The sequence below is a fragment of the Pseudomonas sp. F-14 TE3482 genome (assembly GCF_053629455.1).
In genome coordinates, this window is sequence record NZ_JBRJII010000001.1 from 87,501 (window position 1) to 145,171 (window position 57,671).

At 58.9% G+C, this 57,671-nt stretch carries 52 protein-coding genes (2 of these 52 cut by a window edge); 28 read left to right on the forward strand and 24 right to left on the reverse strand.

Going from position 1 to position 57,671, the window contains the following annotated elements:
• Nucleotides 1-1,293: the 3' portion of an alkaline phosphatase D family protein gene (locus AB7M26_RS00405; protein ID WP_123501075.1), read on the forward strand. It extends 645 nt beyond the left edge of the window; the window shows 1,293 of its 1,938 coding nt (coding positions 646-1,938); the start codon falls outside the window, past its left edge; it ends in the stop codon at nt 1,291-1,293.
• A gap of 16 nt (nt 1,294-1,309) precedes the next feature.
• A complete protein-coding gene (locus AB7M26_RS00410) occupies nt 1,310-1,837 on the forward strand; it encodes a P-loop NTPase family protein (protein WP_123501073.1) in 528 nt (175 codons plus the stop codon).
• A gap of 64 nt (nt 1,838-1,901) precedes the next feature.
• On the opposite strand, the gene AB7M26_RS00415 is transcribed toward AB7M26_RS00410, so the two are convergent.
• Nucleotides 1,902-3,077: an acetylornithine transaminase gene (locus tag AB7M26_RS00415; RefSeq protein ID WP_123501071.1), complete on the reverse strand. Its 1,176-nt coding sequence runs from the start codon at nt 3,075-3,077 to the stop codon at nt 1,902-1,904.
• 102 nt (nt 3,078-3,179) lie between these two features.
• Here AB7M26_RS00415 and AB7M26_RS00420 point away from each other — a divergent pair, with 102 nt between their 5' ends.
• From AB7M26_RS00420 to AB7M26_RS00430, 3 genes are all read left to right on the forward strand, one after another.
• Nucleotides 3,180-4,085 (forward strand): LysR family transcriptional regulator, encoded by a 906-nt coding sequence (locus tag AB7M26_RS00420; RefSeq protein ID WP_123501069.1) that lies wholly within the window; start codon nt 3,180-3,182, stop codon nt 4,083-4,085.
• Between the two features lie 117 nt (nt 4,086-4,202).
• Nucleotides 4,203-5,216: a sensor domain-containing diguanylate cyclase gene (locus tag AB7M26_RS00425; RefSeq protein ID WP_123501067.1), complete on the forward strand. Its 1,014-nt coding sequence runs from the start codon at nt 4,203-4,205 to the stop codon at nt 5,214-5,216.
• Nucleotides 5,217-5,239: 23 nt separating this feature from the next.
• Nucleotides 5,240-5,617 (forward strand): GNAT family N-acetyltransferase, encoded by a 378-nt coding sequence (locus AB7M26_RS00430; RefSeq protein ID WP_429378248.1) that lies wholly within the window; start codon nt 5,240-5,242, stop codon nt 5,615-5,617.
• 8 nt (nt 5,618-5,625) lie between these two features.
• On the opposite strand, the gene msrA is transcribed toward AB7M26_RS00430, so the two are convergent.
• The 3 genes from msrA to msrB are packed head-to-tail and all read right to left on the reverse strand — an operon-like array spanning nt 5,626 to nt 8,722.
• Nucleotides 5,626-6,333: a peptide-methionine (S)-S-oxide reductase MsrA gene (gene msrA, locus AB7M26_RS00435; RefSeq protein ID WP_123501063.1), complete on the reverse strand. Its 708-nt coding sequence runs from the start codon at nt 6,331-6,333 to the stop codon at nt 5,626-5,628.
• A gap of 42 nt (nt 6,334-6,375) precedes the next feature.
• The gene (locus tag AB7M26_RS00440; protein WP_123501084.1) at nt 6,376-8,163 is read right to left on the reverse strand and encodes a cytochrome c biogenesis protein DipZ; all 1,788 of its coding nucleotides are present in this window, start codon (nt 8,161-8,163) and stop codon (nt 6,376-6,378) included.
• 43 nt (nt 8,164-8,206) lie between these two features.
• The gene (msrB, locus tag AB7M26_RS00445) at nt 8,207-8,722 is read right to left on the reverse strand and encodes a peptide-methionine (R)-S-oxide reductase MsrB (RefSeq protein ID WP_123501061.1); all 516 of its coding nucleotides are present in this window, start codon (nt 8,720-8,722) and stop codon (nt 8,207-8,209) included.
• Between the two features lie 155 nt (nt 8,723-8,877).
• Here msrB and AB7M26_RS00450 point away from each other — a divergent pair, with 155 nt between their 5' ends.
• The 3 genes from AB7M26_RS00450 (at nt 8,878) to AB7M26_RS00460 (ending at nt 11,929) form a co-directional block, all read left to right on the forward strand.
• Nucleotides 8,878-9,594, forward strand: coding sequence for a response regulator transcription factor (locus AB7M26_RS00450; protein WP_123501059.1), 717 nt, complete (start codon nt 8,878-8,880; stop codon nt 9,592-9,594).
• Nucleotides 9,591-11,111: a sensor histidine kinase gene (locus AB7M26_RS00455; RefSeq protein WP_123501057.1), complete on the forward strand. Its 1,521-nt coding sequence runs from the start codon at nt 9,591-9,593 to the stop codon at nt 11,109-11,111. The genes AB7M26_RS00450 and AB7M26_RS00455 overlap by 4 nt, the downstream gene beginning before the upstream one ends.
• 113 nt (nt 11,112-11,224) lie before the next feature.
• The gene (locus AB7M26_RS00460) at nt 11,225-11,929 is read left to right on the forward strand and encodes a hypothetical protein (RefSeq protein WP_123501055.1); all 705 of its coding nucleotides are present in this window, start codon (nt 11,225-11,227) and stop codon (nt 11,927-11,929) included.
• 277 nt (nt 11,930-12,206) lie between these two features.
• On the opposite strand, the gene cyoE is transcribed toward AB7M26_RS00460, so the two are convergent.
• From cyoE to AB7M26_RS00515, 11 genes are all read right to left on the reverse strand, one after another.
• Nucleotides 12,207-13,094: a heme o synthase gene (gene cyoE, locus AB7M26_RS00465; RefSeq protein WP_123501053.1), complete on the reverse strand. Its 888-nt coding sequence runs from the start codon at nt 13,092-13,094 to the stop codon at nt 12,207-12,209.
• 11 nt (nt 13,095-13,105) lie between these two features.
• Nucleotides 13,106-13,441, reverse strand: a complete 336-nt coding sequence (gene cyoD, locus AB7M26_RS00470) for a cytochrome o ubiquinol oxidase subunit IV (RefSeq protein WP_095633374.1) — start codon at nt 13,439-13,441, stop codon at nt 13,106-13,108.
• Nucleotides 13,442-14,068 carry a cytochrome o ubiquinol oxidase subunit III gene (locus AB7M26_RS00475; RefSeq protein WP_123501051.1) on the reverse strand — a complete coding sequence of 209 codons (627 nt, stop codon included), beginning with the start codon at nt 14,066-14,068 and terminating at the stop codon, nt 13,442-13,444. It lies immediately after the preceding gene.
• Nucleotides 14,069-14,071: 3 nt separating this feature from the next.
• Nucleotides 14,072-16,102, reverse strand: a complete 2,031-nt coding sequence (cyoB, locus tag AB7M26_RS00480) for a cytochrome o ubiquinol oxidase subunit I (RefSeq protein WP_063341493.1) — start codon at nt 16,100-16,102, stop codon at nt 14,072-14,074.
• 3 nt (nt 16,103-16,105) lie between these two features.
• On the reverse strand, nt 16,106-17,050 hold the full coding sequence (gene cyoA / locus AB7M26_RS00485) for a ubiquinol oxidase subunit II (protein ID WP_123501049.1): 945 nt from the start codon (nt 17,048-17,050) through the stop codon (nt 16,106-16,108).
• 826 nt (nt 17,051-17,876) lie between these two features.
• Complete coding sequence (locus AB7M26_RS00490; protein ID WP_032830273.1) at nt 17,877-18,386, reverse strand: disulfide bond formation protein B; 510 nt, start codon at nt 18,384-18,386, stop codon at nt 17,877-17,879.
• Between the two features lie 315 nt (nt 18,387-18,701).
• A complete protein-coding gene (moaE, locus tag AB7M26_RS00495; protein ID WP_123501047.1) occupies nt 18,702-19,154 on the reverse strand; it encodes a molybdopterin synthase catalytic subunit MoaE in 453 nt (150 codons plus the stop codon).
• Nucleotides 19,155-19,157: 3 nt separating this feature from the next.
• On the reverse strand, nt 19,158-19,400 hold the full coding sequence (gene moaD, locus AB7M26_RS00500) for a molybdopterin converting factor subunit 1 (RefSeq protein ID WP_123501045.1): 243 nt from the start codon (nt 19,398-19,400) through the stop codon (nt 19,158-19,160).
• Nucleotides 19,397-19,870 carry a cyclic pyranopterin monophosphate synthase MoaC gene (gene moaC, locus AB7M26_RS00505; protein ID WP_123501043.1) on the reverse strand — a complete coding sequence of 158 codons (474 nt, stop codon included), beginning with the start codon at nt 19,868-19,870 and terminating at the stop codon, nt 19,397-19,399. The genes moaD and moaC overlap by 4 nt, the downstream gene beginning before the upstream one ends.
• Nucleotides 19,871-20,100: 230 nt before the next feature.
• A complete protein-coding gene (locus AB7M26_RS00510; protein WP_007896403.1) occupies nt 20,101-21,495 on the reverse strand; it encodes a PhoH family protein in 1,395 nt (464 codons plus the stop codon).
• A gap of 337 nt (nt 21,496-21,832) precedes the next feature.
• Complete coding sequence (locus tag AB7M26_RS00515; RefSeq protein ID WP_123501041.1) at nt 21,833-22,957, reverse strand: polysaccharide deacetylase family protein; 1,125 nt, start codon at nt 22,955-22,957, stop codon at nt 21,833-21,835.
• Between the two features lie 324 nt (nt 22,958-23,281).
• Between AB7M26_RS00515 and yaaA the strand changes: the two genes are divergently transcribed.
• The 13 genes from yaaA to AB7M26_RS00580 all read left to right on the forward strand — a co-directional run bounded on the left by yaaA (nt 23,282) and on the right by AB7M26_RS00580 (nt 41,623).
• Nucleotides 23,282-24,061: a peroxide stress protein YaaA gene (yaaA, locus tag AB7M26_RS00520; RefSeq protein ID WP_123501039.1), complete on the forward strand. Its 780-nt coding sequence runs from the start codon at nt 23,282-23,284 to the stop codon at nt 24,059-24,061.
• Between the two features lie 834 nt (nt 24,062-24,895).
• On the forward strand, nt 24,896-26,212 hold the full coding sequence (locus AB7M26_RS00525; RefSeq protein WP_123501037.1) for a nucleotide sugar dehydrogenase: 1,317 nt from the start codon (nt 24,896-24,898) through the stop codon (nt 26,210-26,212).
• Nucleotides 26,213-26,395: 183 nt separating this feature from the next.
• Complete coding sequence (alg8, locus tag AB7M26_RS00530) at nt 26,396-27,877, forward strand: mannuronan synthase (RefSeq protein WP_429387512.1); 1,482 nt, start codon at nt 26,396-26,398, stop codon at nt 27,875-27,877.
• Between the two features lie 35 nt (nt 27,878-27,912).
• Nucleotides 27,913-29,082, forward strand: a complete 1,170-nt coding sequence (locus AB7M26_RS00535) for an alginate biosynthesis protein Alg44 (protein ID WP_123501032.1) — start codon at nt 27,913-27,915, stop codon at nt 29,080-29,082.
• A 9-nt stretch (nt 29,083-29,091) separates the two neighbouring features.
• On the forward strand, nt 29,092-30,603 hold the full coding sequence (gene algK / locus AB7M26_RS00540; RefSeq protein ID WP_185022256.1) for an alginate biosynthesis TPR repeat lipoprotein AlgK: 1,512 nt from the start codon (nt 29,092-29,094) through the stop codon (nt 30,601-30,603).
• A complete protein-coding gene (locus tag AB7M26_RS00545; protein WP_123501030.1) occupies nt 30,600-32,087 on the forward strand; it encodes an alginate export family protein in 1,488 nt (495 codons plus the stop codon). The genes algK and AB7M26_RS00545 overlap by 4 nt, the downstream gene beginning before the upstream one ends.
• A gap of 26 nt (nt 32,088-32,113) precedes the next feature.
• Nucleotides 32,114-33,703, forward strand: coding sequence for a mannuronan 5-epimerase AlgG (gene algG, locus AB7M26_RS00550; RefSeq protein ID WP_123501028.1), 1,590 nt, complete (start codon nt 32,114-32,116; stop codon nt 33,701-33,703).
• Nucleotides 33,704-33,713: 10 nt separating this feature from the next.
• Nucleotides 33,714-35,174 carry an alginate O-acetyltransferase gene (locus AB7M26_RS00555; RefSeq protein ID WP_063341501.1) on the forward strand — a complete coding sequence of 487 codons (1,461 nt, stop codon included), beginning with the start codon at nt 33,714-33,716 and terminating at the stop codon, nt 35,172-35,174.
• An 11-nt stretch (nt 35,175-35,185) separates the two neighbouring features.
• On the forward strand, nt 35,186-36,316 hold the full coding sequence (locus AB7M26_RS00560; protein ID WP_123501026.1) for a mannuronate-specific alginate lyase: 1,131 nt from the start codon (nt 35,186-35,188) through the stop codon (nt 36,314-36,316).
• A gap of 212 nt (nt 36,317-36,528) precedes the next feature.
• On the forward strand, nt 36,529-38,094 hold the full coding sequence (locus tag AB7M26_RS00565; protein WP_123501024.1) for an MBOAT family O-acyltransferase: 1,566 nt from the start codon (nt 36,529-36,531) through the stop codon (nt 38,092-38,094).
• Nucleotides 38,095-38,105: 11 nt separating this feature from the next.
• Nucleotides 38,106-39,281 (forward strand): alginate O-acetyltransferase, encoded by a 1,176-nt coding sequence (locus AB7M26_RS00570; protein ID WP_008070452.1) that lies wholly within the window; start codon nt 38,106-38,108, stop codon nt 39,279-39,281.
• A gap of 14 nt (nt 39,282-39,295) precedes the next feature.
• Entirely contained in the window at nt 39,296-39,961 is a 666-nt protein-coding gene (locus AB7M26_RS00575; protein WP_123501022.1) for an alginate O-acetyltransferase AlgF, read from the forward strand.
• 210 nt (nt 39,962-40,171) lie between these two features.
• Nucleotides 40,172-41,623 (forward strand): mannose-1-phosphate guanylyltransferase/mannose-6-phosphate isomerase, encoded by a 1,452-nt coding sequence (locus tag AB7M26_RS00580; RefSeq protein ID WP_123501020.1) that lies wholly within the window; start codon nt 40,172-40,174, stop codon nt 41,621-41,623.
• Nucleotides 41,624-41,697: 74 nt separating this feature from the next.
• On the opposite strand, the gene AB7M26_RS00585 is transcribed toward AB7M26_RS00580, so the two are convergent.
• Nucleotides 41,698-42,306 (reverse strand): hypothetical protein, encoded by a 609-nt coding sequence (locus tag AB7M26_RS00585; protein ID WP_429387520.1) that lies wholly within the window; start codon nt 42,304-42,306, stop codon nt 41,698-41,700.
• On the reverse strand, nt 42,270-44,420 hold the full coding sequence (locus tag AB7M26_RS00590) for an RHS repeat domain-containing protein (protein ID WP_429387522.1): 2,151 nt from the start codon (nt 44,418-44,420) through the stop codon (nt 42,270-42,272). Before AB7M26_RS00590 ends, AB7M26_RS00585 begins: the two co-directional genes overlap by 37 nt.
• Before the next feature lie 152 nt (nt 44,421-44,572).
• On the opposite strand from AB7M26_RS00590, the gene AB7M26_RS00595 reads away from it, so the two are divergent.
• The 3 genes from AB7M26_RS00595 (at nt 44,573) to AB7M26_RS00605 (ending at nt 46,449) form a co-directional block, all read left to right on the forward strand.
• On the forward strand, nt 44,573-45,037 hold the full coding sequence (locus AB7M26_RS00595; RefSeq protein ID WP_008070465.1) for a hypothetical protein: 465 nt from the start codon (nt 44,573-44,575) through the stop codon (nt 45,035-45,037).
• Nucleotides 45,038-45,065: 28 nt separating this feature from the next.
• Nucleotides 45,066-45,890 carry an SDR family oxidoreductase gene (locus tag AB7M26_RS00600; RefSeq protein ID WP_123501018.1) on the forward strand — a complete coding sequence of 275 codons (825 nt, stop codon included), beginning with the start codon at nt 45,066-45,068 and terminating at the stop codon, nt 45,888-45,890.
• Nucleotides 45,891-46,050: 160 nt separating this feature from the next.
• Nucleotides 46,051-46,449 carry a DUF4440 domain-containing protein gene (locus AB7M26_RS00605; RefSeq protein WP_123501016.1) on the forward strand — a complete coding sequence of 133 codons (399 nt, stop codon included), beginning with the start codon at nt 46,051-46,053 and terminating at the stop codon, nt 46,447-46,449.
• Between the two features lie 147 nt (nt 46,450-46,596).
• On the opposite strand, the gene AB7M26_RS00610 is transcribed toward AB7M26_RS00605, so the two are convergent.
• The 4 genes from AB7M26_RS00610 to AB7M26_RS00625 form a co-directional block, all read right to left on the reverse strand.
• Nucleotides 46,597-47,460 carry an efflux RND transporter periplasmic adaptor subunit gene (locus AB7M26_RS00610; RefSeq protein WP_123501014.1) on the reverse strand — a complete coding sequence of 288 codons (864 nt, stop codon included), beginning with the start codon at nt 47,458-47,460 and terminating at the stop codon, nt 46,597-46,599.
• A gap of 25 nt (nt 47,461-47,485) precedes the next feature.
• Nucleotides 47,486-47,686 (reverse strand): DUF1656 domain-containing protein, encoded by a 201-nt coding sequence (locus tag AB7M26_RS00615; RefSeq protein WP_007896379.1) that lies wholly within the window; start codon nt 47,684-47,686, stop codon nt 47,486-47,488.
• Nucleotides 47,676-49,880: an FUSC family protein gene (locus AB7M26_RS00620; protein WP_429387527.1), complete on the reverse strand. Its 2,205-nt coding sequence runs from the start codon at nt 49,878-49,880 to the stop codon at nt 47,676-47,678. Before AB7M26_RS00620 ends, AB7M26_RS00615 begins: the two co-directional genes overlap by 11 nt.
• Before the next feature lie 139 nt (nt 49,881-50,019).
• Complete coding sequence (locus AB7M26_RS00625) at nt 50,020-51,531, reverse strand: efflux transporter outer membrane subunit (protein WP_123501010.1); 1,512 nt, start codon at nt 51,529-51,531, stop codon at nt 50,020-50,022.
• Nucleotides 51,532-51,816: 285 nt separating this feature from the next.
• Between AB7M26_RS00625 and AB7M26_RS00630 the strand changes: the two genes are divergently transcribed.
• Nucleotides 51,817-52,785: a LysR family transcriptional regulator gene (locus tag AB7M26_RS00630; protein WP_123501008.1), complete on the forward strand. Its 969-nt coding sequence runs from the start codon at nt 51,817-51,819 to the stop codon at nt 52,783-52,785.
• A gap of 17 nt (nt 52,786-52,802) precedes the next feature.
• Here the strand turns inward: AB7M26_RS00630 and AB7M26_RS00635 are convergent, their stop codons facing one another.
• A complete protein-coding gene (locus tag AB7M26_RS00635) occupies nt 52,803-53,591 on the reverse strand; it encodes a hypothetical protein (RefSeq protein WP_401176058.1) in 789 nt (262 codons plus the stop codon).
• Nucleotides 53,588-54,931: a hypothetical protein gene (locus tag AB7M26_RS00640; protein WP_429387532.1), complete on the reverse strand. Its 1,344-nt coding sequence runs from the start codon at nt 54,929-54,931 to the stop codon at nt 53,588-53,590. The genes AB7M26_RS00635 and AB7M26_RS00640 overlap by 4 nt, the downstream gene beginning before the upstream one ends.
• Between AB7M26_RS00640 and AB7M26_RS00645 the strand changes: the two genes are divergently transcribed.
• The 3 genes from AB7M26_RS00645 (at nt 54,918) to AB7M26_RS00655 (ending at nt 57,077) form a co-directional block, all read left to right on the forward strand.
• Nucleotides 54,918-55,154 (forward strand): hypothetical protein, encoded by a 237-nt coding sequence (locus AB7M26_RS00645; RefSeq protein ID WP_148050165.1) that lies wholly within the window; start codon nt 54,918-54,920, stop codon nt 55,152-55,154. The genes AB7M26_RS00640 and AB7M26_RS00645 overlap by 14 nt on opposite strands.
• 304 nt (nt 55,155-55,458) lie before the next feature.
• Entirely contained in the window at nt 55,459-55,836 is a 378-nt protein-coding gene (locus tag AB7M26_RS00650; protein WP_123501000.1) for a DUF6124 family protein, read from the forward strand.
• Nucleotides 55,837-56,102: 266 nt separating this feature from the next.
• Complete coding sequence (locus tag AB7M26_RS00655) at nt 56,103-57,077, forward strand: 2-hydroxyacid dehydrogenase (protein ID WP_429387535.1); 975 nt, start codon at nt 56,103-56,105, stop codon at nt 57,075-57,077.
• Nucleotides 57,078-57,177: 100 nt separating this feature from the next.
• On the opposite strand, the gene AB7M26_RS00660 is transcribed toward AB7M26_RS00655, so the two are convergent.
• Nucleotides 57,178-57,671 carry the 3' portion of a DMT family transporter gene (locus AB7M26_RS00660; RefSeq protein WP_429387538.1) on the reverse strand. 409 nt of this gene lie beyond the right edge of the window, so 494 of the gene's 903 nt are visible here — the last part of the coding sequence; the start codon falls outside the window, past its right edge; the stop codon is at nt 57,178-57,180.

Here is a 57,671-nt window from a genome sequence, read left to right on the forward strand (position 1 = left end):
AGCTACTACCATCGTGCGGATTTGTTACCGGCGCTTGAGAGCAACGAAACCCTGCGCGAACGATTTTTCGGTGGAGCGCGTAAGCCGATCTTTACCAGTAGCAGCGCCGACAACCATTTAGTGACCTTCGCCGAGGTCATGGCCATGTACCTATTAGTATGGTCGCCCACGTCCTGGATACTGATCGCGCCGCAACCACCGGCACTGACGCCCGAACGACGCAAGCGTTATGCCCTGGAGCTGACGCGCATCGAGGAGTTCAAAAAAGGACTGGGTGGTGTTGGGCGGGCGATGGCGCACCTGCCGTGCCTGATGATTTTCGACGACCACGACATTACCGATGACTGGAATCTTTCCGCGCAATGGGAGGAAACGGCCTACGGCCATCCGTTCTCCAAGCGCATCATCGGCAACGCGCTGCTCGCTTATATGCTGTGCCAAGGCTGGGGCAACAACCCGGACGCGTTTGGCGGCATGCTGGAAAAAACCCGCCTGTTGAGTGCCTCGGGGCAAGATCCTTACCTGGACAGCGATGTCCAGGATAGCTTGATCGACGAGCTGCTGAGCTTTCAGAAGTGGCATTACGTGCTGCCCACTCGCCCTGCGGTGGTGGTGCTCGACACTCGCACCCGGCGCTGGCGCAGCGAAATGACGCTCAAGCAACCGTCCGGTCTGCTGGATTGGGAAGCGCTCAGCGAGCTGCAGCAGGAATTGCTCGATCATCCCTCGGCGATCATCGTTTCGCCGGCGCCGATTTTCGGCGTCAAATTGATCGAAACCGTGCAACGGGTGTTTAGTTGGTGCGGCTATCCGTTGCTGGTAGACGCCGAAAACTGGATGGCCCATCGCGGCGCCGCCCAGGTAATCCTGAACATTTTCCGACACTCCCGCACTCCCGGTAACTACGTGGTGCTGTCTGGCGATGTGCATTATTCCTTCGTCTACGAAGTATTGATCCGACACCGCAAGGCTGGCCCACGAATCTGGCAGATCACCAGCAGCGGTATCAAAAACGAGTTTCCGCCAGCGCTGCTCGAATGGTTCGACCGCCTCAACCGCTGGCTTTACTCGCCCCGCTCGCCACTGAACTGGCTAACCAAGCGTCGGCGGATGCGCATTGTTCCGCACGTTCCGGAGCATGCCGAAGCGGGCGAGCGGTTATGGAATTCGGCGGGGATCGGCCAGGTGTTCTTTAATGAAAAAGGCCAGCCGCAGGATATTTATCAGCACAACGCGGATGGCTCGCCGAAGACGCGGATGGTGGCGCCTGAAATTTCCGAAGCGGTTGAATGACTTTGGCCGAGTTGCCATGAGCAATTATTACCCGCACACCATGAACCTCACCCGAACCCTGATCATCGGCAACTCCGGCTCGGGCAAGAGTTGGCTGGCCAAACGACTGGCAGAGCACTTGCAAGTATCCTGGATCGATCTCGACCTGATTCACTGGATATCCGATGAACACAGCATCGCTCGTCCCCGCGCCGAAGCATTGGGAATGGCGCGGGTGGCAGCGAATGAAGAGCGGTGGGTTATCGAGGGTGTGTATGGATGGATGGTCAGTGAACTGGCGGAACAGGCGACGACGTTGATCTGGCTGTGCCTGGAGGACGAAGACTGCGTCAGTCATATTCGCCAGCGTGAAGCAGAGCGCGATGATAGTGATGAGTTACTGATAGCGTTACAGGACTGGGCGGGTAGCTACCGTACGCGCGGCGATTCCAGTGGATTTGCCGCGCATCAGCGCTTGTTCGCAGGGTTTAGCGGTTCGAAACTTCAACTGATGAATCGGAATGAAGTCACGACTTTCGTCAGTACGATGCAACAAATCGACTAATCCTTCCCGATTCCAATCACGCGAACACCGATTCCTACAGGGGAATGCATACATTCAATAGAAGTCAGGCTGCGCTCACCGCCCGACCAACGCCTCTGACAATCATCTCCACTTCCCGCTCATCAATCGTCAGCGGTGGCAGCAGGCGAATGGTCTTGCCCCGTGTCACGTTGATCAGCAAGCCATGATCGCGGGCTGCAATCAAGGTCAGGTCGCGAATCGGTTGTTTGAGTTCGATGCCGATCATTAAACCCCGGCCGCGAATCGCCAGAACGTTGGGATCATCGGCCAGTTCGATACGCAATCTGGCGAGTAGGCGTTCCCCCTGCAGTTTGGCGTTTTCCAGCAGGCCTTGTTCCTCAATGATCTCCAGCACGGTGCACCCCACTCGACACGCCAATGGATTGCCGCCGAACGTGCTGCCGTGGCTGCCGGGGGTGAACAGGTCGGCGGCTTTGCCTCGGGCCAGGCAGGCACCAATAGGGATGCCGTTGCCCAGGCCTTTGGCCAGGGTCATGACGTCCGGGGTAATGCCTTCGTGCTGGAACGCAAACCACTGGCCGGTGCGGCCGATGCCGGTCTGGATTTCGTCGAGCATCAGCAGCCAGGCGCGCCGGTCGCACAGTTCGCGTACCGCTTTGAGATAACCGGGCGGTGCCACTTGCACACCGCTTTCGCCCTGAACCGGCTCCATCAGAATCGCCACGATGCGTGGACCGTGGTCTTGTTGGACCGCCTCCAACGCAGCGAGGTCGCCGAACGGCACTTTAATGAAGTCCCCCGGCAATTGGTTAAACCCCAGACGCACCGCCGGGCCGTCACTGGCGGACAGGGTGCCAAGCGTACGGCCGTGAAAGGCGTTTTCCATGACCACCACCAGCGGCTGCTCGATGCCTTTGTGCCAGCCGTAAAGCCGCGCGAGTTTCAGCGCGGTTTCGTTTGCTTCAGCGCCAGAGTTACTGAAAAACGCCCGCTCCATTCCCGACAGCCGAACCAGTTTCTGCGCCAGCCGCTGTTGCCAGTCGATGCTGTACAGGTTGGAGGTGTGCAACAACAGCCCGGCCTGTTCGCTGATGGCTGCCACGATTCGCGGATGGGAATGGCCGACGTTAGTCACCGCTACGCCCGCCACCGCGTCCAGATATTCGCGACCGGCCTGATCCCACAAGCGCGTGCCCAAGCCTTTGCTGAAACTCAGGGCCAAGGGTTGATAAGTGCTCATCAGGCAGGCGGCGGTCATGACATCAAACTCCATTAATAGTCGGTGTTTTTGCAGTATGGTTAGCCACCTGAGATGGATAAACACCGCAACACTTCAATCATTTTAAAGCTAGGCTTGATAATGGATTTGTTCCAGGCAATGACCGTTTACGTAAGAGTGGTGGAAGCCGGCAGCATGACCGCCGCCGCTTTGCAGTGCGAAATGTCCACGACCATGGTCGGCAATCATCTTCGGGCCTTGGAGCAACGTTTGGGTGTGCGTCTGCTTAACCGTACGACACGACGCCAGCGGCTGACGGAATTCGGCACGGCGTACTATCAACGTTGTCTCGAGGTATTGGGGCTGGTGGCCGATTCCGAACGGCTGGCCGAACAGACCCTCGACGAGCCGAGCGGCACCCTGCGCATCACCGCACCGCTGACCTTCGGCACCGAACGGCTGGCGCCGGCCCTGAGCGAATTCACCTTGCGCTGTCCGCAGGTCAAACTCGACGTCGTGTTGACCAACCAGCGCCTGGATTTGCTCGACAACGGTTTCGATGTGGCGATTCGCTTGGGCACTACCGAGATGTCCAACATGATCGCCCGCCCGCTCATCGACTACACGATGACCCTGTGCGCATCGAAGGACTATCTGGCGCGCCGGGGCACTCCTGAAAAACCCACCGACCTGCAACACCATGACTGCCTGGCCTTCGCCTACCCGGCCGGAGACGACTGGCACTCGGTAGCCAAACAATGGCGCCTGAGGGGACCCGAAGGCGAAGTCATGGTGGAGGTCAGCGGGCCGATGCTGATCAACAGTTCGGCGGGGCTGCATCAAGCGGCGCGCACCGGTATGGGCATCGTGATGGTGCCCGATGCGTTGGTGGAGCAGGACCTTCAGGACGGAAAATTGGTGGCCTTGATGCAGGACTACCAACTGCCCAGCCGTCCGATGAACCTGGTGTACGCCCAGGACCGCTACCGTTTGCCGAAATTACGCAGCTTCGTCGACTTTGCGCTGCAGCGGTGGGGCAAGCAGTAGGGGGCGCTCTCGCTAAGGAAACTAATTGAGAACGCCCCCTAGCAGTAGCAATACCCCATGAACTAATCTCCTCGACTGGCGAGTCACGTTGATATCAGTTCGGCAGGGAGACCGATGATGGGTGAGGCATCGAATATCGAGCCGTTGAAGTTCAATCTGTCAGATTTTAACGAAGACATGCTGCACACCATTCTGGAACTGGTCAGCGATGGCATCTGGGACTGGAACGCCAACACCGGGTTCGTCTACCGCAACCCCGGGTGGTACGAGATGCTCGGCTATCCGCCTCATTCCCTGGATAACAACGTGCTGACCTGGGAAAACGTGATCCACCCCGACGATTACTCGCGAGTCATGGCGCTGTTTGATGACTACCTGAATCAGCGCGCACCCGGCTATCAAGCCGAGTATCGCTGCCGCATGCGCGATGGCACTTACATCTGGATCGAAGATCGCGGCTATGTGCTGGCACGTAATGCCGACGGCTCGGTGGCACGAATGGTCGGCGCGCACCGCAGTATCGAAGACAAGAAACGCCTGTTCGAAGAAATGGAACGGCGCAATCAATCCCTCGAAGCCATCATCGAAGAACGCACACGCGAGTTGTCCCGGGTCAATGAGCAGTTGCAAATCCAACTCGAAGAAAACCGCAAACTGGCGGAAACCGATGTACTGACCTCCATCGCCAATCGCTATCGCCTGGAAAAAGCTCTGCCCCTGGAATGCGATCGCGCCCAACGCTTCCGCCAGCCGCTATCACTGATCGCCATGGACATCGATGACTTCAAAAACATCAACGATCACTACGGCCACGCCTTGGGTGATGCGGCGTTGGTGCAGGTGATCGAGAGCGTGAAGCACTGCGTGCGCGAAGGCGATCTGTTGGCGCGCTGGGGCGGCGACGAGTTCATCATGATCCTGCCCAACACCTCGTTGGCCGACGCCAGGGCACTCGCTGAAAAAATCCGTCACAGCCTGTCGAGCTTGCTGCCGGTCGGGGACTATCAAGTCACCATGAGTTTTGGCGTGGTGCAACGCTTTGAAGAAGAGCAACAGACAGGGTTGCTGGCCAGGGCCGATCAGGCGCTGTATCGGTCGAAGATTGCGGGCAAGAATGTGATTTCGGGGTGAGTACTTCCGTGCTTATCCGTGATATGCAGCCCTCGGACGCAGAGCCCGTACGACTTTTTCTTGGCGAGAATGGCTGGGCTCACCGCACCGGCTCAACTGAGCATTTCGCGCAGTTGATCGCTAATTCTCAACGTACAGCTCTTGCGATAAAGGACTCCCGCATCGTCGGGTTTGCCCGAGGTATCACCGACGGGTTGTCCAACGGTTATCTGTCGATGGTTGTCGTGTGCGAGCAAACTCGACGTGAAGGCGTCGGTCGCGCCCTGGTTGAGCATGTCATGGGCGACAACACCGCCATTACCTGGATTCTGCGAGCAGGCCGTGAAGGCGCTTCGGATTTTTTTTCAAAGCTGGGCTTTGAAACGTCGACCATTGCGATGGAACGCTCACGCTTGAAGTAGCCAATGCACTATTGCCCCCCCTTCACCAACACCGGCTTCTCCTGATACCGATCCGGATACAACTTCTTCAACTGCACCACTTTCGGCAGGTCATTGATCACGATGTAGGGGTACGTCGGATGTTCCGTCAGGAAGTCCTGATGTTCTTCCTCGGCCGGGTAGAAGCCGTTGTAGGTTTCCAGTTTGGTGACGATGGGTTTGTTGAACGAATGGGCAGCGTCTAGCTGGGTGATGTAAGCCTGGGCGACGCGTTGCTGTTCGGGGCTTTTCGGGAATAGCGCCGACCGATACTGAGTGCCGCGGTCCGGCCCCTGGCGGTTGAGTTCGGTGGGGTTATGGGCCACCGAGAAATAGATCTGCAACAGGCTGCCATAACTGACTTGAGCCGGATCGTAGGTGACTTCGACGGCCTCCGCATGACCGGTATCGCCATTGCTGACCCGCTCGTACTGAGCGGTGTCGGCTGTGCCCCCCGCGTAACCGGAGACAGCGTTCTTCACCCCTTTGACGTGTTGAAATACCCCTTGGACGCCCCAGAAGCAACCGCCGGCAAAAATTGCCGTTTCACTGCGTGCTTGAGTGTTCTCGTCGAGGGTTGGTGGCGCAATGATGACCGCCTCTGCGGCGCCTGCGAAAGAAAACGCGGCGCACTGACCGATAACACTGGCCGCGGCCAATCCCAGCAGGGTGCGACGCCAGTTAAATAAGGTTTTCATGGCTTGTCTCCTGAATGAATGGGGCTATCGACCAAACGGCTATCAACCAAACGTAAATGCATACGCCGACACACCCGGATCGAGAAACTCAATGCTGAATGTCCGGTCCTTTACGCCTGCGCTCTGGCGTACCAATTGATACAACCGCTGCTCGGTAACGCTGCCGCTGCCATCCGGCGCCACGTCAACACCGTGGGCACTACCTGGGGGCTTGCCGTCAATCAACACGTTGAAACGCACCGGTTTGCCGTCAGCGCCGGGGCCCAATACCAGATGCAGATCGCGAGCGTGGAAGCGGTAGACGATTCGACTGGCCGGTGCGTTCGAAACGGCCCGTTCCGGACCGACCGTCCATTGGCCCTCCAGGCTCCAGTTATTGAGGGCCAGTCGGGACGGCGGGCTATAGGCCGTCATCTTGTCTGGCGCCAGATCGGTCTGAGCAACGAAATGCTCCGCCCGTCGATAGCCGATATAGGTTTCCGGCGATTGCACTTCACTCATGTCCGGGGCGAGCTGGACGCCCTCGGCACGAGCATTGATCAGCCCGTCCTCGACCTTCTCGGCGCCGGCCTCACGCAGCAGTTGTTGAATCACTCGCTCCGATTCGGCGTATTTGCCCTCGCCAAAGTGGTGATAACGAATGCGCCCCTGAGCATCGGCAAAATAGTGGGCCGGCCAGTATTGGTTGTTGAAAGCACGCCAGACCTTGTAGTCGTTATCGATTGCCACCGGATAAGTGACACCCAGGTCTTTCATGGCTTTGGTGACGTTGCCTACATCACGTTCGAAGGCAAACTCGGGCGTATGGACGCCGATCACCACCAAGCCCTGATCACGATACTTCGCGGCCCAGGCCTTCACGTACGGCAGGGTGCGCAGGCAGTTGATGCAGGAGTAAGTCCAGAAATCCACCAGCACGACCTTGCCCTTCAAGGACTGGGCGGTGAGAGGGGGTGAATTGAGCCATTGCACAGCACCGTCCAGCGATGGAAGGTTGCCTTCAATCGGCAGTTCGCCCGGTATCTTGGCGGTCATTTTCATGCTGGCGGCAGGTTGATCGCCGCCCCGTGGAATCTGCGACATCATCGCCCCACTGCTGGTCGGCAACTTACCGGCCAGCCGATTTACCAGCGCCTGCTCGATATCGCCGGTGGATGCCGTCGAGACCCGCGCCAGAATCCCGGTATCCAGCCCCAAGGCGATCGCCACTACACCCGCCAGCATCGCGCCTCCCAAGCCTCGACGCAGCCACTCGCCTGCGCCTATCGAGCGCTTCATCGCGGCGAAGACTTTACCGCCCAGCAGCAATGCCGCGGCGAGAGAGGTGGCGGCGCCGGCCGCGTAAGCCAGTAGCAACAAGGTGGTGGCGATGTTTGCCCCTTGCAGCGCCGCGCCAGTCAACAGCAGGCCCAGAATCGGCCCGGCGCAGGGCGCCCAGAGCAGGCCCGTGGCGACACCGATCAGCAACGAAGCGCCGGGGCGCGGCCGGGTATCGAGAGCCGCGGCTTCCGACAGCCGACCGCCGGCCGCCACCAATGGACGCGTCAGGCGTTCGGCCAACCGGGGCAGCAACAGCGTCAGCCCGAACAGTGCAACGAACAGCAACGCGAGCCAGCGACCGTACTGATTGACTTGCACCACCCAACCGCCGCCCACCGCCGCCAACGAGGCGACGAGCGCGAAGGTCAGCGCCATCCCTGCCAGCAGCGGCAAGCCACTCTTCATAAACGGCTGCCCGGTGCGAGCGAAGACAAAGGGCAATACCGGCAGAATGCACGGGCTGACGATCGTCAGCACACCACCGAGATAAGCGAGGACCAGAAGCCACATAACGTCGACCTGCATGAAGTGAGTGAAAGGAAGTGCCCATGGATTACGCCTGCGGTTTGAAAGTCAGCGCCAGACCGTTCATGCAGTAACGCAGACCGGTGGGCTTTGGCCCGTCCTCGAAGACATGGCCCAAGTGACCGCCGCAACGACGGCAATGAACCTCTTCGCGCAGCACGCCGAAGGAGCGGTCCTGACGGGTGGCCACCGCGTTGTCCAGTGGCGCCCAGAAGCTCGGCCATCCAGTGCGGCTGTCAAACTTGGTGTCGGAAGAAAACAACGGCAGATCACAACCGGCGCAGGCAAAAACGCCCTTGCGGTGCTCGTTGTTCAGCGGGCTGCTGTAGGCCCGTTCGGTGCCCTCTTCGCGCAGGATCTCGTACTGCTCGGCGCTAAGCCGCGCGCGCCATTCGCTGTCGCTGTGAGTCACCTCGAAAACCTCCATCGCGCGGGCCTCATCGATCAGCGCGACGCTTGCGGAAAATTTTGGCAATACACCGATCACCAGGGCCGCAGCCCCCAGCCCGCCGCTCGCTACCAGAAACTGTCGCCGTGAAAACATGGGCCTTCTCCAAAAGTTCCAGGTGCCTTGCATGGAACACAGCCTAGGCTTGAGTTGATCGCCAAATCCTCACGAGGAGTTAAACAATTCGTGATAACTCAGCCTCAGGAAAAGCCGCACAATGTTGTTCATTGCGTCACGAGGGATTGAGCTCCATGGAACCGACCAAACGCGTCCTGGTGGTCGAGGACGACCTGCACATCGCCGACCTTATCTGCCTGCATCTTCGCGATGAGCAGTTCGAGGTGGTGCACTGCGCCGATGGCGATGAGGGCATGCGACTGCTGCAGCAAGGAAGCTGGGACGCACTGATTCTCGACCTGATGCTGCCCGGCGTCGACGGCCTGGAAATCTGCCGCCGCGCCCGGGCCATGGCCCGCTACACACCGATCATCATCACCAGTGCGCGCTCCAGCGAAGTCCATCGGATTCTGGGGCTGGAACTCGGTGCCGACGACTACCTGGCCAAACCCTTTTCCATGCTCGAACTGGTGGCGCGGGTCAAAGCATTGCTGCGACGGGTCGACGCCATGGCCCGCAACCTGAAAATGGACGCTGGCAGCCTGATCAGCGATGGCCTGTCCATCGACCCGATCACCCGTGAAGTCTCCCTCGATGGCCGTCGTCTTGACCTCACGCCGCGGGAGTTCGACTTGCTGTACTTCTTCGTCCGCCAGCCCGGCAAGGTCTTCTCGCGCATGGACCTGCTCAACGCGGTGTGGGGCTACAGCCACGAAGGCTACGAGCACACGGTCAACACCCACATCAACCGCCTGCGGGCCAAGATCGAGGCCGATCCAGCGCAACCGGCGCGCATCCTCACCGTGTGGGGTCGCGGCTACAAACTCGCGACGAGCGGAGAACAGCCATGAGGTTGACCCTGACCCAACGCCTGTCCCTGGTGTTCGCCGTGCTGTTGCTGGTGTGCTGCGGCACCTCGGCATGGATGCAGGTGCGCTCCAACCAGATGCATGAACTGGAAGTGGTGCAGGGGTTGTCGCGGGATCTGGCGCAACACATCGCCCACGACACCGTGCTGATGGACCGCAATGGCCCGATGCCCAATGCCGTGCGCGAACTGTTCAGCCAGCTGATGCTGGTCAACCCCAGTGTCGAGGTCTATCTGCTCGACACCGGGGGTCGAATTGTCGGCAGCGCCGCGCCCGAGGGTCGAATACGCCGAGAGCAAGTCGACCTGGCGCCAATCCTGCGTTTGCTCAAAGGCGAGGCCCTGCCGATTCTCGGCGACGATCCGCGCAGCATTGATGGCAGCAAGGTTTTCAGTGCTGCGCCGTTGCGGGTCAATGGTCAGCCGGCCGGTTATCTCTATGTGGTGTTGCTCAGTGAAGAGCACGATCGCTTCGCCGAACGCGGCGCCACCAGCGCGGCGCTCAATACAGCGTTGTTGTCCATTGGGCTGGTGGCGTTGCTATGCCTGATTGCCGGCCTCACCGCATTTGGCCTGATCACCCGGCCATTGCGCCGCCTGACCGAAAAAGTCAGTCAGTTCGATATCAACGGTGTTCCGTCCGCCTCGCCCGAACCAGAGCCTGAACCGGTAGAAAAAGCCGCCAGCCACGATGAAATAGCCGTCCTCGATGCGGCCTTTCGGCAGATGCAAGCGCGCCTCGGTGAACAATGGAACTCGCTGACCCGTCAGGATCAGGAGCGTCGTGAACTGGTGGCGAACATCTCCCACGACCTGCGCACACCGCTGGCCTCGCTGCACGGTTACCTGGAAACCTTGTCGCTCAAGGACGCCACATTGTCCCCCGCCGACCGCCGCCGTTATCTGGGGATCGCCCTGGATCAGAGCCGCAAGGTCGGCGGCCTGGCGCAATCGCTGCTGGAGCTGGTGCGGCTGGAGCACGGTTTCGTGCAACCGGTGCTGGAGCGCTTTTCGCTGACCGATCTGGTGCAGGACATCTTTCAGAAATTCGAACTCAGCGCCGAAGCGCGCCAGATCGAACTCAAGGCCACCTTCGCCCCCAACGTCTCGGCGGCCTGCGCAGATCTTGGGTTGATCGAGCGGGTGCTGACCAACCTGTTCGACAATGCGCTGCGCCATACGCCCCAAGGTGGAGAAATCGAACTCAGTCTGCGCCCACAAGGGTCTTTCATCGAAGTCACCGTCAGCGATACCGGCCCGGGAATCGCTCCAGAACTGCGCGAAGGTCTGTTCCTGCGCCCGTTCAACATTGGCGGCGCACGGCGCGATGGCGGATTGGGGCTGCGGATCGTGCATCGGATCCTGCATTTGCACGGCCGCGAGATCGAGCTGATCGACGTGCCGGGACGCGGCGCGACTTTTCGCTTCTCCTTGCCGGTGGATGAGCAAACGGCGGAGCAATGGGTGGGTCGGTCTAAAACCTCTCACCAGAAATACTGACCAGCCACCTGTTCATCCGTGACAACGCAGCCTCGGTCCAATAGATTAGGCGGCCTGAAAAGGCTTCGTGCTTTCTCGCCTCAATCCAAGTTAAAAGAAGTAGTGAAATTTCAATGTCCGATTCCAATACCGCTGAATCCGTAGTCACCTTGTCGTCCAAAGCGGAATACGAAAACTCCATCAATCTTTCACAACACGTGCCTCAGGCCAAAACCATCAGCGAGATGGTTCTGGATGCTTTTCAATCCACCCGGGAAAGCGACCAGATCCGCGAACTGCGCGCCGCGATTCGCCAGGCTCATGACAGCTTCGACGACGATAAAGCCTACGAATTGATGGGCGAACTCAAGCAACTGAAAGACGCCGAAGCGGCCGACATTGCTGCCCTGGAAGACCTGAGCAGCAAGTTCCCGATCAGTCGCATTCTGTCCAGCTTCAAGGACGACCCGGCGTTCCAGGAAATCGTCTACGGCCTGGCGCTGAAGGTACTGAACCAGACTCACCAGGCCATCAGCAACCCGAGCAGCGGCAAGAGCAAAGCGGCTCGCGCCAAGAAAGACGTCGAGGTGTTCACCATCAGCAAGGACGGCATCAGCGTCACCCTGCCCCTGCGCACCCCGCGCTCGCGCCTGAACGTTGACCGTGAAGCGCTGGAATTCCTGGGCTTCAGTTTCGTCGGCGAAGGCGATGAAGCCGAGCTGGAAAGCGAAACGTTCCTGGACAATGCCGGGGCCGAACAAGCGGTCAACCGCAAGAACATCATCACCGCGCTTCAACAGCAAACCGCGTTCGACGGCTACAGCATCGCCGCGCAGTAACGCTATACGCTGCACACAAAAATCCCCGTCATCAGAGCGGGGATTTTTATTGCCTGTTCGCCTAATTAACTTTTTTTCTGATGCACCGCGGCGCGGCCATCGCGAGCAGGCTCGCTCACACAGGGGGTCAGCATCGAGCACAAAGCTGGCGGCAACACCTATCCAGTGTGGGAGCGAGCCTGCTCGCGATCGGGACGACACGGTCCGTCAAAAGAACCCAATAAAAAGCCCCGCCATTCTCTCGAAGGGCGGGGCTTTTCTTTACAGCATCCGAAGCTTAAGGCGCGTAAGTCAGCAACAGCTCACTTGGCACTTTAAAATCCAGCGACATCATCACGCTCAACGCGGTAATGGTGAAGATCGAGAACACGAACAGCTTGCGTGCCCAGACCGTGTCATCCACTGCCTTGTAACCGGTCCAGGCCATGTACAACCAATACATGCCCATGGCTGCGGCGACGGCGAGGTAGCTCATGCCGGCGTAGCCGCTGAAGGTCAGCATCAAGGTCGCTACGAGGAATGCCAGGATGTAGAGCAGGATGTGCTTCTTGGCCACTTGAATCCCGCGCTTCACCGGCAACACCGGAATCGATGCGGCCAGGTAATCGTTGAAGCGGAAGATCGCGATGGCGTAGGAATGCGGCATCTGCCACAGGCTGAACATCACCAGCAGCGTCAGTGCGGCCATGTCGAAGCTGTTAGTCACAGCCACGTAGCCAATCACCGGCGGCATCGCCCCCGACAGACTGCCCACCAGCGTGCCGTGAACCGACTTGCGCTTGAGGTACAGACTGTAGAAACCGACGTAGATGACGAAACCGATCACCGCGAACAACGCAGCCAATGGGTTGGCCACCTTGTACAACAGTGCAACGCCGAAAACACCAAGGATGGTCGCAAAAGCCAGGGCCAGTTTCAGGGAGATCAGGCCCTGGACCAGCGCACGGTTCTTGGTGCGTTCCATCTTCAGGTCGATGTCGCGGTCGATGCAGTTGTTGAACACGCAACCGGAAGCGACCACCAGGGACGTGCCGATCATCGCAGCCAGGAAAATGGCCAGATCGACATGCCCTTTGGAGGCCAGGAAAAATCCGCCTGCCACTGAAAGCACGTTACCGAAAATGATCCCCGGTTTGGTGATTTGGATAAAGTGCTTCAAGGACATGCGGACTTACCTCACTTCGCCATCATGTTGGTGTGGATGCTGAACATGATCCACAGCGACAGGCCGACCAACAGGACGATTACGATCGCGGCGAAAACAAACGCAACCACGTTGTTACGCTGGGCGGCCGAGCGGTCCAGGTGGAGGAAGTAAACCAGGTGCACCAGCACCTGGATCACAGCAAAGGCCAGAACGATCCACAGGGTCATGGCTTTCGGCAGGGATGGGTACATCACCAGGCCAAAAGGAATGACGGTCAGGATCACCGACAGGATGAAGCCGATGGCGTAGGACTTTACGCTGCCGTGGTTGGCTTCGTGACCATCGTGGGAATGAGCGTTAGCCATTTACATAGTCCCCATCAGATAAACAACCGTGAATACGCAGATCCACACAACGTCCAGGAAGTGCCAGAACAGGCTCAGGCAGCTCAGACGGGTCTTGTTGGTCGCCGTCAGGCCGTTTTTCTGCACCTGATACATCATGATCGCCATCCAGATCAGACCGCTGGTCACGTGCAGACCGTGGGTGCCGACCAGGGTGAAGAACCCGGACAGGAAGCCGCTGCGGCTAGGGCCGAAGCCTTCGGAGATCAGTACGTGGAACTCGTTGATCTCCATGGCGATAAAGCCGGCACCGAACAGGAAGGTCATGCCCAGCCAGCCCAGTACCTGGTTCTTCTTGCCCTTGAACAACGCCAGCATGGCGAAGCCGTAGGTGATCGAACTGAACAGCAGCAGAGCGGTTTCGCCCAGTACGTAAGGCAACTCGAAGATGTCGTGGCCCGACGGGCCACCCGCTACGTTGTTAACCAGTACCGCGTACACCGCGAAGATCGACGCAAACAGAATGCAGTCGGTCATCAGGTAGAGCCAGAAACCGAATACGGTCATCTCGCCCGAGTCGTGGTGATGGTCATCATGCCCATGTCCATCGACATGGGTGTGTCCAGCATTGGTCACTAAGTTCGACATGGTTTAAGCCTGTTCCAACGAGGTTTCAACACGGGTGGCGGTGGCTGGAACTTTCCCGGCCGCTACCAGACGCTTGTGCTGCTCGGCTTCGATGCGCTCGATTACGTCGACCGGCACCATATAGCCTTGATCATCACGTGCAGCGTGGATCACGAAGTACACCACGGTGCCGACCAGGCTTGCGATGGCCAACCACCAGATGTGCCAGATCATCGCGAAACCGAACACGGTCAACAGAGCACCCATGACCACACCGGTGGCGGTGTTGTTTGGCATGTGTATCGGCTCGTACCTGGCCGGAGCCTTGTACGCGGTGCCGTTTTCCTTGGCTTCAGTGAACGGGTCGATGGTTTCTGCTTTTGGCAGCACGGCAAAGTTGTAGAACGGTGGTGGCGAGGAAGTCGACCATTCCAGGGTATGGGCATTCCACGGGTCGCCGTGTTCGCACATGTTCTGCGGCAGCTTGCGGTCACGGATACTGACGTAGAGCTGGATCAGCTGGCAGGCAATACCGACGGCGATCATCACCGCACCGAACATGGCAACGTACAGGTACGGTACCCACTCAGGGTTGGTGGTGGCGTTCAGGCGACGAGTCATGCCCATGAAGCCCAGTGCATAGAGCGGCATGAACGCGACGAAGAAGCCGCTGATCCAGAACCAGAACGCTGCCTTGCCCCAGCCTTCGTGCAGCTTGAAGCCGAACGCTTTCGGGAAGTAGAAGGCGAAACCTGCGATGTAACCGAATACCGCGCCGCCGATGATCACGTTATGGAAGTGCGCGATCACGAACAGGCTGTTGTGCAGAACGAAGTCAGCACCCGGGATGGCCAGCAATACGCCGGTCATGCCGCCGATGGCGAAGGTCACCATGAAGCCCAGGGTCCAGAGAACCTGGCTGGTGAAACGCAGACGGCCTTGATAAATGGTGAACAACCAGTTGAATAGCTTCACCCCCGTCGGGATGGAAATCAGCATCGTCGCCAGACCGAAGAAGGCGTTGACGCTGGCACCCGAACCCATGGTGAAGAAGTGGTGCAGCCAGACCATGAAGCCCAGGATCGAGATCGCGCCGCTGGCGTAGATCATCGAGTGGTGGCCGAACAGTTTCTTGCCGGTGAAGGTCGAGATGACTTCGGAGAAGATCCCGAACGCCGGCAGAATCAGGATGTAAACCTCAGGGTGACCCCAGGCCCAGAACAGGTTGACGTACATCATTGGATTGCCACCAAGTTCATTGGTGAAAATGTGGAAATCCATGTAACGGTCAAGAGTCAGCAGTGCCAGGGTAGCGGTCAGGATCGGGAACGAAGCCACGATCAGGACGTTGGCCCAGGTGCAGGTCCAGGTGAAGATCGGCATGTCCATCAGCTTCATGCCAGGGGTACGCATTTTCAGCACGGTGGCCAGGAAGTTGACCCCCGTCAGCGTCGTACCCAACCCGGATAGCTGAAGTGCCCAGATGTAGTAATCCATCCCCACGCCCGGACTGTATTGCAGGCCCGACAGCGGCGGATAAGCAACCCAACCGGTCTTGGCGAATTCGCCAACGCCCAGGGACAGGTTGATCAGCACCACGCCGGATACCAGCAGCCAGAAGCTCAGGGAGTTCAGGAACGGGTAGGCAACGTCACGCGCGCCGATCTGCAGCGGCACCGCAAGGTTCATCAGGCCGGTGAAGAATGGCATCGCCATGAAGATGATCATGATCACACCGTGAGCGGTGAAGATCTGGTCATAGTGTTCAGGCGGCAGGTAGCCAGGCGAACCCTCGGTGGCCATGGCCAACTGGGTACGCATCATGATGGCGTCGGCAAAACCGCGCAGCAACATGACCATGGCGACGATGATGTACATCACGCCGATTTTCTTGTGGTCGACCGAGGTCAACCACTCGGTCCACAAATAGGTCCACTTCTTGAAGTAGGTGATTGCAGCGAACAGCGCCAGACCACCGAGCGCGATCATGGCGATGGTTACCATCACGATCGGTTCGTGGAACGGGACCGCTTCCCAACTTAATTTACCAAACATCGTTTACTCCTCTGCCCCGGCAGCTGAATGCGAGTTCATGTCCATTCCTTGCGTAGCGGCCACTTCTTTCTCTTTCTTCTCGTGCTTGACCTTCGGACCCGGTTTCATGCCTTCGTACTTGTCGACGATGATCTGGAACAGGTTCGGCGTGACCGAGGAGTAGAGCTCGACTGGGTTGTTCTGGCTTTGCTTGGCAAGGGCTGCGTATTCAGCTTGTTCAAGCTGTTTAGGTGCCTTTTTGACTTCGCTTACCCAGGCGTCGAAATCTTCCTGAGAAGTGGCGATAGCTTTGAATTTCATGCCGGTGAAACCCGCGCCGCTGTAGTTGGCGGAGATACCGTCCATTTCAGCGTTCTGGTTGGCGATCAGGTGCAGTTTGGTCTGCATGCCCGCCATCGCGTAGATCTGGCCGCCCAGGGCCGGGATGAAGAACGAGTTCATCACGGAGTCCGAAGTCACCTTGAAGTTGATCGGGGTGTGCGCCGGGAACACGATCTTGTTGACCGTGGCGATGCCTTGTTCCGGGTAGATGAACAACCACTTCCAGTCCAGCGCGACCACTTCAATGGTGATCGGCTTGACGTCGGATTCCAGCGGCTTGTAAGGGTCCAGCGCGTGGGTCGACTTGTAGGTGACGTAACCCAAGGCAATGATGATCAGTACCGGAATAGTCCACACCGCGATTTCGATCTTGGTGGAGTGGGACCATTTTGGCGTGTAAACGGCGTCCTTGTTGGAGGCGCGGTATTTCCAGGCGAACAGGAAGGTCATGACGATGACCGGCACGACGACCAACAGCATCAGCAGCGTTGCGGTGATGATCAGGTTTCGCTCATCCAGGCCGACCTGGCCCTTGGGATCGAGCAAGGTCATGTTGCAGCCTCCCAGCAACAACGTGCCGAGCAGCGGCAATAAGCCTAGTAGTCTGGGGTACCTGTTTTTACTCATCTCACGACCTCTAAAGCAGCTTGCGCAATGCAGTTGGGTTTTGATCGCCAACACTTCACCCTGCCAAGGGTTGGCATTTTTCTTGGATTGAATAAGGGCCTGCCCGTCGCGCGTCAGACGCTGTTCGACAATTGCTGGGCCTGCGGTGAGTTCTTATTCGAATTCGTGGTCAAGGGCCTTGTTACAGACCAATTCCATTTGGTGCGGATCGTCGGAAGGCACCGACACCTGGGAGTCGCATGAAGCCATCAGACCTCTCGACACCCTGGTTCTGCTCATGCACCTGAGTAAGGGTGAGCAGTGCCGGGAATTCAGTGCGGGCGATTGTAGATATGTAACGATTCATAAACCATGTCTCATCCCGAAATAATTTATATCCGATCCGACAACAATCATTCACGGCTTTTGCAAAAGTGCGCCATGGTATCGAAATTCATTCTCAACAAAAACACCAAAAATAGTAGGTCTACCACGCGAAGTTCAGACAGCTTCCAAGGCTCTGCGCTCGCCTTCGACCCTGCTCTACCCCCTATGTGACAAGGGCTTTGCCAATTTGCCAGGCCCTGTTAAAACTGCCTGTTTCGACTGACGAGCGCTGAAACCGACAGTGCCTGGAAGAGCAGGTTTTTGCCGCGAAGCGATGCCCTGAATCAGCGATTTGAAATGCCTTGCGACACTCAAGCTGTGACAACATGTCGCATACGTGTCGCACCCTTCCTTGTCGAGCATCAAGGTCTTTTTACCTGACCTGCGAATATGCAAAACGCCCCGGCCTCTCAACGAGAACCAGGGCGTTTTTTTGCCTGTATCGGTATGGCGTACAGACTCAGCGCAGGGCTTTGCGGTTACGCGATATGAGCAGCGGCACCAGCACCACGATCAGCACGAACGCCAGCAGCGCCCACTGTGCCAGGGACAAGCCGAGGATCGGCGGGTACGGCGTAGAGCAGAAGCCATCGACCTGGAAGCCCAGCGGGAAGATCTTCGCCAGCGGCAGGCCGTCGACGATTGGCTGCAGCACATCGATACCGCAACTGACCGCCGGATAAAACTGGGTATAGACGTGATGCCCGGCCACCCCGGCGCCCGCAATGGCGCAGATCACCACCAACGTTTCGAACAGCGTGACGCTGCGGCGGGTGCGCGTCGCTGCGCCGATAAAGGCGAACAGCGCAATCAGCAACAACGCGTAGCGTTGCAGGATGCACAGCGGGCACGGTGCCTCGCCCAGAGCCACTTGCATGTACAGCGCGCCACCGATCAGCGCCAGGCAGATAATGCCCAGCAACACCAGATAGCGCCGCTCACGTCCCAACCGCATGGTTTCCTCGCTCATTGCTTTGCCTTTTGTGTCCGTGGATATCGGTTGTCCGGAAGTCTACACGCTGACCCGATCCTTGAGAGCCTTGAACCGCCCCTGAACCCGGCCTTCTGACGCCAATGCTGTCACGGAGAGTCTTGAGTCAGTGAGAAACCCGTGGCGAGGGAGCTTGCTCCCGCTTGAGTGCGTAGCACTCAGATTTTTGGGGCCGCTACGCAGCCCAACGCGAGCAAGCTCGCTCGCCACAAGGAATAAACGATAAACCGGTTAAGGACGGATTAACTTTCCAGTGTTTTCAAGAATCGAGCCCCTGAAGACAGATCGGGTTGCTTACTGCTTCCACCGATCCGCCGCCGCATGATCGCTGTCACGCCCTTCCACCCAACGCGGCCCATTACGGGTATTTTCTTTCTTCCAGAACGGCGCGCGGGTTTTCAGATAGTCCATGACAAAGGCACAGGCATCGAACGCCGCCTGACGGTGGGCGCTGGCGGCGCCGACGAAAACGATCGGCTCGCCCGGCTCAAGCGCGCCGATGCGGTGCAACACTTCCAGCTTCAACAGTGGCCAGCGCTGCTCGGCCTCCGCGGCAATCTTGCCCAGGGCTTTTTCTGTCATGCCCGGGTAGTGCTCCAGAAACATCCCGGCGACATCGAGGCCGTCATTGAAGTCGCGCACGTAGCCGACAAAACTCACGACCGCACCAACGCCCACATTGGCCGCGTGCATGGCGTTGACTTCGGCGCCCGGATCGAACGGTGTGGACTGCACGCGAATCGCCATGGCTCAGCCCCCGGTCACGGTCGGAAAAAACGCCACTTCATCGCCATCGCTCACCGGTTCGTCGAGCTGGCAGAGGTCTTCGTTGCGGGCACACATCAGGTTTTGCTCGCTCAGTACCTCGGCGCCGTCACGTTGGGCCAGCAGCGCGCGCACATCCTCGACCGTGGCGAAATCACCTTCGACCTTCACCGAGTCCACGCCGAGTGCTTCACGGTAACGGGCGAAAAACTTCACAGTAACGTTCATGGCTGATCCGCCTGGAAATGGCCGCTCTTGCCGCCGAGTTTCTCCAGCAGCCGCACGCTCTCGATGGTCATGCCGCGATCCACGGCCTTGCACATGTCATAAATGGTCAGCGCCGCGACGCTGGCGGCGGTCAGCGCTTCCATTTCGACGCCGGTCTGCCCGGACAACTTGCAGCGCGCCACGATGCGCACGGTGTCGTCGCCTTCGGCACTGAGTTCAACCTTGACGCCGGTGAGCATCAACGGGTGGCACAGAGGAATCAGATCGCTGGTTTTCTTCGCCGCCTGGATGCCGGCAATCCGCGCCACGGCGAACACGTCACCCTTGGGATGGCCGCCCGTGACAATCAACTGCAGGGTTTCGGGCAGCATGCGCACCAGCGCTTGGGCCGTTGCTTCACGGTACGTCACGTTTTTTTCAGTGACGTCGACCATATGGGCGCGACCTTGGGAATCGAGATGAGTCAGCACAGGGATACTCCTGATCAGGAGCATCGATTGTAAACCTGTGGGTCAAATTCCCGCACGTTTGATTATGCATTCACATTGAACCCTGTGGGAGCGTGGCTTGCCCGCGATGGCATCAGCGCGGTGTACCTGTTACACCGCAGTGCCTGCATCGCGGGCAAGCCACGCTCCCACAGGTTATGTATTGGGCATAAAAAAACGGGCGGCTTTGGGCCGCCCGGTTCTGGTGAGGGCTACAGGTGCGATTCGGCGTATTCGGCCAGAATCGAGCGTGGCACCCCTTGCAGGGTGATGTGCACACCGTTGGGGAAATCCTTGAAGCGTTCTGTCAGGTATGTCAGCCCGGAACTGGTCGCGGACAGGTAAGGGGTGTCGATCTGTGCCAGGTTGCCCAGGCACACCACTTTGGAACCGGCGCCGGCACGGGTGATGATGGTTTTCATCTGGTGCGGCGTAAGGTTCTGGCATTCATCGATCAGGATCAGACTCTGCTGGAAGCTGCGGCCTCGGATGTAGTTGAGGGATTTGAACTGCAACGGCACTTTGCTGAGGATGTAATCGACGCTGCCATGGGTGTTTTCGTCGTCCATGTGCAGCGCTTCGAGGTTGTCGGTGATGGCGCCGAGCCAAGGCTCCATTTTTTCCGCTTCAGTGCCAGGCAGGAAGCCGATTTCCTGGTCCAGCCCCTGTACGCTGCGGGTGGCGATAATGCGCCGGTAGCGTTTGCTGACCATGGTCTGCTCGATGGCCGCCGCCAGGGCCAGGATGGTTTTACCGGAACCGGCCGCGCCGGACAGGTTGACCAGGTGGATGTCCGGATCAAGCAAGGCGTACAGCGCCAGGCTCTGATAGATGTCACGCGGTTTCAGGCCCCAGGCTTCCTGGTGCAACAGAGGCTCCTGATGCAGGTCGAGGATCAGCAACTTGTCGACCTGGATTTCCTTGATCCAGCCAACAAAGCCCTGTTCGTCGATGATGAACTCGTTGACGTGTACCGCAGGCAGGTTGTCGATCAGCTGCACCTGGTGCCAGGTGCGACCATGATCCTGCCGGGTTTCTACTTTGCTCACCCGATCCCAGAACGAACCGGTCATGTTGTGATAACCGTTGGGCAGCAACGAAACGTCGTCGACCAACTGGTCGGTACTGTAGTCCTCGGCCGCAATCCCGCAAGCCCGGGCCTTGAGGCGCATGTTGATGTCTTTTGTGACCAGCACCACAGGCAGTTTTGCATCGCGCGCCCGCAGGTCGATCAACTGGTTGATGATGATGTTGTCGTTCAGATGCTCCGGCAGAATGATGTTCGGCTCAGTGCGCTTGCTCATCAGAATTGACAGCAAACCCTTGGGCCCACTCTTGCCGCGCTGGATCGGTACGCCGAGTTCAACGTCTTCGGGGCTGGCATCGCCCAACGTCTTGTCGATCAGGCGAATCGCCTGGCGGCATTCCGCGGCAACGCTGTGATGCCCGCTCTTGAGCTTATCCAGCTCTTCAAGCACGGTCATCGGGATGGCGACGTGGTGTTCTTCGAAATTAAGCAGGGCGTTTGGATCGTGAATCAATACGTTGGTATCGAGTACATAAAGGATTGGCTGGTTGGAAGAAGGGCTACGTCCGTGATCATCCATACTCGGTCACCTTTGTGGGAGCCAGTCGACGCAATACCATGACGGTGCTGCGCCTCGAAGTGGCCGCCGAATTCACCTGCGAGGAGTCAAGTGAACTGCACACAAACTGGGGTCTTGGGAGACGCCACCTGTGTTGCAGGTTTCGGCGGTCTGTCTTCGTAATACCCCAAAACCTGTGACAGAAAAAAGCACTTTGACGCTTTTTTGAAGTTTATTTTTCAGAGTGACGAATAGCCCTTGGCGTGCAGGCAATGTGCCGTTAAAGTCGGAAGTCCGCCTGCACCTATTTCCCTCCAGAAATCGCTCTTGGCTCAATGTTTACGGCCTTTTGCCGTTTTCAGCGAAACGCGTCCTGACAGTCTGCCCAACCGATCCCGCTTGGCGCCGTTTGCGTAATAAGCCAGGGCATCGCCGTTTTCAGCGCATCCTGCTTCACATTGAAATTGATCACCCCGTGCCGCCACAGCAGCATCAGGGTTAACACTCGTTGTGCGCTCTGGCTGCCCTTGAGCTTGCCGGCGCCGTCCTGGGCATCGATGTCCCACAATGCCACCCGCAAGCCCTGAGACGTGAAAAAGCCCTCGGCATCGGATCGACGCTGCCCCTCGGGCGGGCGAAACAGCGGCACGTAATTCTCCGGCAGCTTGCCTTTGATCAGCTCGACGCTGCGTCGCACCGAGTCCTGCCAGTCTTGCCAGTGGCTGTGGGAGCGGAACTCCCAGCCTTGCACGCCAACGCATTGCTGCGAATAAGTCCCTTGCAGGCTGGCCACCGAACGATCGGCCAGGCGGGCCTGGATGTCCTTGCCGAGGACGAAGAACGTAGCGCTCATGCTGGATTTGCGCAGGTACTCGGTGACCCAGACTGTGTTATCTGGCGTGGCATTGGCGGCGCTGTCGAAGGTCAGCAGAAACAGACGATCATTCATGGCCTCGCCATTGCGCTCATAGTCGCCAAAACGATCGACTTCGCTGCTGGTCTGCGGAAACAGCGCGGCCTTGCGTAACTGCTCGTCCAGGTACTGGGCATGGAACAACCGGCTCGGCTCGGCCCACTTGATGTAATAGCTGTCGTCGCTCACCTGAAACTTCGCCGCTTGCTCACGCAAGGTGGCCATGTCCTCGACCAGGAAACAGAAGGAGGCATCCTGATCGCAACTCTGCTGGGCGAAGTTGTAATTGGTCAGCAAACGCTGCCACAGGCGTTGGCGCAGTTGGTTGACCGACTCCAGATTGAGGGTGCGCAGGCCCAGGCGTTGAGCCAGGCTCGCTTCATCCAGCGACTCACTGGCCAGCAGAACCCGGGCAAACATGAGGATTTCGGCCCGCGAGGCGACGTCAAACAGCGTCGGGCTGCTGAGCAGCTCAGGCCAGGTGCTGCGATCCAGCGTCGCCACATCGCCCGGCGCGGCGATGGCACCAAAACTCAAGAGCCAGGCCGAGAATAAAAAAACGATACGCAATGGGATGTCTCCATAACAAAACCCGCGCGGCACTATAGCCGATCCCGCTCACATTCCCGCAGCAGCAGCCGATCTCATTGTGGCGAGGGAGCTTGCTCCCGCTGGGCTGCGAAGCAGCCCTCAAACCAACACATGCATTCCTTCAGAAAAAACACATGCGCCTGTATTGCGACCGCTTCGCGCTCGAGCGGGAGCAAGCTCCCTCGCCACAGGATCTCTCTGTGACAAAACCTGGTTACACCACCGATCACCTATGACACCCATAGCTGGAGTCAACGAGGACAACCCCCTAGAATCGCCCCCACGATTAAAGGAGACGACTTCATGCTGATGGTGATTTCCCCCGCCAAGACCCTCGATTACGAAACACCGCCGGCGACCCAGCGCTTCACTCAGCCGCAATACCTCGACCATTCCCAGGAACTGATCCTGCAACTGCGCGACCTGACACCGGCGCAGATCAGCGAGCTGATGCACGTCTCCGACAAGATCGGCGGTCTCAATGCCGCGCGTTTCGGCAGCTGGACCCCGGCCTTCACCCCAGCCAACGCCAAGCAGGCGTTGCTGGCATTCAAGGGCGATGTGTACACCGGCCTGAATGCACAAACTTTCAGCGAAGCCGATTTCGATTACGCCCAGCAGCACTTGCGCATGCTCTCCGGCCTGTATGGCCTGTTGCGCCCCTTGGATCTGATGCAGCCCTATCGGCTGGAGATGGGCACCAAACTGGCCAATGCCCGTGGCAAGGACTTGTACGCCTTCTGGGGTACGCGGATCAGCGAATGGCTGAACGAAGCCTTGGCCGATCAAGGCGATGACGTGCTGCTGAACCTGGCCTCCAACGAGTACTTCTCGGCGGTCAAACGCAGTGCCTTGAACGCGCGCATCATCAATACCGAGTTCAAGGATCTGAAGAACGGCCAGTACAAAATCATCAGCTTCTACGCGAAAAAGGCCCGCGGGATGATGAGTCGCTTCGTCATTGAAGAACGCATCAATGACCCGGTCGCCCTCAAGCAGTTCGACGTTCAGGGTTATCGCTACAGCGCCGAACAGTCTAAACCGGACAATCTGGTGTTCCTGCGAGATCACGCTCCGGAGTAATAGAGCCTGCACTAAGTCAGCGCACGACACCCCTTACTTCGTCGTGCGCGCCCCCTTTGATCGTCGAACAATCCTTTCCTTTTCGCCGTTTTATTGGCGCCAATATTCAAGCACTCCATTTTCTAACTTTAGTTTCACTCGACATTGATCATTTTTTTCAGTAGTGGCACTGAAATTTTTTACTCGTAGTGGCAAAAACATATCCAGCGCGACAATCGCCCCATATATAAAGGGCCAAATGGCAAGTGCTATCAATATGAAAGCAGTGCCATCTTTTTCAATATTTCAAGAAATTTCAGAATTCGCGATGGGCGGACAGGAACTATGTCCAAATGCGCCGCTCATACCACCGGTAACGATTCTCTCGGTGATTGTGCGAGATAACTTACACAGACAAGAGATCGATGTAGCGAAGTTGTCACACTTACTTTGGCTTACTGATCACTTATTTGGGCAACACATGAAGGACAGGAGATAACGCACCATTACTATCCCCTACAAGGCCACGGCTGCGCCCCTATAAACGTGCTCACCTGAGCACCCAACCGCTTGATTTACGGGCTTTCGGGCCTGGCATTGAGCGCGCAAGACCTTTGCACGGAAGTCTTCAGAAAAGAGGATCGGCTGCATAACAGGGCACGTCATAACAATAAGACCTGGCTGCGCACATCTTGAGTGCATTTATTTAGACACTCGGAACTTAGTATGCCTGCACACGGCATTGTGGCGCCTTTAAGTCGCACTTGCGAGTGCACTATGACCGCTGAACACCATTAAATCCGGCCATGTAATGGCTTGATGAACACAGGTTTGATTAACTGAGAGGTAATTGCGATGCGCATCAGCATATTTGGTTTGGGTTACGTCGGCGCAGTATGTGCCGGTTGCCTGTCTGCACGGGGCCATGACGTCGTTGGCGTCGATGTTGCCAAAGACAAAATCGATATGATCAACGCCGGCAAATCGCCGATCGTTGAACCGGGTTTGGGCGAACTTCTGCAGAAGGGCATCGAGACGGGCAAATTGCGCGGCACGACCAACTTCGCCGAGGCGATTCGCGACACCGACCTGTCGATGATCTGCGTCGGCACGCCGAGCAAGAAGAACGGCGATCTGGAACTGAACTACATCGAAGCCGTGTGCCGCGAGATCGGTTTTGTCCTGCGTGACAAGACCACCCGCCACACCATCGTGGTTCGCAGCACCGTCCTGCCGGGCACCGTGGCAAACGTGGTGATCCCGATCCTCGAAGACTGCTCCGGCAAAAAAGCCGGCGTCGATTTCGGCGTAGCGGTCAACCCTGAGTTCCTGCGTGAAAGCACCGCGATCGCCGATTACGATCTGCCGCCAATGACCGTTATCGGCGAGTTCGACAAGGCTTCGGGTGACGTTCTGCAATCGCTGTACGAAGAACTCGACGCACCGATCATCCGCAAGGACATCGCCGTTGCCGAGATGATCAAGTACACCTGCAACGTGTGGCACGCCACCAAGGTGACCTTCGCCAACGAGATCGGCAACATCGCCAAGGCCGTCGGTGTTGACGGTCGCGAAGTGATGGAAGTGGTCTGCCAGGACAAGACACTGAACCTGTCCCAGTACTACATGCGCCCAGGCTTTGCGTTCGGCGGCTCTTGCCTGCCAAAAGACGTGCGCGCCCTGACCTACCGCGCCGGTTCCCTGGACGTGGAAGCACCGCTGCTCAACTCGCTGATGCGCAGTAACGAGTCCCAGGTGCAGAACGCGTTCGACATCGTCTCCAGCCACGACAAGCGCAAAGTCGCCCTGCTGGGTCTGAGCTTCAAGGCCGGCACCGACGACCTTCGCGAAAGCCCGCTGGTTGATCTGGCGGAAATGCTGATCGGCAAGGGTTACGACCTGAGCATCTACGACAGCAACGTCGAATACGCCCGTGTCCACGGTGCGAACAAGGATTACATCGAGTCGAAGATCCCTCACGTCTCGTCCTTGCTCAACGCCGACTTCGACGATGTGATCGCAAACTCCGACGTGATCATCCTCGGCAACCGTGACGAGAAATTCCGCGCCCTGGCGCTGGAAGCTCCACACGGCAAGCAAGTGGTCGACCTGGTTGGCTTCATGTCCAAAGCCACCAGCGTGAGCGGCCGGACTGAAGGCATCTGCTGGTAACACACCTTCCTCGTAGGAGCCAGGCTTGCCGGCGAACCAGGCGACGTGATGTGTCAGGTACGCCGCCTTCGCGGGCAAGCCTCGCTCCTACAGGTCTGATGAGATCGACTTGGCTTTCTACGCCTGCCTTAACCCCATCGGGCCACCCCACAGGCTCGCCCGAGATCGAGACGGATGCAGATTATGCACAGGCTAAAGCACGGCCTACTTCAGGCCGCCGGTTGGCTGTTTTACCTAAGTTTACTGATGGGCATCGCCATGGCGCTGCCTGCGTCCACGTTCGACTCCGAGTCGAAGGACTTCATCTTCCTGATCGGTATCGTCGGTATCTGGCGCTACTCGATGGGTGCCACGCACTTTCTGCGCGGCATGCTGTTTCTGTACGTGGTCTACCCGCACCTGCGGCGCAAAGTGCGCAAGCTGGGCAAAGCGGCAGACCCGTCCCATGTATTTCTGATGGTCACCAGCTTCCGTATCGACGCGCTGACCACCGCTCAGGTCTACAGCTCGGTGATCCGCGAGGCCATCGACTGCGAACTGCCGACCACCGTGGTCTGCTCCATCGTCGAAATGTCCGATGAGCTGCTGGTCAAGAGCCTCTGGAAACGCATGAACCCACCGCCACGGGTCAAGCTCGACTTCGTGCGCATTCCCGGCACCGGCAAGCGCGATGGCCTGGCTTACGGTTTCCGCGCCATCTCGCGCCACCTGCCGGACGACCGCGCCGTGGTTGCCGTGATCGATGGCGACACCGTGCTGGCTGAAGGCGTAGTGCTCAAGACCGTGCCGTGGTTCCAGCTGTTCGGCAATGTCGGCGGCCTGACCACCAACGAGTTCTGCGAAGTACGCGGCGGCTACATCATGAGCGAATGGCACAAACTGCGATTCGCCCAGCGCCACATCAACATGTGCTCCATGGCCCTGTCCAAGCGCGTGTTGACCATGACCGGCCGGATGTCGGTATTCCGCGCCACCGTGGTCACCAACCCGGACTTCATCGCCGATGTGGAAAGCGACTCGCTGCAACACTGGCGCCTGGGCCGCTTCAAGTTCCTGACCGGTGACGACAAGTCGAGCTGGTTCAGCTTGATGCGTCTGGGCTACGACACGTTTTACGTGCCGGATGCCGCGATCCATACCGTGGAACACCCGCCGGAAAAGAGCTTCATCAAGGCCAGTCGCAAACTGATGTTCCGCTGGTACGGCAACAACCTGCGGCAGAACTCCCGCGCCCTGGGCCTGGGGATGAAACGTCTCGGCCTGTTCACGTCGGTGGTGCTGTTCGATCAGCGTGTATCGATGTGGACGTCCTTGCTGGGCCTGACCGTGGCACTCCTCGCCACCTTCAAGTACGGCAGCGCGTTCATCCTGGTTTACCTGCTGTGGATCGGCATCACCCGCCTGATCCTGACCGTGCTGCTGTCCTGCTCCGGTCACCGGATCGGCCCGGCTTACCCGGCGATTCTCTATTACAACCAGATCGTCGGCGCGCTGGTGAAGATCTACGTGTTCTTCCGCCTCGACCGACAGTCCTGGAGTCGCCAGCCCACTTCTCTGACCCGTGATCTCGCCAGCTTTCAAGGTTGGTTCAACACTTGGTCGTCTCGGACCATGACCTTCTCCGCCGGCAGCATTTTTGTCGCCGTGCTGCTGCTGATGGTCTGACCGAACTCGCCTGAATTAACTAGGAAATCGCCCATATGAATACCGCCGTCAACTCCAACGTAGTGCACGAATCCGAAGCCCAGCGCCAACACGCTCGCGTGAAAATCCCGGCCAAGCTGCGTTTCTTCGGTCCAGACCGGACTCCGGTTGAAGCCCGGCTCATCGACCTCTCCGCTGGCGGCCTGGCGTTCAACGCCGGTCAGCTGCCGCTGAAGGTCGGCGATGTGCACAAGGCCCGCCTGCAATTCGTGATCGATAACCTCGGCCTGGCCATGGACGTGGAATTGCAAATCCGCTCCGTGGATCGCCAGACCGGTCGCACCGGTTGCCAGTTCCAGAACCTGGAACCCCGTGACATTTCCACCCTGCGCCACCTGATCACCTCGCACCTGGCCGGCGACATCGTCAGCGTGGGTGAAATGCTGGCGACCCTGCAGCGCGACAACTTCACCAAGGCGCGCAAGGTCAAGGATGGCGGCCACGGCATGACCCCGCTGGGCCGTCTGAAAGCGGTGACCTTCAGCGCCGGTATCTTCGTGGTCGGCCTGGTGGCGTTCGGTTTCATTTTCAAATCGGTGTACGGCATGTACTTCGTCAGCCACGCCCAGGCCGGTCTGGTCAGCGTGCAGGGGATGAACATCACCATGCCACGCGACGGCACCGTGCAGAGCCTGATCAAGGCTGACGGCGTTGCCGCTAAAGGCGCACCGCTGGCGACCTTCAGCACCAGCATGCTCGACGTACTCAAGGGCCATCTGGACGAAGGTCAACTGCAACCATCCAAGGTTGAAGAACTGTTCGGCAAGCAAATGACCGGCACCCTGACGTCGCCGTGCGATTGCACCGTGTCTCAGCAACTGGTGGCTAACGGTCAGTACGCCAGCAAAGGCGACGTGATCTTCCAACTGGTGCCGCGTAACACCGAAGCCAACGTTGAAGCGCGCTTCTCCTATCGCCAGTTCGGCGACGTGCGTCCTGGCACCACCGTCAGCTTCCAGATCGCCGGTGAAGATCAAACCCGTACCGGCAAGATCGTCAGCAGCACCAGCCTGAAAAGCGCCGACCTGTCATCCGACATCCGCGTGCAGATCAAACCTGACGAGCCGCTGGACAGCGCCTTCGCCGGTCGCCCGGTGGAAGTGAACAGCACCCGTGGCCCGAACCTGAGCTGGCTGATCAACAAAGCCATGGCCGCCGGTCTTTAAACAGAGGACATGCCCGTGACGATCATCAGTCTCCTGAAAACACCGCGACTCCTGTGGGAGCGGGCTTGCCCGCGATTGGATCAGCGCGGTATTTCTGAAGCACCGAGCCGCCTGAATCGCGGGCAAGCCCGCTCCCACAGTAGTTATGTGGTGTGCTCGCTGGCTTTGGCCGTGAGCCTGGCCGGCTGTGCCGGCCTGCCCGACCAGCGTCTGGCCAATGAAGCCCTCAAGCGTGGCGACACCACGCTGGCGGCGCAGAATTATCAGCAGCTGGCAGACCTGGGTTACAGCGAAGCTCAGGTCGGTCTGGCCGATCTGCAGGTCGACAGCCGTGACCCGGCGCAAATCAAAAAGGCCGAGGCGACTTACCGCGCCGCGGCCAGCGTCTCGCCGCGGGCTCAGGCTCGCCTGGGTCGTCTGCTGGTGGCCAAACCCGGTGCCACCGAAGCCGAACACCACGAAGCCGAAGCGCTGTTGAAGAAAGCCTCGGCCAATGGCGAAGGCAACACCCTGATCCCGCTGGCGATGCTGTACCTGCAATACCCGCACAGTTTCCCGAACGTCAACGCGCAGCAGCAGATCAGCCAATGGCGCACCGAAGGCAAACCGGAAGCCGGTCTGGCGCAAGTGCTGCTCTATCGCACCCAGGGCACTTACGACCAACACCTGGATGACGTGGAAAAGATCTGCAAAGCAGCGTTGAACACCACCGACATCTGCTACGTCGAACTGGCCACGGTCTATCAGAAACGCGGCCAGCCAGAGCAACAGGCTGAACTGATCAAGCAGATGCAGGCGGGTCACAGCCGTGGCGTCGTCACTGCGCAACGTGTGGACAGCGTGGCTCGCGTACTGGGCGATGCAAGCCTGGGCAAGACCGACGAGAAAACCGCTCAGTCGCTGCTCGAAGGCATCGCACCTGGCTACCCGGCATCCTGGGTCAGCCTCGCGCAATTGCTCTACGACTTCCCGGAACTGGGCGACGTCGACACCATGATGAAGTACCTGGACAACGGCCGCGCCGCTGATCAGCCGCGTGCCGAACTGTTGCTGGGCAAGCTGTACTTCGAAGGCAAAATGGTGCCGGCCGACGCCAAGGTCGCCGAAGAGCACTTCAAGAAAGCCGTCGGCCGGGAAGTCGCCGCCGATTACTACCTCGGCCAGATTTACCGTCGTGGTTATCTGGGCAAGGTCTATCCGCAAAAAGCCCTGGATCACTTGCTGACCGCTGCGCGTAACGGCCAGAACAGCGCCGATTTCGCCATTGCCCAACTGTTCTCCCAAGGCAAGGGCACCCGACCCGACCCGGTCAACGCTTATGTCTTCAGCCAATTGGCGAAGGCTCAAAACACCCCACAAGCCAATGAGCTTGCGCAAACAATCGAAGCGCAACTGCCGCCTGACCGGCTGGCCGAGGCCCAACGCCTGTTGAAACAAGAACAGGCCATTCGTAGTGCCGTGAGTCCGGACACGCTGGAACTGCACGCCCTGCAAGAAGAAGACGGCGAGGAATCCCTATGAAGCTCAATCCATTCGTGAAGGCCGGTATTGGCCTGACATTCGCCCTGCTGTGGTCGTGCCCGACCCTGGCGGCCCTGACCGAAGACAAGAATTTCGGCCTCGAAGTCAAAGTTACCGGCCAGTCCGAAGACGACCGTGACCTGGGCACTGCCAGTGGCGGTGACGTTTCCGGCGTCGGCCTCGACCTGCGTCCATGGGTGTACGGCGAAAGCGGCGCGTGGAGCGCCTACGCCATGGGCCAGGCCGTGACGTCCACCGACATCATCGAAACGGATACCCTGCAACAGTCCGACAGCGACGGTACCCAGACCACCGACAACGGTGATCGCAAAACCAAGAAGAACTACTTGGCGATGCGCGAGTTCTGGGTCGGCTACAGCGGCCTCACGCCCTACCCTGGCGAGATCCTCAAGCTCGGTCGCCAACGCCTGCGCAACGACGACGGCCAATGGCGCGACACCAACATCGAAGCCCTGAACTGGACCTTCGACACCACCCTGTTGCGCGCCAACGTCGGTATCGCCGAACGCTTCAGCGAATACCGCACTGACTTGAAAGAGCTGGCACCCAAAGACGAAGATCGCCTGCACGTTTTCGGCGACGTTGCCACTCAATGGTCGCCGGGTAACTGGGTCGGCATTCGCGGTCATCACACCCACGATGACGGCAAGCTCGACTACCCGGAGCCGGGCGTTGCCGGCGATTCGCTGGATAAAAAACAGAACGGTGACATCAGCTGGCTCGGCCTCACCGCCGACAGCGACGCCTATAACTGGCGCAACACCAACACCGTCAACTACTGGGGCAGCATCACCGGCATGAGCGGCGACACCGACACGGTCAACCCGCTGAACGCCGATGGCACGCGCCCGACCGAAGCCAAACGCGGTGAAGACCTCAATGGCTGGGCCACTGATATTGGCCTGCGTTTGCGCCTCGATCCGCAGTGGCAAGTCGGTGCGGCCTATGCCCGTGCCAGCGCCGAGTACGAACAGACCGGCCTGGAAAGCAATCGCTCGAACTACACCGGTACACGCTCGCGGGTTCACCGTTTCGGCGAAGCCTTCCGTGGCGAGATGAACAACATGCAGACCGCTACCCTGTTCGGCTCGTGGATGCTCAACGACGAATACGACGCCAGTCTGATCTACCACAAGTTCTGGCGTGTGGACGGCAACAAGCCGGTGGGCAGCAACGGCATCAACGCCGTCGAAAACAATACCGACGACGTGACCGGCGCAATCCTCTCCAGCACCTCGCTGCCGCTGGAAGATGGCAACAAAGACCTCGGTCAGGAAATGGACCTGGTGGTCACCAAGTACTTCAAGCAAGGCCTGTTGCCGGCGGCGTTGAGCCAGTCGATCGACGAGCCTTCGGCTCTGGTGCGGTTCCGTGGCGGTGTGTTCAAGCCTGGCGATGCCTATGGCAAAGAAGTCGACTCGTACATGCACCGCGCGTTTGTCGACGTGGTCTGGCGCTTCTGATGCAAACCGCGAAGGGAGTGCCCGACATGAACAGCGCCAAGAAAGGCTCGATCAGCCTGCTGGCCGGCGCGCTGCTGCTCGCCAGCGCAGCGGCCTTCGCCACCGTCGAACCGGCCAAGCCCGTGCAAGCGGGAAAACCGACGACCATGGCCAAGGGGCTGCAACAGGCCAAGACCTACACCGTCAGCAGCGCGCCAACCGCGCCGCTGGACTTGGCCAAGCCGACACTGCCGGACACCTCTGGCTACACCGCCGAAGCCATCGCCGCGAAAGTCGTGCGCACCAAACCCGGCAAGATCAGCGTGCGCCGGATGATGCAGGAAAACGCCCTGAAGGACTTCATCGGCGGCGACAACAAGATGGCCGAATGGGTGGTGCGTCAGCACGGCATCCCGCAGGCGATCTTCGTTGACGACGGCTACATGAACCTCAAGGACCTGGCGAAGAAGTTGCCCAAGCAGTACTTCAGCGAAACCTCGCCGGGTGTATTCCTGGCGAAGTTGCCGATCGTGGTGGGTAACAAGGGCATTCTGGAAATCGACAAGCAGACCCAGGAATTGCGCCTGTCCCAAGAGGCCGGTTCGTTCCTGGTCAACGACGGCCAGCTGTTCGTGCGTGATACCAAAATCACCGGCTGGAGCGAGAAGGCAAACGGCCCGGCGGCCTTCAAGTCGCCCAAGGAATTCCGTCCGTTCCTGCTGTCCTGGGGTGGCACCGAGACCTACATTGCCAACAGCAAGATCGCCAGTTTCGGTTACGCCAACAGTAAGTCCTACGGCGTGAGTATTTCGCAATACACGCCGAACATGGCCAAGGTGCTCAAGCGCCCGGAACCGTCCGGCTGGATCGTCGGCTCCGAGTTCTCGGACATGTGGTACGGCTTCTACTGCTACGAAACCCGCGACTTCGTGGTCAAGGGCAACACCTACAAAGACAACATCGTCTACGGCATCGACCCCCATGACCGTTCCCACGGTCTGATCATCGCCGACAACACGGTGTACGGGACCAAGAAGAAGCACGGGATCATTATTTCCCGTGAGGTCAATGACAGCTTCATCTTCAACAACCGCAGCTACGACAACAAGTTGTCGGGTCTGGTGATCGACCGTAACAGTGTGAACAACCTGATCGCCTACAACGAGATCTACAAGAACCACACCGACGGCATCACCCTCTACGAGAGTGCCGACAACCTGTTGTGGGGCAACAAGGTGATCAACAACAAGCGCCACGGCATCCGTATTCGTAACAGCGTGAACATTCGCCTGTATGAAAACGTCTCGATGGCCAACGGCCTGACCGGTGTCTACGGGCACATCAAAGACCTGAGCGACACCGACCGGGACATCAAGCTCGATCCGTTCGATGCCCAGGTGTCGCTGATCGTGGTCGGCGGTGAACTGGCCGCCAATGGCAGCGGACCACTGTCGATCGACTCGCCGTTGAGCGTGGAGTTGTATCGCGTGTCGATGCTCGCCCCGACCAAATCCAGCGGCATCAGCTTCTCGGGGATTCTTGGCGAGCGCCAGGATGAAATTCTCGACCTGCTGGTGCGCCAGCAGAAAGCCGTGCTGATCGACCCTGTCGAACGCCAGACCGAAATGCGGGACTGAGGATAATTTTATGCACCCACACTTGATCAAATTACTCAGCCTGTCGGCCCTGACCGCTGGCATTCTTGCGGCGAGCGGCGGTGTTCGCGCCGATAACGCCGCCAGCGTAAGCGCACCAAAATTCAAGGCCGATGATTGCTGCAATCTCTGCCCCGAAGCCCACGACCCGAAGAACTACACCACCCGCTATCAGCAGAACTTCACCACACTGGTGCAGGCGCAGGGCGATTGGCTGTTCCGTACGCAAGAAGACTTGCGCACCGAATTCGACACCACACCCGCTGGCTACAAACGCATGAAACAACTGCACGATGCGTTCAAGAGCAAAGGCGTGGAACTGGTCATCGTTTACCAGCCGACCCGTGGCCTGGTGAACCGCAACAAGCTGAACCCGGCAGAGAAGGCGAGCTACGATTTCGACAAGGCGCTGAGGAATTACAAAACCATGCTCGGGCGTTTCGCGCAGATGGGCTACGTGGTTCCGGACCTGTCGCCGCTGACCAACGAATCGCTGCCCGACACCCTGCCGGCTCACGATTTCTACTTCCGCGGCGACCAACACTGGACGCCGTATGGCGCCCAACGCACAGCGAAAATTGTCGCCGAGAAGGTCAAGCAATTGCCGGCCTTCGCCGACGTTCCCAAGCGTGAATTCGAGACCCATAAGTCGGGTCGCATGGGCAAGACCGGAACGTTACACAACATGGCTGGTCAACTCTGTGGCACCAGCTACGCGATCCAGTACATGGATCAGTTCACCACCGAGCCAAAAGGCGAAGCGGGCGATGGCGATCTGTTCAGTGATTCCGGCAATCCGGAAATTACCCTGGTCGGCACCAGCCACAGTGGCAAGAACTACAACTTCGCCGGTTTCCTCGAAGAGGCCATCGGCGCCGACATTCTCAACGTGGCATTCCCCGGTGGTGGCTTCGAAGGTTCGATGCTGCAGTACCTGGGCAGCGAAGAGTTCCAGACCAAACCACCGAAAATCCTCATCTGGGAATTCTCGCCGCTTTATCGCCTCGATCAGGAAACCATCTACCGCCAAATGATGGCGCTGCTGGACAACGGTTGCGAAGGCAAAGATGCACAGATGAGCGCCAGCGCCACGCTGAAACCGGGCAAAAACGAATTGATGGTCAACAGCAAGAACCTGGACCTGCGCAACAGCAGTCACCAGGTCGATATCCGCTTCGCCGACACCTCGGTGAAAACCTTGCAAGCCACCCTCTGGTACATGAACGGGCGCCACGAGGACATCAAGATCGACAAACCGGAAACATCCGAAACCGACGGGCGTTTCGCCTTCGAGTTGCGCACGGACGAAGACTGGGCCTCGCAGAATCTGCTGGCTGTCGAAGTCCAGGGACCTGAAAAACCAGGTACCACGCCTCAGAAAGTCGAAGCGAAAATCTGCAAACGCAACGTGTTCTCCGGCGCCGAGCAGCGTACCGCTCAAGCCGGGCAATGAGGCTACCTCTTATGAACTGCATGCAAACCCGAACGCTGAAAAAGTTACTCGCGCCCTCCCTGCTGACGCTGGCGATGTGCGCCGGCGCCACCCAGGCTGCCGCGCCACTTCGCCCGCCCCAGGGTTACTTTGCACCCATTGAAAAAGTCAAAACCGGCGACAAGAGTGAAGGCTGCGAAGCGATGCCGACGCCCTACACCGGTGCCCTGCAATTTCGCAGCAAATACGAAGGTTCCGACAAGGCCCGTTCGACCCTGAACGAGGCATCGGAAAAAGCCTTCCGCGACACCACCGCCGACATCACCAAGATCGAGCGCAGCACCAGCAAGCAAGTGATGAAGTTCATGCGTGACGGTCGTCCGGAACAACTGGAATGCACCCTCAATTGGTTGACTGCCTGGGCGAAGGCCGACGCGTTGATGTCCAAGGACTTCAACCATACCGGCAAGTCCATGCGCAAATGGGCCTTGGGCAGCATGGCTTCGTCCTATGTCCGCCTGAAGTTCTCTGACTCGCACCCACTGGCTACCCACCAGGAAGAAGCGCAAGTGATTGAAGCCTGGTTCAGCAAAATGGCTGATCAGGTGGTCAGCGATTGGGACAACCTGCCGCTCGAGCAAACCAACAACCACTCGTACTGGGCAGCCTGGTCGGTGATGGCCACGTCGGTCGCCACCAACCGCCGCGATCTGTTCGATTGGGCCGTCAAGGAATACAAGGTCGGCGTCAATCAGGTCGACGCCCAAGGCTTCCTGCCCAACGAGCTCAAGCGCCAGCAACGCGCCCTCGCCTATCACAACTATGCCCTGCCGCCACTGGCGATGATCGCCAGTTTCGCTCAGGTCAACGGTGTCGATTTGCGTCAGGAAAACAACGGTGCCTTGAAACGCCTGGGTGATCGCGTGCTTGCAGGCGTGGAAGACCCGGATGAATTCGAGGAGAAGAACGGTAAAGAGCAGGACATGACCGACCTCAAAGTCGACTCGAAATTTGCCTGGCTCGAACCGTTCTGCTCGCTCTACACCTGCACGCCGGATGTGCTGGCGCAGAAACACAAAATGCAGCCGTTCAAGACCTTCCGCCTCGGCGGGGATTTGACCAAGGTCTACGACCCGGCCAGCGAGAAAGGCAAAGGTTCCTAGGAACAATACAAAACCCTGTGGGAGCGGGCTTGCCCGCGATTGCAATCTGACATTCAGCATTGATGTCGACTGACCCACCGCTATCGCGGGCAAGCCCGCTCCCACAGGGTCGGTGTCGAGTTTGAGTTTAGTGAGTTAGCCCTCCGGTTTTCGGCGGGGGGGTTTGGGGGGGCTGCGGCCCTTGACTGTTGGTTAAACATGGAGAGATCGGGATGGTATTTTCATCCAACGTGTTCCTGTTTCTGTTCTTGCCGATCTTTCTCGGCATGTACTACTTGAGCGGAATACGCTATCGCAACTTGCTGCTGCTGATCGCCAGCTACGTGTTCTACGCCTGGTGGCGTGTGGACTTCCTTGCGCTGTTCGCAGCCGTCACGCTGTGGAACTACTGGATCGGCCTGAAGGTTGGTGCGGCGGGCGTTCGGACCAAACCGGCCCAGCGCTGGCTACTCCTTGGCGTGGGCGTCGACCTGTGCATCCTCGGCTACTTCAAGTACGCCAACTTCGGCGTGGACAGCATCAACGCGATGATGACCTCGGTCGGTCTGTCGCCGTTCATCCTGACCCACGTGCTATTGCCGATCGGGATCTCGTTCTACATCTTCGAGTCCATCAGCTACATCATCGACGTCTACCGTGGTGATACCCCGGCGACCCGCAACCTGATCGACTTTGCCGCATTCGTGGCGATCTTCCCGCACTTGATCGCCGGTCCCGTGTTGCGTTTCCGTGATCTGGCCGACCAGTTCAACAACCGCACCCACACCCTCGACAAGTTCTCCGAAGGTGCCACGCGGTTCATGCAGGGCTTCATCAAGAAGGTCTTCATCGCCGACACCCTGGCGGTGGTGGCCGACCATTGCTTCGCCTTGCAGAACCCGACCACGGGCGATGCCTGGCTCGGCGCCCTGGCCTACACCGCGCAGCTGTACTTCGACTTCTCCGGCTACAGCGACATGGCGATTGGTCTGGGCTTGATGATGGGTTTCCGCTTCATGGAAAACTTCAAACAGCCGTACATCAGCCAGTCGATCACCGAGTTCTGGCGTCGCTGGCACATCAGCCTGTCGACCTGGTTGCGTGACTATCTGTACATCACCCTCGGCGGTAACCGTAAAGGCACGCTGATGACCTATCGCAACCTGTTCCTGACCATGCTGCTCGGTGGTCTGTGGCACGGCGCGAACATCACCTACATCGTCTGGGGTGCCTGGCACGGCATGTGGCTGGCGATCGAAAAAGCCCTCGGCCTGAACACTTCGCCGCGCAGCTTCAACCCGGTCCGCTGGGCCCTGACTTTCCTGTTGGTGGTGATGGGTTGGGTGATCTTCCGCGCAGAGAACCTGCACGTCGCCGGTCGCATGTACGGCGCCATGTTCAGCTTCGGCGAATGGTCGTTGTCGGAACTCAACCAGGCCAGCCTCACCGGTCTGCAAGTGGCAACCCTGGTGGTGGCTTACGCAACCCTGGCGTTCTTCGGTCTGCGTGATTTCTACACCAACCGGCCACCGGTCAAGACCAAGCCTGCCGTCAACGTCGAGGCCGATGGCCCTGCCGCGGCTACGCCTGGAATGATCAAAGCCGTACCGGGTGACAACCCGGCCAGCATCCACGAACCGGGTTACACCGTCGGCGTTGAAGCGACTGTGCAACCGGCCTACTGGACCGCTGACTGGTCCCGTTACGTGATGCGCGCCGTCGTACTGCTGCTGTTCATCGCCTCGATTCTCAAACTCTCGGCGCAAAGCTTCTCGCCGTTCCTTTACTTCCAGTTCTGAGGGATCTGACTATGACCCGCTCATTACGCATCTTCTACATCGCCCTGTTCCTGGTGACCTTGCTGGTCCTGGGCGTGTGGTCGGTACGCAGCTTCTTCGGCTTCAGTACCAACGCCGATGCGACCGTGCTCAACGGTCGCTGGAGCAAAGCCGTCGAAACGCACTACGACGACGAGTTCCCGATCAAGCGCCTGGGCACCAACCTTTGGGCCGCGCTGGATTTCAAACTGTTCAATGAAGGGCGTCCGGGCGTGGTGCTCGGTCGCGATCAGTGGCTCTACAGCGATGAAGAGTTCCACCCGATCGTCAACGAAGAGTTGAACCTGCAGGGCAACTACGCGCTGGTCGAAGGCGTGCGCCAGACCTTGAAAAAACAAGGTGTGCAACTGGTGATGGCGATTGTCCCAGCCAAGACGCGTCTGTACCCGGAACACCTGGGTGAAGAGAAGCCGGCAAGTATCCACGCCAATCTGTACCAGGACTTCCACGCTCGTGTGGCGGCCGACAAGATCCTCGCCCCCGACCTGCTAGGCCCGATGCAAAAGGCCAAGCAAGACGGTCAGCAAGTGTTCCTGCGCACCGACACCCACTGGACCCCGGAAGGCGCGCAAGTCGCTGCCCAGACTCTGGCCAAAACCATCGCCGACAAGGCTCCGCTCAGCGGCGAACCGCAAAACTTCGTCACCGAACCTGCGGAGAAGGTGACGCACAAGGGCGACCTGCGTTTGTTCCTGCCGCTGGACCCTCTGTTCGAAAACCTGATGCCGGCGCAGGAGCCTTTGCAGAAGCGCAACACTGTGGCGGCCCAGGATCAGCCTGCCGGTGATGACGCCCTGTTCGCCAACACTGAAGTGCCGGTGGCCCTGATTGGCACCAGCTACAGCGCCAACCCGAACTGGAACTTCGTCGGTGCGCTGAAAGAAGCGTTGCACAGCGACGTGGTCAATTACGCCGAAGACGGCCATGGCCCGATTCTGCCGATGCTCAGCTACCTGAAAAGCGATGCCTTCAAGAACAGCCCGCCACAAGTGCTGATCTGGGAGTTCCCTGAACGATATCTGCCTGTGAACAACGAAATCGGTGACGCCGACCCGCAGTGGGTCGCAGAGCTTAAACAAGCCGGCGCACGCCAACAAAACGTAGCTGCAAACACTAAATCCGAGACGCCCGACCGGGCGCAAAACTGAAAGAGAGGTACACCATGACTTTCACTACTACTCCTCGCCGTCTCGCCGCTCGCTCCTTAAAAGCAGTTGCCCTCGTCGCCGGCATGAGCGTGCTGTCGATGCAAGCCTTCGCCGGTGACGGCGCGCTCTACGGCCCGACCGCACCGAAAGGCTCCAGCTTCGTGCGCATCTACAACGCCGCCAACGCTGAAGTCAGCGCCACTGTTGGCACCACCAACCTGAGTGAAGTCGCGCCGCTGTCCAGCACCGACTTCAGCTTCATGCCGGGCGGCGATTACAGCGCCAAGATCGGCAGCCAGACCCTGCCAGTGAAATTGGCCGGCGACCACTATTACACCCTGGTCAACAACGCCAGCGGCGCACCGCAATTGATCGAAGAGCCGCCGTTCAAGAACAAGCAGAAATCCCTGGTTCGCGTACAGAACCTCAGCGACAAGGCCCTGACCCTGAAAACCGCCGACGGCAAGACCGAAGTGGTCCCGTCTGTGGCAGCCAAGGGCCGTGGCGAGCGTGAAATCAACCCGGTGAAAGTCAGCCTGGCCCTGTACGACGGCGCCACCAAAGTCGGCGACGTGAAACCGGTTGCCCTGGAACGAGGCGAAGCCGCGGTGCTGTACGTCACCGGCAGTGGTAGCAGCCTGTCGCCAGTGTGGGTCAAGCGCCCGGTTTCGACGCGCTGATTAATTCTCTGAATTGACGCTCCCCCTGTGGGAGCGGGCTTGCCCGCGATGCAGACCACTCGGTGCTACAGATACTCCGAGGTGATGCCATCGCAGGCAAGCCAACTCCCACAGAGGACCGAGGTGTCAATTCGGGCACGGAACAAGAACAAGAGTGAAACGACAGAACTTTCGTGGCTCTAACCCAATCGATTTTGAAGGAGTAACAACATGATTCCGGTGATCTTGTCAGGTGGTAGCGGCTCACGTCTTTGGCCGCTTTCGCGCAAGCAATTCCCCAAGCAATTCCTCGCCCTGACCGGCGAACACACGCTGTTCCAGCAAACCCTGGAACGCCTGGTGTTCGAAGGCATGGATACCCCGATCGTGGTCTGCAACAAAGATCACCGCTTCATCGTCAACGAGCAACTGAGTGCCCGCAACCTGGACACCCAGCGCATCCTGATGGAACCGTTCGGTCGCAACACCGCCCCGGCCGTGGCCCTGACCGCGATGATGCTGGTCAATGAAGGTCGCGACGAGTTGATGCTGGTGCTGCCGGCCGACCACGTACTGGAAGACCAGAAAGCCCTGCAACGCGCCCTGGCCCTGGCCACTGTGGCAGCCGAGCGTGGCGAGATGGTGCTGTTCGGCGTGCCGGCGACCAAACCGGAAACCGGTTACGGCTACATCAAGTCCACCAACGATGCGCTGCTGCCGGAAGGCGTCAGCCGTGTCTCGCACTTCGTCGAAAAACCTGACGTCAAACGCGCCACCGAATTCGTCCAGTCCGGTGGTTACTTCTGGAACAGCGGCATGTTCCTGTTCCGCGCCAGCCGTTTCCTCGAAGAACTGAAAAAGCATGATCCGGACATCTACGACACCTGCGTACTGACGCTGGAACGTAGCGCACAGGATGCCGACACCGTCGACATCGACCCCGCCACCTTCGCCTGCTGCCCGGACAACTCCATCGACTACTCGGTGATGGAGAAAACCCAGCGCGCCTGCGTCGTGCCGCTGACCGCCGGCTGGAGCGACGTCGGTTGCTGGTCGTCGCTGTGGGAAGTCAATGAAAAAGACGCCAACGGTAACGTCACCAAAGGCGACGTGGTCATCCAGGACAGCAAGAACTGCATGATCCACGGCAACGGCAAACTGGTGTCGGTGATCGGCCTGGAAAACATCGTGGTCGTCGAAACCAAGGACGCCATGATGATCGCCCACAAGGACAAGGTCCAAGGCGTGAAACAGATGGTCAACACCCTCAACGCGCAGGGCCGCAGCGAAACCCAGACCCACTGCGAAGTCTATCGTCCGTGGGGCTCCTACGACTCGGTGGACATGGGTGGCCGCTTCCAGGTCAAGCGCATCTCGGTCAAGCCGGGCGCATGCCTGTCGCTGCAGATGCACCACCACCGCGCCGAACACTGGATCGTGGTCAGTGGCACTGCTGAAGTGACCTGCGACGAAAACGTGTTCCTGCTGACTGAAAACCAATCGACCTACATCCCGATCGCCTCGGTTCACCGTCTGCGCAACCCAGGCAAGATTCCACTCGAGATCATCGAAGTGCAATCGGGCAGCTACCTGGGTGAAGACGATATCGAGCGGTTTGAAGATATCTACGGTCGCTCCAACCCCATCGAGCGTGGCGTGTCGGTGAAAACCATCGCGCAGTAACGCTCAGTAAGACAAGAAGCCCCCGTCCAGCCCGCTGCGTTCCCTATCCGCAGTGGGTTGGGTGGGGGCTTTTTTTATCCCTTCCATGTGGCACCCGATCTCGAGGCAATGGCCGCTGACCTTGGGTTGACCGCTCGAGTAGTAATTTTTACCAACTTGCTGGTCTTGTTTATCCTGTTCAGCGATTTGAGCGTCAGAAAGTTGCCCACGCCTCGTACATTCGAGACGTCCTTCGACATGACCCCGGCCTCGGAGGCTCTTCTCAGTTCGTTTGCCGTCAGCTGGGAAGCGGGGTTGGCCACCAAATACTCCACCTTGGCCTCTGTGTCATTACTGGCCGCCCCCATGCGCGTCGTGGTGGAAATTGCTGCAATTGCGTAGATTTGTCGGGTTCCCGCAGCTTTCAGCTTGTCCTCTTTCTTCAAAATCGCAAAGAACCTGTTCTCGACGATTTTTTTTGGCCAGGCACCTCCAGGATCCGCCTCTGTAATTCGGGGCTTCTGAAAATCCTTATTCGCCAACTTCAACATCTCTGATGAGATGCCTTGTCCAAGCACCAGATTCTTCCGGGGTTCACCTGTCACGGAGTCCGTAAACATATTCGAGGCATGCATGAACACGCGCTTGTACTCCTTCAAGCTGCGTTTCAGCTCATCCTTGCCAACGGCGTATTTGACATCCACACCGCTTTGAACCCGGAGCTGGGTTTGAATTTTTCGGTCTTTTCGTCAAACATCACGACTTTTGCGTTCATTGCCTTAACTTTCAATCCCATTCGCTGAAGCTTGCCGATGTCGATTTCGTAATCCCCCACTACATCGTGTTGCAGGCCAAATGAATCAATGAACGTCACCGGGTTATTCAGCACCATCAAGAACAGATTCAACCCGTCCACTTCCCCCGCCGGATCCGCATTCAGCCAACGCTGCAACCACGGGACGTAATAGCGGTACCCATAGTAATAAAGCCCCGTCGCATCCCGCTCCTTGCCCGAATAACGAATCGTTTTGTAACTCGCTTCAACGACGCCCGCCCCGGCAAACCAAGCCGTTTCGCCAAAGGGATAGTAGGTTTCCTGACCGATAATTCGCGCGTCGTCGGCCAGTTCCAGCGTGCAGGATTTCAGGTGATCAGCCAGGCTGTAGCGGTATTGATCGTTGGCGATACCGGACGGTGGCGCTGTTTCCCAATGCAGCACTCGCACGCTATTGAGTCCCGCCTGGGCGGTGATCACCTGCAATACTTCTCCCGTGCCGTTATCGCTGCGCATTTCAAGCCCCGGCAGATAACGCACTTCAGCCACCACGGTCCGGGCATTGGTCTGCAATGAGCGGATTTTGCGTACCCGCTGCCCACCGCCATCGTAGACATAGGACTCCCGGTCATTGAGCCCGGAAACGCGTTCCACCGGGCTGACCGACTGCAACTGATTACGCAGATCCCAATTCAGGATCCGCCCCTGATCCAGCTCCAGCAAATTGCCCTTGGCGTCGAACGCCGCGGCGATGTCCTCTTCGGTCGGCGGCACGCCGTTGCGCCAGGGCAGACAACGATTGCTGTAGCGCGCCGCTTTCAGTTCGCGCCCCCGACTCTGCGCGCCGACGTGCGTCAGCGTCAGCAGGTTCCCGCCCTCGTCATAGCGGTAGGTCTGGTGATAGTTGCTGACCGCCGCCGGATCGACCCGTCCCACCGACGCCGGCCCTTGCTGGAGAGTGCCCTCCTCCCAGCCGTAGGCTTCGATCAATTGATACAGGCTGTCGTAGATAAAGCGACTGAGGGGATCGATGCGCTGATTGTTGAAGTAACGCACCGACAGTGCCCTGTCCTCGATGCTCAGGACATTGCCCATGCGGTCATAATCGTAGATCAGGTGTTGCAACAGTCCGGCACTGGCATCCTGTGCCCGGCGCTCCATCAGCCGACCGTCTTCGGGGCGGTAAACGAGGGTCGTCTGTACGTTGTTACCAGCGGTTTCGTGTTCGACCTGCCCCTGCGCGCTGTACCGAATATCGCGCACCAGCGTTTGCCAGGTGGTCAGCCCATGAAGTTGCAGTCGCGCCTCACGCAACTGTCCATCAAGCGTCAGGTGGAAGGCCTGACGATTCTCCCTGGCATCGGTCTGTTCCAGCACATGATCCTGTGGACCGAAACGCCACGTCGACGACGCACCGTCACCAGGCTCAAGCAGCCGCTCGCGATCGGCTTCCAGCTCCGGCCAGTCAGGGGCAACAGGGTCCAGGGTGAAGTGACGGACTTGCCTCACGCATTGGCCGGTGATCGAAAATGCCTCGAACAGCACCGTCCCGGCGGGATCGTCATGACGGATCAACTGCCCGCATTGATTCTGGTCGCCCTGATCGGGACCGCCATAGGTCATGCGTTCAGCGGATCTGCCCTGCTCGAACACTGCCACAGGACGAAGCAGGTCGTCGTATTCAACCTCACGTCGTGTACCTCGGCTGTCCCATTCCAGCAAAATCTCGTCGCCCAGACCGGGCAGGTTCAGCTGCAATCCAGCATCGACGCTGACGGTACACAGCGCATGGCCGGACAGCGAATGCACGGTCGTTGAATTGGCGGGTGTCAGAGGATCTTCATCCTGCAATGCCCAAAGCCGCGGATCCCACTGTTTTATCGGGTGGCCCGCAGCATCATGGGCCGTGCGATTGATGCGTGCTTCAGTGGGCAGGTTTTCGACGGCACGCCAATAGTCCACCGTACGGATGGTCAAGCCGCGCGGGTCGACGACGGACAACTTTGGTGTTTTGTGGTGCATTCCCATCGTCAAGACCTGCATGCCTGTATGTCCTCATCTAACTGTTCGTGGACATGCCTGGCTACTATCAGAAGTGACAGTACCGACCAACGGCCATCGATCTTGCTCCCCGAATGTCCATTCCCGCGCCCCTTCGGTAGGATGGTGTTTATGAGTTCAAGGAGCGTTCACACATGTTCATCGGCGTCCTGCTGGTCATCACCTGGCTGATCCTGCTGCTGCGCTACCCGTCCAAGGCCGTGCCGGTGTCCATGGCCGCCGCTGTCGGGTTGGGCCTGGTGGCGGTGTGGGTGTTCTGGCTGGACACCCGCGAGGTCAAGCAACTGGCGCGCCTGGAGCTGCGCATCACCTACGCGCCCGAGCACTGCCCGGCGGATCGCCCCTTGAAGCTGACGATGAACAACGGCAACGACGTACCGCTGACCGAACTGCGCTGGCGAATCGCCGCTTATGCACCGGGCGATACGGTCAATCTGGCTGACAATCAATACGCCGCACCGCGCTATCGCGGCCCCGGCGAATTGCAGGCCGGCGGCAATTGGGAAGACTGCTTGCCTATGCCGCCCCTTCGCCCCGGTTATCGCCCGCAAACCCTGGAGTTTCGCGCCGAGCGTTTGCAGGGTAGCTTCTCCGACTGATCCCTTTCTTTTGCACAAGGACCGCGCCATGCCTGTTGCGTTGATTACCGGTTGTTCCAGCGGCATTGGCCGCGCCCTCGCCGACGCTTTCAAAAGTGCCGGGTACGACGTCTGGGCCAGCGCCCGCAAAGCCGAAGACGTAGCCGCTCTAACCGCCGCCGGGTTCACCGCCGTGCAACTGGACGTGAACGATGGCCCGGCCCTCGAACAACTGAGCGAGCGGATCAATCAGCAACGCGGCGGCCTTGATGTGCTGATCAACAACGCCGGTTACGGCGCCATGGGGCCGCTGCTCGACGGCGGTGTGCCGGCCATGCAGCGGCAATTCGAAACCAACGTGTTTGCGATTGTCGGCGTGACTCGCGCGATGTTCCCGGTGCTGCGTCGCGCCAGGGGCCTGGTGGTGAACATCGGCAGCGTTTCCGGGGTTCTGGTCACGCCGTTTGCCGGCGCCTACTGCGCCTCGAAAGCCGCGGTGCATGCCTTGAGCGATGCGCTGCGCATGGAATTGGCACCGTTCGGCGTGCGAGTCATGGAAGTTCAGCCAGGGGCTATCGCCTCCAGCTTCGCCAAGAATGCCGGCCAAGAGGCTGAGCAACTGATCACCGAGCAATCGCCATGGTGGCCGCTGCGTGAAGGTATTCGCGCGCGGGCCAAGGCGTCTCAGGACAAACCGACGCCGGTCAGTGAATTTGCCGCCGGTTTATTGAAGGCCGTGCAGCAGAATAAACCGCCGCGTCTGGTGCGTTTGGGTAATGGCAGCCGAGCGTTGCCGTTGATGGCGGGGTTGTTGCCCAAAGGGTTGCTGGAGTCGGGGTTGATGAAGCGGTTCGGGTTGAAGGGGCAACTCTAAGACCGAGTCGACATCATCGCGGGCAAGCCCGCTCCCACACAGTTCTGCTGGGTGGCATAGATAGCATTCACACCAAAGATCACTGTGGGAGCGGCGGTGCGACGATTCGACTTGCCCGCGAAGACGTCAGGACAGACGCTGCAAAATTTCAGGAAACAGCATGACCAACTACACCGAATACTTTGACGAAGTGATCCAGGCTCACATAGCCATTGAACAATGGTTGGCCGAGGAGCGGGACGAATCCGAGCTTGAACAATTGCTCATGCGTTTTTCACCACAGTTTTCCATGATCTCGCCGTTGGGCCGGGTGCTGGATTTCGAGGCGTTGAATGAATTGTTTCTGCTGGCGGGCGGGAAGAAGCTCGGGTTCAGGATTGAGCTCAGCGAGTTGCGAGGTGTCGCGCTGTACGACGGTGGCGCTGTGGTGAGTTACCGCGAGCAGCAGACCGATGCGACGGGGTTGCATTCTGATCGACGGTCTTCGGTGGTGTTCGAGAAACAGGCCGATGGCAAGGTGGTTTGGCGGCATTTGCATGAGACGTTTTGTCAGGGCTGAAACCGTTTCCTTGTGGCGAGGGGGCTTGCCCCCGTTGGGCTGCGCAGCAGCCCCAAAACCTGCAATCCCGTTCTTCCAGATGTACCGCATGCTCTGGTTTTGCGCCGGCTTCGCCGCCGAACGGGGGCAAGCCCCCTCGCCACAAGGTTATTCGCCACTTTCCTGTTTCACCACAACGGTGCAAGTAATCCCCGCCGCCAACAGCACACCCTCCGGCACTTCATCAATGTGAATCCGCACCGGCACCCGCTGCGCCAGGCGCACCCAGTTGAACGTCGGGTTCACATCGGCGATCAGCTCGCGGCTTTCGGGATTATCCCGGTCATAGATGCCCCGAGAAATGCTTTCCACATGTCCCTTGAGCACTTCGCCGCTCATCAATTGCATGTCGGCTTTATCGCCCACGCGCACATGCGGCAGTTTGGTTTCTTCGAAGAAGCCGTAGACCCAGAACGAGTTCATGTCGACCACGGCCATTTTCGCTTCGCCGATGCGTGCGTAGTCGCCGCGATGGACGTTGAGATTGGTCACATAGCCGTCCACCGCCGCGCGCACTTCGGTGCGTTTGAGGTTCAGTTCGGCCGCTTCCAGTTGTGCCTGGGCATGCTGGTAATCAGCCAGGGCCGAGTCGGCGATGTTGGTGGCGTCGTCGCGGTTTTCCCTGGAGATCACCAGGTTGTCGAGGTCGGCGCGGCGATGGGCGTTGACCTTGCGCATCTCCCACGTGGCTTTGCGCGAGGCCACCAGCGACTGCGCCTGTTTCACCGCGATGCGGTAATGCTCGGGGTCGATGCGCATCAGCAAATCGCCCTTTTTCACCAACTGGTTGTCGCGCACCGGCACATCCACCACTTCACCGGTAACGTCGGCGGCAACGTTGATGATGTCGGCGCGCACCCGGCCGTCGCGGGTCCAGGGGGTGTTCATGTAATGCACCCACAGGGTCCGGCCGATCCACAGGGCAAGGGCCAACACCAACAGGGTTGCGAGCAGGCTGAAAAGCTTTTTCATCAGGGCCTTCTTCAGTGATAGAAAGTCAACGGTAAACAGTCAGCGCAAGAGCGCCGAACAGACAGGTAAACAGACTCAGGCGCAGCAGCGCCGGGTGCCAGAAAAAGCGGTACAGATCGAACCCGGACAGGAACCGATCCAGCGCCCAGGCCAGCGCCGCCGCGATGAAAAACATCAGGGTCATGGTCGGCATGTACACGCCGTGGAAGGCGATTTCACGAGGCATGTTCAAGTCCTTGGGGCTTGGCGATGGCACTAGCTTTTATGTAGCCGGCCAGTGGCGATTGCGGGTCAAGCAGCGAGGTGCGGATGAAGTGCAGGTAGCTCTTCACCCGGCGCAATGCAGAGGTATCGAAGTGCGGCGCGAAGGGCTCATCGGTGGCCTGCACGCGGCTGATCGCGTGGTCGACCGCGACCAGGGCACGCTGCAGATTGCTCGGGCCAGGTTGCAGAAACAGTCGCACCAGCGAACGCCCCATCGCCCGGATTGACTGACGCCACGGTTGGGATTCGGCATAGGCCGGGTGCACCGGCAGAATCGCCTGTTCCTTGCGCAACTCGATGATCGCGTGGCCGACTTCCAGCACCACGAACATCCAACGCAATAAGTCCCGTTGCACCTGCGGCTGTCCCGCTGCGAGGCCATAGGCCTGATGCAAAAGATCGCGAGGGCGACTTTCGAAACTCGATGCCAAACCTTTGAGTTTGCCGCTGATGGCGTACACCACCTGCCCGCGCAAATCCTGCTCCAGGCGCCGCCATAACCAGCGACTGTTGGGCGGCAAAATGATCGCCCCGGCCGCCGCGCACACCAACATCCCCATGATCATGGCGATGTAATCGTTGATGAAGGCGTAAGGGTTGTAAACCGTGAGGTTGTCCGGCACCGAACCGGTGCTGAAGAAGATCAGCAACCCCAGGCCAACCCCGGCGTATTGCGGCCGTGAAGTCAGGAACGCCCCGATCACGATCACCGGCGCGAGCATCACGCAGAGCAACGGAAAACCGTCGATCAAGGGGAAGATGAAGAACATCTCGACGAAGCCGATCAGCGCCCCGAGCAACGTCCCGCAGGCCATCTGAAACGCCATCCGTTTGGGGTTCGGTGTCGCCGCTGAAAGGCCGACGGTGGCGGCGGCGATCAGGGTCATGGTCGCCCCGCTCGGCCACGCCGTGGCCACCCAATAACTGCCGAGCACCACGAGAATGAATGCTGCGCGAATGCCCGATGCCGCCGAGGCCAGCCAATTGGTTTGCGGGGTGAAGGGCTCGTCCCAACGTTCCCGTTCGTGGCTGTGATCGGCCAGCGATGCGTGGGTCTGTGCATAACTGTGCAGGTCGTCGACATAGCGATAAAGCAGCTCGTAGGCGGTGTGAAAATCCAGCTGCTCGGCGTCGCTCGGATCACTCTCCTGAAAGGTCACCCGCAGGCTGCGGACCCGCGCCGGCAAGTTTTCCTTATAGGTCGCCAAAGCGCTGGCCAGGCGTGCAGCGTCGGGGCTGGTCAAGGCGCGACCGCTGAAGCCGTCGAGCACTTCGGCCAGATCCTGCAAACCCGGTTTGATCGCCGCGACAACATGATCGGTGCCACTGTTGCGCAGGCGTTCGAGCAACTGATGCAGCGCATTGAAGCGCGTGGTTATGCCCATGAACTCGCTGTTCAAACGACTGAGCCGCCCGTTGCGCCGACGCATGTGCGGGTCTTCGAACACCGTGACGCTGCGCAGCCCTTCCAGACCTACCGCCTCGGCAATAAACCGCACGTTGTTCGCTTCAAATGCCTCGCGCCGGCTGCGACCGCGCAAGCCATCGGTGACGAACAAGGCAAACACGCCGAAGCGCTGATACAAGGCATTGCGCATCGCGGCGCTGGCGGTTTGCGGCAGGATCGCGGCGCTCACCAGCGTCGAGCAGAGAATCCCCAGAGAGATTTCCAGCACACGCCAGACTGCCGCCATGAACGCGCCGTCGGGGTGAGCCAGTGCAGGCAGTCCGATCATCGCCGCCGTATAACCGGCGAGCACAAATCCGTAGGCGCGGAAGTTGCGATAACGTGCCGCGCCGGCCGAGCAGAGGCCGACCCAGATCGCCAGCGAGCCGAGGAACAGCTCGGTGTTCTGCGCAAACAGGGCAATCAACGCGACCATCACCGCCGACCCGGCCAACGTGCCGAGGAAGCGATAGAAACTCTTGGCGAATACCTGGCCGCTTTGCGGTTGCATGACGATGAACACGGTGATCATCGCGGTGCGCGGTTGTGGCAACTCAAGGCGCATGGCCAGCCACAGGGTCAGGAACGCGGCGAACAGCACCTTGAAAATGTAGACCCAGGTCACGCCGTCGCTGCGTGCCCATTCGAAGAATCCCCGGCGCCATTCAAGGGAATAAAGCCAGCGCAAAGGTGCGGGCAAGGGAGTCATGGAATTTTGCTCAATGAAATTCGGTTAAGACGCAGAACCTGTGGGAGCGGGCTTGCCCGCGATGGCGGCGTGTCAGGCGCCATCAATGTCGGATGTGATGACGCCATCGCGGGCAAGCCCGCTCCCACAGGTTGTGTGTTCAATTCGAGAGGCTGTTAAGAAGGGCCGGGGTTTTCGGTGCATCGGTCTGGCTGTCTTCCGGCACATCGTTGCCCGCCCCGAGTCCCCCGCCAAGCGCCGTCACTAGCTCGGCATGAGCACTCAACCGTGCAGCCTGAACCTGCTGCTGCACTTGCTGCTGCTTGAACAACAAAGTCTGCGCATTGAGCACGTTGAGGTAATCGGTGAGCCCGCGCTGATAGGCGATCATGGCGATGTCGTAGGTTTTCTGCGCCGTGGCCACCGACTCGGCGGCGAAGGCTTGTTGCTTGTCCATCGACTCGCGGCGAATCAACTGGTCGGAGATGTTCTTCAGCGCGTTGACCAGCGTCTGGTTGTACCTGGCCACGGCGATGTCATAACCCGCCGAGGCTTCACCCAACTCCGCACGCAAGCGGCCGCCGTCGAAGATCGGCAACGAGATCGCCGGGCCGACGCTGTAGTTGAGTTTCTTGCCGGTCAAAAACTCCAGCGCCCCACCGCCGGTGGCCATGTAGCCGAGGCTGCCGACCAGATCGACGTTGGGGTAGAAACCGGCGTGGGCGACATCAATACCCCGCGCCTGCGCCGCCACTTGCCAGCGACTGGCAACCACGTCCGGGCGTTGACCGAGCAGTTGCGCCGGCAAGGAGGACGGCAGTTTCAATGCCGCACCCAACGACAGCGTCGGCCGTTGCAACTGCGCGCCCTCCCCCGGCCCCTTACCGGCCAGCGCGGCGAGTTGGTTACGGCTGAGGGCGATTTCTTCGTCCAGCGCATCAAGTTGCCGATGGGTTTCCGGCAAGGGTGTTTCGGCCTGGCTGACTTCGAAATGGGTGCCGATGCCGCCGTCCAGACGTTTCTGTGCCAGGTCGAGAATTTGCTGTTGCTGCTTCAAAGTCGCGGCAGCGATGTCCCGTTGCGCATAATGCAATGAGAGTTCGATGTAGGCGCGCACGATGTTGTTCTGCAATTCGAGCTGGGCCTGCCGTGCTTCGGCGGCGCTCATGTGGGCCATGTCCACGGCGCGTTCGGTGGCGTTGCTTTCGCGCCCCCAGAGGTCGAGGGCATAGCTGAAACCCAGCGCGGCGTTGTTGTCCCAAGTGGTGGTGTTGGCCAACTCGCCGGGGCCGTAGAACTGATCGGTGGGCCAGTTGTGGCGCTTAAGGGTGGATTGGCCATTGATCTGCAACGACTCGGCGGACTCGGCAAGGCCGGCCATCGACCGCGCCTGACGCACTCGCGCGGCGGCCATGGCCATGCTCGGGCTGCCTTGCAGGGCGAGGTCGATCCAGCGGTTCAGTTGCGGGTCGCCGTAGGCTTGCCACCATTGAGCGGTGGGCCAATGAGCGTCTTGCTTGGCGCTCTGAATGGCATCGTCGGTGGCCAATGAATTGGCCTCCAGTGCCTTGTCTTGCGGGGCAATACCTGCGGTGCCGATGCAGCCGCTGATTGCCAGGGTTAAAGCCAAAACACTGAGCGTCTTGAGCGCTCTGTTGATGCGACGCGGCACTGCTGCAAATTCCTAAAATAGGGGGAGATCCTGTAGGAGCGAGGCTTGCCCGCGAAGGCATCCTCACAGGCACCATGTTGTCGCTTGATAAGACGCCTTCGCGGGCAAGCCTCGCTCCTACATGGGACCGGCGCAATTCTAGGGGTGGGCCTTGTTGGCGATAAGCCGGGATTCTTGTGAATCTTTGTTACCGTTAACGCGATAATCCCTTGGTCTCGTCTTTAGTCGCCTGTAAAGAATCAGCAACTTCGTGTCACAATTTGCCATTCGCCAAGAGAGCACCCCATGGACACCTTGCAAAACATGCGCGCCTTCAGTTACGTGGCCGAGGCCGGCAGCTTCACCGCCGCCGCCGTGCAACTCGACACCACCACGGCCAACGTCTCGCGCGCGGTCTCCAACCTGGAAGCCCACCTGCAAACCCGCCTGCTCAACCGCACCACCCGCCGCATCGCCTTGACCGAGGCCGGCAAGCGCTATCTATTGCGTTGCGAGCAGATCCTGGCCTACGTCGAAGAAGCCGAAGCCGAGGCCAGCGACGCCCACGCGCGCCCGGCCGGGCAACTCAAGGTGCATACCATGACCGGCATCGGTCAGCACTTCGTAATCGACGCCATCGCCCGCTACCGCAAAACCCACCCGGACGTGACCTTCGACCTGACCATGGCCAACCGCGTGCCGGATCTGCTCAACGAGGGCTACGACGTGTCCATCGTGCTCGCCAGCGAACTGCCCGACTCGGGCTTCGTCTCCCAGCGCTTGGGCATCACCTACAGCATCGTTTGCGCCTCGCCCGCCTATGTAAAAGCCAACGGCTGCGCGCACAAACCCAGCGATTTGCTCAACCACGCCTGCCTGCGCCTGGTGAGCCCGGTCATCCCGCTGGAGAAATGGGCCTTCGATGGCCCTGACGGCCAGGAAATGGTCACCATCAACAGCTCACCGTTTTTGGTGAACTCCGCTGATGCGATGAAGACTGCAATCACCAGCGGCATGGGGGTTGGCGTTTTACCGGTGTACGCGGCGATAGAAGGGCTGCGCAACGGCACGTTGGTGCGGGTGATGCCGAACTATCGCTCACAGGAATTGAATCTGTATGCGATCTACCCGTCGCGGCAGTATCTGGATGCGAAGATCAAGACGTGGGTGGAATACTTGCGCGGGTCGTTGCCGGAGATATTGGCGGCGCATCAGGCGGAATTGGCGGCGTATGAGTTGAGTGGGAGTTTGGGTGGGGCGCGGTTGGCGAATTGAGGTGTGTGGACTGCGGGTTAGCCCAGCAGTCCAGCGTACGTTCCGCAGAGCCAATACGCACAAAGGCCAACAATTGAATAGGCAAACATCAGATTGGGAATGACGACCCAGCGTCGTAGGTGTAAAGGGAAGTGCTTTATTTCATCGATACAATGCGGGTCGCTTCTCAGCAGGAATGCATCATCCTCACGAAGCATGGTCGAGAGATGAGTCAAGCGGTAATGACGCCCGTACAGACCATCCCCCATGACCCGACGGTTGCGACCAACGAAGTAAGAGTCGTTGAGGTGAAATTCGAGTTCTTCGAGTTTAAAAAAACAGATGTAAACACGCAGCAGCGAAACGATAGAAACCAGGGCGAAAAAGCCGATCAGGATGGCTGTGTAGAGTAGTTTCAGGTCACTCATCGGGTTTGAAATTGTCGTACGCAAAGACACAAAACCACTCCAAAGCAACAGTAGTCCAGCGCTGACGACCGCAATCCGCATAAGTCTTTTTGGAGTTTCAGCCCATTTTCTCAGACGCTCCGGCAAGATTTCAGCCTCCATAAACGCATACGGGTCCAACATCTGATGTTGATAGAAACTGCCCGTTAAAGCGCCAATCAACCTAAGTCTGTTCATCCGTCCAAACGGGCCGTCACCCGCCGTGTTTCGATTGATACTCACCAAATGAGACGCGTTGAAGTGACCTTCAATTTGGTCGAGTTTGAAGTAGGCGCCCAATAATAAGAGGGTCTGACTGAGCAAAATCATCAGAAAAACAAGTACCCAACCAATCAAATGCACATTCTCAGCGCCACTCATGGTTGTGTGAGCTCATATATTTTTTCACCTATTTCTCCGCCAATTTCTGAGCCTTTGGTTCCCGTCGCACTGGCGACAGCACCCGACACCAGCAGCGCACAAACGATTCCACCAACACCCAATGTCTCCACACCTATTGCCGCGCACACTCCATATTTCAGTGCGCTACTCGCTACATATCCGGCGGCAACACCTCCGCTAATACTTCCTGCCAACTTGCCTCCCTCTACGAATCTAGCTTGGGAGCATTCATCCTCGCTTCCACTGCGACAGGCTTCATCAACTCTCATCGCCGCTGCCCCCATTGCCAATCCAATGCCAACATAGCCTCCTGCCTTCAAGTACTTCACAGCTCTGGATACGCCCTGAATATTCGTTGCATAGCCCGGCAGTTGGGTAGGGGCGCCAGCCTTGTTCCAATGGTGAATTGTTCTGCGAGTAGAAAGACCCAATGCTCGTTTAAGCCTGGGATGATCAGGGATGCCTGTGCCTTTACGTACCAGCGGGCCAAGGCTGGCATTGATCTTTGCCATCATCCGTTTGCGATGGGTAAAGAAATCCCTCGATCGCAAGTGGCCGTGCTGACGGTATTGTTGCTGATGCAGTTTCTCTAACTCGATGAGCGTGCCTTTGAGGTTTTCCAGATGTTGGCCAACCATGAAGGACGCCACACCCAACGACCCCGCCGACACCTCCAGAAATGGCTCAATCACTTCATGATTTTCGACCATGAACGAAGCCTCTTCTTCGCTCAGATCCTTAAGCGCTTCGTTGACCTTCTGCGCCGCGATCATCATTTGCGCTTCTTCGCGGCGGCACATGTAATGCCGTGAATCGCTGAAAATCACCATTTGCCCCGGTTTCACCCGCTCACCGAGATGGCGATTGAGCGAGCGGAATTCCCGGCGCAGCGCATCGCTTGGCGGGTTTTCGTACAGTGAGCGCTCAAGGGCTTCGAGGGTCATGGGCTGCTGAATGATGTAGAAGCCCGACTCCACGGGTTTGGGCAGAGCGAAGGCGTGTTCTTCGACCAGATGTTGCGCCGGCGGCGGCTCAGGTTTGGGTTTGAAGGCATTCCATGAAGCACCGCCGTTATCGGGATCGATGCGGGGCGTCACCATGACCCAATCACCGTTGCTGACGGCGTTGATGAGTTTCTGCTGGTTGGCGGCCTGCATGTAGTTGGATCGGTTGGCGCCGATCGCGCTAAGCAGATCGTCGAAGCCTTGCAGGTCGTAAGGATAGTTCAGGGCCTGGCGCAGGTTGGCGACGGCTTGATGGCTGTCTAGCACCTGGCCGTGTTGGCCGGCGAGTTGGTTTTGGGGGATGAGTCTGGTCACGCTCGTGTCCCGTTCCTTGGAAATGGGAGACTTTGGCGAGTGGGCTCAAGGGGGGATGCCGGGCGAATCGTTTTTGCGTGTAGGGGAAGTCCGAGTTTTCATGATGGCAACACTGTGGGTGCTGCCGAAGGGCTGCAATCTTTCGATCTTTACGTCATTGATAGCGCCGGAAGATCAAAAGATCGCAGCCTTCGGCAGCTCCTACAGACGGGGTGATTTTTGAGGATGTTTCCCACAGGTTTTGACGGTTGTTGCTTCGGAAACGAAGTGGGTAGGCTTTGGGGGTCGCTGCCAAATCAGCGATCAGGTCTGGAAAACCTGGCGAACACTTACCACACCCCATGGCATACTGCGGCGCTTTTTTCTGCACGCAATTCCTTGTTATGGCGGCTGTGCGCGGGAGACCTTCGGGTCTGCCGGGTTTTGGTGGATGTTCCGGTTTTTCCAGTCCGCGCGCAGCTGCCACCCTTTCGTCTGGAAAACGAAAGATGGCAGTTCCACTTCATCTGCCAATGAGTAACTTCCGCATGATTAAAGAAACACCGAACCCTCCGGAAACCGACGACGTTTCCCCCTACGAATCCCTCGATTCAAAAAAGCTCCACGAAGCCGCTAACCGCGCGCTCGATCACTACCTCAATCCAGCCGCTCTCAAATCCCCCGTGGCTCGCAAGCCAAGCACGATGTATATGGTTGCACCGGATATCAAAGACGAAGACCTGTTGGCCCACACCTGTGAATCGTTGGCCCAGGCCAGTGTGATGGCAACTGATTTTGCGGGGTATCTGGAAGGACCGCATCGGAATACGGCCATGGCGATTCAGCAAATCGTCATGCTGGCCGAGCTGGCGGTGAACCGGATGCTGGATAACCTCAACGTACCCAAACCCGCGCCACACAGCTGACCCCTGTAGGAGCGAGGCTTGCCCGCGAAGGCTTTCTCACATTTCAACATTGAGGTCGCCTGACACACCGCCATCGCGAGCAGGCTCGCTCCCACAATTAAATGTGTACATCTGCGAGAGATTGGTCGGCTGTCAGGGCGCCTTCGCGGGCAAGCCTCGCTCCTACAGGTTTGGATGGCGTACACCCGGCAATCCGAGCGCTCGCATAATGTCCGAGAAGAATGTTAGCGTGCTTAGCATTCTCCAAGCCCGACGAGCCGCCTCCAATGAAAAAAACCGTCCTCGCCTTCAGCCGTATCACCCCACCGATGATCGAACGTCTGCAACAAGACTTCGACGTGATCGTGCCGAACCCGAAAAACGGCGACATCAATGCCCAATTCAATGAGGCCCTGCCCCACGCCCACGGCCTGATCGGCGTCGGCCGCAAACTCGGTCGCGCGCAGCTGGAAAACGCCAGCAAACTGGAAGTGGTCTCCAGCGTCTCGGTCGGCTACGACAACTACGACCTCGCCTACTTCAACGAACGCGGGATCATGCTCACCAACACCCCCGACGTCCTCACCGAAAGCACCGCCGACCTGGCCTTCGCCCTGCTTATGAGCAGCGCCCGCCGCGTTGCCGAGCTGGACGCCTGGACCAAGGCCGGCCAATGGCAAGCCACCGTCGCCGCGCCGTTGTTCGGAAGCGATGTGCATGGCAAAACCTTAGGGATTGTCGGCATGGGCAACATCGGCGCGGCCATCGCCCGTCGCGGACGGCTGGGCTTCAACATGCCGATTATCTACAGTGGCAACAGCCGCAAGGCTGCACTGGAACAAGAACTCGGCGCGCAGTTGCGCAGCCTCGACCAACTGCTGGCCGAAGCCGATTTCGTCTGCCTGGTGGTGCCGCTCAGCGAAAAAACCCGACACCTGATCAGCCACCGGGAACTGGCGCTGATGAAACCGAGCGCCATTCTGGTGAACATCGCCCGCGGCCCCGTAGTGGACGAACCGGCGCTGATCGAAGCGCTGCAAAACAACCGGATTCGCGGCGCCGGGCTGGACGTCTACGAGAAAGAACCGCTGGCCGAGTCGCCATTGTTCCAACTGAAAAACGCCGTGACCTTGCCGCACATTGGCTCGGCGACCCACGAAACCCGTGAAGCCATGGCCAACCGTGCCTTGGCCAACTTGCGCAGTGCCTTGTTGGGTGAGCGGCCGCAAGATCTGGTGAACCCACAAGTGTGGAAAGGCTGACGAAATAAGGGCAGGCGGTTCAAACGCCTGCCCACTCGTTACACAACGTGCAATTCAGTCCGCTGACGAAGAGTCATACGCGCTCAATCTTTGAAAAGCATCAGGCAAATTTGCCAGTCCCCTGCACCATCGACGCCTTGGGTTTACGGAACACCAGCACATTCCCCAACATCACCAACACTAGCCCCACCAGTGCCGGCGCCGTCCATTGATAGCCTTCGACAAACGCCGACACATTCAGCGCCACCACCGGAAAGAGTACGGTGCAGTACGCTGCCCGCTCCGGGCCCATGCGCCCGACCAGCGTCAGGTAGGCGGTGAAGCCGATCACCGAGCCCGGAATCACCAGGTACAGCAACGACCCGATGTAGCGGGCATTCCATTCCATGTCGAACGGGATGCCTTTGACCAGACACCACACCGTCAACATCGCTGCGCCGTAAGCCATGCCCCAGGCATTGGTGGTCAGGGGTTTCAGGCCGGCCTTCTGTTGCAGACTCGACAGCATGTTGCCGGCCGAGAAGCATAAGGTTCCGAGCAGCGCCAACCCCAACCCGAGCATGGTTTCAGGGCTGGCGGTATGACCGGCCAGCT

Excerpts from the sequence above, each read along its gene's own strand:
- AB7M26_RS00430 (WP_429378248.1), top strand. The coding sequence starts at position 5,240 with ATGCAGCCCTCGGACGCAGAGCCCGTACGACTTTTTCTTGGCGAGAAT.
- AB7M26_RS00555 (WP_063341501.1), top strand. The coding sequence starts at position 33,714 with ATGCACCCACACTTGATCAAATTACTCAGCCTGTCGGCCCTGACCGCT.
- AB7M26_RS00600 (WP_123501018.1), top strand. The coding sequence starts at position 45,066 with ATGCCTGTTGCGTTGATTACCGGTTGTTCCAGCGGCATTGGCCGCGCC.
- AB7M26_RS00510 (WP_007896403.1), bottom strand. The coding sequence starts at position 21,495 with ATGGATGATCACGGACGTAGCCCTTCTTCCAACCAGCCAATCCTTTAT.
- AB7M26_RS00615 (WP_007896379.1), bottom strand. The coding sequence starts at position 47,686 with ATGCCTCGTGAAATCGCCTTCCACGGCGTGTACATGCCGACCATGACC.
- cyoD (WP_095633374.1), bottom strand. The coding sequence starts at position 13,441 with ATGGCTAACGCTCATTCCCACGATGGTCACGAAGCCAACCACGGCAGC.
- AB7M26_RS00425 (WP_123501067.1), top strand. The coding sequence starts at position 4,203 with ATGGGTGAGGCATCGAATATCGAGCCGTTGAAGTTCAATCTGTCAGAT.
- AB7M26_RS00450 (WP_123501059.1), top strand. The coding sequence starts at position 8,878 with ATGGAACCGACCAAACGCGTCCTGGTGGTCGAGGACGACCTGCACATC.
- AB7M26_RS00440 (WP_123501084.1), bottom strand. The coding sequence starts at position 8,163 with ATGTGGCTTCTGGTCCTCGCTTATCTCGGTGGTGTGCTGACGATCGTC.
- AB7M26_RS00560 (WP_123501026.1), top strand. The coding sequence starts at position 35,186 with ATGAACTGCATGCAAACCCGAACGCTGAAAAAGTTACTCGCGCCCTCC.
- AB7M26_RS00605 (WP_123501016.1), top strand. The coding sequence starts at position 46,051 with ATGACCAACTACACCGAATACTTTGACGAAGTGATCCAGGCTCACATA.
- msrA (WP_123501063.1), bottom strand. The coding sequence starts at position 6,333 with ATGAAAACCTTATTTAACTGGCGTCGCACCCTGCTGGGATTGGCCGCG.
- AB7M26_RS00545 (WP_123501030.1), top strand. The coding sequence starts at position 30,600 with ATGAAGCTCAATCCATTCGTGAAGGCCGGTATTGGCCTGACATTCGCC.
- cyoA (WP_123501049.1), bottom strand. The coding sequence starts at position 17,050 with ATGAGTAAAAACAGGTACCCCAGACTACTAGGCTTATTGCCGCTGCTC.
- algK (WP_185022256.1), top strand. The coding sequence starts at position 29,092 with ATGCCCGTGACGATCATCAGTCTCCTGAAAACACCGCGACTCCTGTGG.
- msrB (WP_123501061.1), bottom strand. The coding sequence starts at position 8,722 with ATGTTTTCACGGCGACAGTTTCTGGTAGCGAGCGGCGGGCTGGGGGCT.
- AB7M26_RS00630 (WP_123501008.1), top strand. The coding sequence starts at position 51,817 with ATGGACACCTTGCAAAACATGCGCGCCTTCAGTTACGTGGCCGAGGCC.
- moaE (WP_123501047.1), bottom strand. The coding sequence starts at position 19,154 with ATGGCGATTCGCGTGCAGTCCACACCGTTCGATCCGGGCGCCGAAGTC.
- AB7M26_RS00650 (WP_123501000.1), top strand. The coding sequence starts at position 55,459 with ATGATTAAAGAAACACCGAACCCTCCGGAAACCGACGACGTTTCCCCC.
- AB7M26_RS00635 (WP_401176058.1), bottom strand. The coding sequence starts at position 53,591 with ATGAGTGGCGCTGAGAATGTGCATTTGATTGGTTGGGTACTTGTTTTT.
- moaD (WP_123501045.1), bottom strand. The coding sequence starts at position 19,400 with ATGAACGTTACTGTGAAGTTTTTCGCCCGTTACCGTGAAGCACTCGGC.
- AB7M26_RS00460 (WP_123501055.1), top strand. The coding sequence starts at position 11,225 with ATGTCCGATTCCAATACCGCTGAATCCGTAGTCACCTTGTCGTCCAAA.
- AB7M26_RS00595 (WP_008070465.1), top strand. The coding sequence starts at position 44,573 with ATGTTCATCGGCGTCCTGCTGGTCATCACCTGGCTGATCCTGCTGCTG.
- AB7M26_RS00575 (WP_123501022.1), top strand. The coding sequence starts at position 39,296 with ATGACTTTCACTACTACTCCTCGCCGTCTCGCCGCTCGCTCCTTAAAA.
- AB7M26_RS00525 (WP_123501037.1), top strand. The coding sequence starts at position 24,896 with ATGCGCATCAGCATATTTGGTTTGGGTTACGTCGGCGCAGTATGTGCC.
- alg8 (WP_429387512.1), top strand. The coding sequence starts at position 26,396 with ATGCACAGGCTAAAGCACGGCCTACTTCAGGCCGCCGGTTGGCTGTTT.
- AB7M26_RS00645 (WP_148050165.1), top strand. The coding sequence starts at position 54,918 with ATGAGTCTGGTCACGCTCGTGTCCCGTTCCTTGGAAATGGGAGACTTT.
- AB7M26_RS00535 (WP_123501032.1), top strand. The coding sequence starts at position 27,913 with ATGAATACCGCCGTCAACTCCAACGTAGTGCACGAATCCGAAGCCCAG.
- AB7M26_RS00420 (WP_123501069.1), top strand. The coding sequence starts at position 3,180 with ATGGATTTGTTCCAGGCAATGACCGTTTACGTAAGAGTGGTGGAAGCC.
- AB7M26_RS00490 (WP_032830273.1), bottom strand. The coding sequence starts at position 18,386 with ATGAGCGAGGAAACCATGCGGTTGGGACGTGAGCGGCGCTATCTGGTG.
- cyoB (WP_063341493.1), bottom strand. The coding sequence starts at position 16,102 with ATGTTTGGTAAATTAAGTTGGGAAGCGGTCCCGTTCCACGAACCGATC.
- AB7M26_RS00590 (WP_429387522.1), bottom strand. The coding sequence starts at position 44,420 with ATGCAGGTCTTGACGATGGGAATGCACCACAAAACACCAAAGTTGTCC.
- yaaA (WP_123501039.1), top strand. The coding sequence starts at position 23,282 with ATGCTGATGGTGATTTCCCCCGCCAAGACCCTCGATTACGAAACACCG.
- AB7M26_RS00475 (WP_123501051.1), bottom strand. The coding sequence starts at position 14,068 with ATGTCGAACTTAGTGACCAATGCTGGACACACCCATGTCGATGGACAT.
- AB7M26_RS00570 (WP_008070452.1), top strand. The coding sequence starts at position 38,106 with ATGACCCGCTCATTACGCATCTTCTACATCGCCCTGTTCCTGGTGACC.
- AB7M26_RS00620 (WP_429387527.1), bottom strand. The coding sequence starts at position 49,880 with ATGACTCCCTTGCCCGCACCTTTGCGCTGGCTTTATTCCCTTGAATGG.
- AB7M26_RS00655 (WP_429387535.1), top strand. The coding sequence starts at position 56,103 with ATGAAAAAAACCGTCCTCGCCTTCAGCCGTATCACCCCACCGATGATC.
- AB7M26_RS00610 (WP_123501014.1), bottom strand. The coding sequence starts at position 47,460 with ATGAAAAAGCTTTTCAGCCTGCTCGCAACCCTGTTGGTGTTGGCCCTT.
- AB7M26_RS00565 (WP_123501024.1), top strand. The coding sequence starts at position 36,529 with ATGGTATTTTCATCCAACGTGTTCCTGTTTCTGTTCTTGCCGATCTTT.
- algG (WP_123501028.1), top strand. The coding sequence starts at position 32,114 with ATGAACAGCGCCAAGAAAGGCTCGATCAGCCTGCTGGCCGGCGCGCTG.
- AB7M26_RS00415 (WP_123501071.1), bottom strand. The coding sequence starts at position 3,077 with ATGACCGCCGCCTGCCTGATGAGCACTTATCAACCCTTGGCCCTGAGT.
- AB7M26_RS00580 (WP_123501020.1), top strand. The coding sequence starts at position 40,172 with ATGATTCCGGTGATCTTGTCAGGTGGTAGCGGCTCACGTCTTTGGCCG.
- AB7M26_RS00410 (WP_123501073.1), top strand. The coding sequence starts at position 1,310 with ATGAGCAATTATTACCCGCACACCATGAACCTCACCCGAACCCTGATC.
- cyoE (WP_123501053.1), bottom strand. The coding sequence starts at position 13,094 with ATGTCCTTGAAGCACTTTATCCAAATCACCAAACCGGGGATCATTTTC.
- AB7M26_RS00455 (WP_123501057.1), top strand. The coding sequence starts at position 9,591 with ATGAGGTTGACCCTGACCCAACGCCTGTCCCTGGTGTTCGCCGTGCTG.